The sequence below is a fragment of the Streptomyces sp. NPDC053079 genome (assembly GCF_044546695.1).
In the GTDB taxonomy this organism is placed as follows: domain Bacteria; phylum Actinomycetota; class Actinomycetes; order Streptomycetales; family Streptomycetaceae; genus Streptomyces.
Map to the genome: position 1 here is coordinate 1 of NZ_JBITZJ010000011.1, position 57671 is coordinate 57671.

Below are 57671 nucleotides of genomic sequence, written 5' to 3' on the forward strand. Positions count from 1 at the left end.
GAACGGACGCTTCCTTTGTACTCACCCTCTCGGGCTTTCCTCCGGGCGCTTCCCTTCGGTATTTCGTGTTTCCAACCTTACCAGATCCGTTTTCCGTTCCCCCCGCTTCTAAAAGAAGCAGTCGGTCCGAATTCCGTTTCCGGCCCCCTGTTGGAGCGGGGTTCCGACTTTATCAGACTTGTCTGAGTCGGTTTTTCCTCCGCCTTGCGGGGCCCCGTACGCACAAGGCGTTCGGCGTTCCCGCTGCGGTGGAGTCGTAAACGTACTGGACGGCCGCGCCCGGATGCAAATCGGCGCAGGCGCGGCCGTCCAAACGGCTGATGTGGCGTCAGACCTCGACGACCACAGGGAGGATCATCGGGCGCCGGCGGTAGCTGTCGGACACCCACTTGCCCACCGAGCGGCGCACGAGCTGCTGCAGCTGGTGGGGCTCGGCGACGCCGTCGGCGGCGGCCTTGGCGATGGCCTCTTCGATCTTCGGGACGACGGCCGAGAAGGCCGCGTCGTCGATGCCCGAGCCACGCGCGTGGACCTGCGGGCCGCTGACGACCTTGCCCGTGGTGCTGTCGACGACCACGTGGACGAAGATGATGCCCTCGTCGCCGAGGATGCGACGGTCCTTGAGGTGGACCTCGGTGACGTCGCCGACCGAGAGGCCGTCGACGTACACGTAGCCGGCCTGGACCTTGCCCACGATGCGGGCCTTGCCGTCCACCAGGTCCACCACGACGCCGTCCTCGGCGATGACGATGTGGTCCTTGGGGATGCCCGTGAGCGCGCCCAGCTCGGCGTTGGCGCGCAGGTGACGCCATTCGCCGTGCACCGGCATCAGGTTCTTCGGCTTGCAGATGTTGTAGAAGTACAGCAGCTCGCCGGCCGAGGCGTGGCCCGAGACGTGGACGCGCGCGTTGCCCTTGTGGACGACGTTGGCGCCCCAGCGGGTCAGGCCGTTGATCACGCGGTAGACGGCGTTCTCGTTGCCCGGGATGAGCGACGACGCCAGGATCACCGTGTCGCCCTGGACGATCCGGATCTGGTGGTCGCGGTTGGCCATCCGGGAGAGCGCCGCCATCGGCTCGCCCTGGGAGCCGGTGCAGACCAGCACGACCTCGTCGTCCGGCAGGTCGTCGAGCGTCTTGACATCGACCACGAGGCCGGCCGGGATGCGCAGGTAGCCCAGGTCGCGGGCGATGCCCATGTTGCGGACCATCGAGCGGCCCACGAAGGCGACGCGGCGGCCGTACTCGTGCGCGGCGTCCAGGATCTGCTGGATGCGGTGCACGTGGCTGGCGAAGCTGGCCACGATGATGCGCTTCTGGGCGCCCGCGAAGACCTGGCGCAGCACGCCGGAGATGTCGCGCTCCGGCGGGACGAAGCCGGGGACCTCGGCGTTCGTGGAGTCCACGAGCAGCAGGTCGATGCCCTCCTCGCCGAGTTTGGCGAAGGCGGGGAGGTCGGTGAGGCGACGGTCCAGCGGGAGCTGGTCCATCTTGAAGTCACCGGTGTGGACGACCATGCCGGCCGGGGTGCGGATGGCGACGGCCAGCGCGTCCGGGATGGAGTGGTTGACCGCCACGAACTCGCACTCGAAGGGGCCGATCCGCTCGCGGTGCCCCTCCACGACCTCGAGGGTGTACGGGCGGATGCGGTGCTCCTGGAGCTTGGCCTCGATGAGCGCGAGGGTCAGCTTGGAGCCGATCAGCGGGATGTCCGGCTTCTCGCGGAGCAGGTAGGGGACGCCGCCGATGTGGTCCTCGTGGCCGTGCGTGAGCACGATGCCGTCGATGTCGTCGAGGCGGTCCCGGATGGACGAGAAGTCCGGCAGGATCAGGTCGATTCCGGGCTGCTCCTCCTCGGGGAAGAGCACTCCGCAGTCGACGATCAGGAGACGGCCGTCGTATTCGAAGACCGTCATGTTGCGGCCGATCTCGCCGAGACCGCCGAGGGGGGTGACCCGCAGGCCGCCCTTCGGGAGCTTCGGCGGCGGACCGAGTTCAGGGTGCGGGTGGCTCAAAAGACTCTCCTCACCACGCACGCCACATGTCCCCCTGGACACATGGCGCGCATGACATTCGTGCACGTGCGGTTTTCGTCTGTATTCCGTCGGTATTCAGTTGTGAAGTCTGGTGTTACAGCTGTACCCCGCCCGCGGCGAGATCGCGCTTCAGCTGCTCGGTCTGCTCTTCGGTGAGCTCGACGAGCGGGAGTCGCAGCGGTCCGGCGGGCAGGCCCTGGAGGGCGAGGGCGGCCTTGGTGGTCATGACGCCCTGGGTGCGGAACATGCCGGTGTAGACCGGGAGCAGGCGGCGGTGGATCTCGGCGGCCTTGACGACGTCGCCGGACCGGTGGGCCTCCAGCAGGGCGCGCAGCTCGGGGGCGACGACGTGGCCGACGACCGAGACGAAGCCCGCGGCGCCGATGGACAGCAGCGGCAGGTTCAGCATGTCGTCGCCGGAGTACCAGGCGAGGCCCGAGCGGGCCATGGCCCAGCTCGCGGCGTCGAGGTCGCCCTTGGCGTCCTTGTTGGCGACGATGCGGGGGTGATCGGCGAGCCGGACCATGGTCTCGGTCTCGATCTGCACACCGCTGCGACCGGGGATGTCGTAGATCATCACCGGGAGGTCGGTGGCGTCCGCGACGGCGGTGAAGTGCCGGCGGAGGCCCTCCTGCGGGGGCTTGTTGTAGTACGGGGTGACGACCAGGAGGCCGTGCGCGCCCGCCTGCTGGGCGGCGCGGGCCAGCTCGACGCTGTGGTGGGTGTCGTTGGTGCCGGCTCCGGCCACGACATGGGCGCGGTCGCCGACCGCCTCGACGACGGCCCGTACGAGCTGGGCTTTCTCCGCATCGCTGGTGGTGGGCGACTCGCCGGTGGTGCCGTTCACGACGAGGCCGTCGTTGCCTGCGTCCACCAGGTGGGCGGCGAGGCGCTGTGCGCCGTCGAGGTCGAGGGCGCCCTCGGCTGTGAAGGGCGTGACCATGGCGGTCAGGACCCGCCCGAAGGGCGTCTGCGGTGTGGAGGTCGGAGCCATGGGGCCCACGCTACTCGTTGCTCACCGTGAGGTGCTCCCTCGGGGAGTGCGAAAAGGGATCCCGGCACTGCCTGCTCGGGGGTTCAAGCAGTGCCGGGTCCGTCTTTTCAGCCTAGATGAAGGTGATGAAACGCCGCAATACGGACACCTGACCCGATGCTCCGGGTAGCAGCGCGTCACCATCACTTCAGTCACCGTACGGACGCGGTGGGTTACGGGGCGACGCGGCCGTTCTTGTTGAAGGCGGCGTAGGTGAGCGGCATGAGCTTGGCCCACTCCGCTTCCATCTTCTCGCCGACCATCTCGATCTCGCGCTGCGGGAAGGACGGGACGGCCGCCAGCTCGTGCTGCGTCCGCAGGCCGAGGAAGTGCATCAGCGAGCGGGCGTTGCACGTGGCGTACATCGAGGAGAACAGGCCCACCGGCAGGACCGAGCGGGCGACCTCGCGGGCGACGCCCCCGGCCAGCATCTCCTGGTACGCGGCGTACGCCTGGCGGTAGCTGTCCTCCATGGCGCGGCTGGTCAGCTCGTACTGCTCCTGGCTGCCCTCGACGAAGACGTACTTGCCGGGGCGGCCCTCCTGGACCAGCTTGCGGGAGGCGCCCGGGACGTAGAAGACCGGCTCGAGCTCGCGGTAGCGGCCGGACTCCTCGTTGTACGACCAGCCCACGCGGTGGCGCATGAACTCGCGGAAGACGAAGATCGGGGCGCTGATGAAGAAGGTCATCGAGTTGTGCTCGAAGGGGCTGCCGTGGCGGTCGCGCATCAGGTAATTGATGAGCCCCTTGGACCGCTCGGGGTCCTTGGTGATCTCTTCGAGGGACTGCTCGCCGGCCGTGGAGACGCGGGCGGCCCACAGCACGTCGGAGTCGGCCGCGCTGTGCTTGACGAGCTCGACGGTCACATCGCTGCGGAACGTCGGCGCGTCGGTCTTCGCGTCCTCGGTGGGGGTGTCGGTCACCGGCGGGGTCCTTCCATCTGCATTGCTAGGCCGCCGCCAAGCCTAAGGGCCGCCACTGACACCCGGCCGACACCGGGCCCCCGGTCCCTTCCCACAGCCGGGCCTGGGACGCCAGTTGATATTTTTCACAGAAGTCAGGGAAAACGGGCACCTATGGGCGACTTCGCGCGTCCTTATGTGTGACACCGCACTTCGAGGTTCCTAGGAGAGCCCTTCATGTTCCGCCGGCGAGAGCCCGTACCGTTCGCCTTCGTCGCCGAGGCCGAGCGCTACCGCAGCAACGTCGCGCCGCCACCCCGCAATCGCGCCAGCCGTTCGGAGATAGCCGGGCGGACCCTGGTGGGCCTGACCGTCGCGGCGGGCCTCGTCGGGGCGCTGCTGTTCGGTATGCCGTCCCTGGAGACCGGTCCGCAGAAGACCCAGAACGCCCAGCAGTCCGAAGCGGGCACGGGCCGCTGACGGACGCCCGCTGATCAGCGGGTACCCTCACCCCGCACGCCATTCGAGCGTGCGTGCGTATGAGTGAGGAACCGTCGTGCCCCTGCCCTTCCTGACAGCCGACCGCGACGGCGACGACCTCGCGACTGCGGCTCCGACCCCCATTACACCCACGACCACGGACGCGACCGGCACCGCTGCGGCCGCGCCCGCAACCGCCGCGTCCCCCTCCCCCGAGGACCCCGAGGACCCGTACGACACCCGCCACCGCTGGCGACGTCCGTACTCCCCCGGCCCTCTGCGGGTGGGTGGCGCGGCGGTGGTGCTTCTGCTGGCCGGTTATGTGCTGCTCTCCGCGTTGATCATCGCCCTGGCAGGGTCCTGGATCGGCGCGGGCGTGTGCGGCGCCGTCGGCGCCCTGCTGATCACACTCGCGGTGCGGCTGGTCCGTACCGGCATCTGGGTGGGTCCCCAGGGGCTGCGGCAGCTGCGACTGCTGTCGGGCACCACGCTGGCGTGGTCCGAGGTCGCGGGCGTGCGCATGGTGCAGCAGCCCGTCCGGCTGCTGGGTCTGCCGCGCACGGTCCAGGGCCAGGTCCTCCTCGTCGAGCGGGCCCAGGGCGAGCCGCTGCCCGCCCTGGTCAGCAACCACGGCGCCGACTTCCTCGGCCGCCCGCTGGCCTTCGCCGCGGCCGCCTACGCCGTCGAGGACTGGGTGGCGGAGTTCAAGGACTGAGCCCCGCCCGGCCGGCCGGCTAGGCCAGGTCGGCCCGTACCGGCTTCCCGTCGTGCAGGGCGATCGCCCGCTGCATCGCCTTGCGCGCCCGCGGAGTGTCCCGAGCGTCGTGGTACGCGACGGCCAGCCGGAACCACGAGCGCCAGTCCCCCGGGGCCCGCTCCGTCTCGGCGCGGCGCTTGTCGAAGACGGCGTCCGCCGAGTCCCGGTCGATCCGGCCGCCGGGGGTCCGGACGAGCTCGTCCACCGGAAGCCCGCCCTCGGCCTCCAGCTCCCGCGCCAGCCGGTCGGCGTCCCGCGCGAACTTGGTGGTCTGGTACAGGAACCAGGCGCCGATGAAGGGCAGCACCAGCACGGCGACGCCGAACGCCACCGTGACGACCGTGCCCTGCTGGATGAGCATCACCCCCCGGCTGCCGACCAGGACGAAGTAGACGGCCAGGACGGCGGCCAGGGCGAAGTAGACGACTTTCGCGCGCACGATGATCAGCCCAGATCCAGGAAGTGTTCCAGGCCGAAGGTGAGGCCCGGGGTGGTCACCACGCGGCGCGCGCCGAGCAGGATGCCCGGCATGAAGCAGCTGTGGTGCAGCGAGTCGTGCCGGATGGTGAGCGTCTCGCCCGTGTCGCCGAAGAGCACCTCCTGGTGGGCCAGCAGGCCGCGCAGGCGTACGGCGTGCACGGGCACCCCGTCGACGTCCGCGCCGCGCGCGCCCTCCAGGGCTGTGGTCGTGGCGTCCGGCTGCGGTGCGCAGCCCGCCTCGCGCCGCGCGGCCGCGATGAGCTGCGCGGTGCGGGTGGCGGTGCCGGAGGGGGCGTCGGCCTTGTTCGGGTGGTGCAGCTCGACGACCTCGACGGACTCGAAGAAGCGGGCCGCCTGCTGGGCGAAGGCCATGGTCAGGACCGCGCCGATGGAGAAGTTCGGGGCGATGAGCACGCCGGTGGAGGGCGAGGCCTCCAGCCAGGAGTTCAGCTTCGCCAGGCGGTCCTCGGTCCAGCCGGTCGTACCGACGACACCGTGGATGCCGTTGCGGACGCAGAACTCGAGGTTGTCCATCACCGAGTCCGGGTGCGTCAGCTCGACCGCGACCTGGGCTCCCGCCTCGGTCAGGGCGTCCAGCTTGTCGCCCCGGCCCAGCGCGGCCACCAGCTCCATGTCGTCGGCGGCCTCCACGGCCCGTACGGCCTCGGAACCGATCCGGCCCTTGGCGCCGATCACCGCGACGCGCAGCTTGCTCATCGTCCCTGCTTCCTTCGAACCATCGACTGTGCGGGTTAAGAAACGGCCTCGTGCAGGCGCGCGGCCTGCTTGTCCTTCAGCGGGCCGATGACGGACAGCGAAGGACGCTGTCCCAGTACATCGCGGGCCACCTCGCGGATCTCCTCCGGGGTGACGGCCGCGATGCGCGTCAGCATGTCGGTGACCGACATCTGGTCGCCCCAGCACAGCTCGCTCTTGCCGATGCGGTTCATCAGCGCGCCCGTGTCCTCCAGGCCCAGGACCGTGGAGCCGGAGAGCTGGCCGATGGCACGGCCGATCTCCTCGTCCGACAGCCCCTCGGAGGCGACCCGGTCCAGCTCGTCGCGGCAGATCTTGAGCACGTCGTGGACCTGGTTCGGACGGCAGCCGGCGTAGACGCCGAAGAGGCCGCAGTCGGCGAAGCCCGAGGTGTAGGAGTACACCGAGTAGGCCAGGCCGCGCTTCTCCCGGACCTCCTGGAAGAGCCGGGAGCTCATGCCGCCGCCGAGGGCGGTGTTGAGGACCCCGAGTGCCCAGCGGCGCTCGTCGGTGCGGGCCAGGCCCGGCATGCCGAGGACGACGTGCGCCTGCTCGGTCTTGCGGCCCAGCACCTCCACGCGGCCGGCGGTACGGATCGTCTTCGCGCCGGAGCGCGGGGCGACGGGGGTCGCGTCCGGGCGGCCCAGGGCGCCGGCCTTCTCGAACGCGGCCCGGACCTGGCGGACGACCTTGGCGTGGTCGACGTTGCCCGCGGCGGCGACGACCAGGTGGGTGGGGTCGTAGTGCTTCTTGTAGAAGCGGGCGATCTGGTCGCGGGTGAGCGCGTTGATCGTGTCGACCGTGCCGAGCACCGGGCGGCCGAGCGGGGTGTCGCCCAGCATGGTGTGCGCGAACAGGTCGTGCACACAGTCGCCGGGGTCGTCCTCGGTCATGGCGATCTCTTCGAGGATCACCCCACGCTCGGCGTCGACGTCCGAGGCCTCGATCAGCGAGCCGGTCAGCATGTCGCAGACGACGTCGATGGCGAGCGGCAGATCGGTGTCGAGCACACGTGCGTAGTAGCAGGTGTACTCCTTCGCCGTGAACGCGTTCATCTCGCCGCCGACCGCGTCGATGGCGGCGGAGATGTCCAGCGCGCTGCGCTTGGCCGTGCCCTTGAAGAGCAGGTGCTCCAGGTAGTGCGTGGCGCCGTTGAGGGTCGGCGTCTCGTCGCGGGAGCCGACGTTCGCCCAGATGCCGAACGTCGCGGAGCGCACGGACGGCAGCGTCTCGGTGACGATGCGCAGACCCCCGGGGAGGGTGGTCCGGCGGACCGTGCCGATGCCGTTCTCGCCCTTGAGAAGCGTTTGGGTACGGGCGACGGCCCGCCCCTCCGAGGAGGTGCGGGCCGTCTTCCGTGTACTACGGGACGTCACTTGTCGGACTCGTCCTTGGTCTCGTCGGCGTTGCCGTCCTCGCCCTCGATCACGGGGATGAGGGAGAGCTTGCCGCGCTGGTCGATCTCGGCGATCTCGACCTGGACCTTGGCGCCCACGCCGAGCACGTCCTCGACGTTCTCCACGCGCTTGCCACCGGCGAGCTTGCGGATCTGCGAGATGTGCAGCAGGCCGTCCTTGCCCGGGAGCAGGGAGACGAACGCACCGAAGGTGGTGGTCTTGACGACCGTACCCAGGTAGCGCTCGCCGACCTCCGGCATGGTCGGGTTGGCGATGCCGTTGATCGTGGCGCGGGCGGCCTCGGCGGCCGGACCGTCGGCGGCACCGATGTAGATGGTGCCGTCGTCCTCGATCGTGATCTCGGCGCCGGTGTCCTCCTGGATCTGGTTGATCATCTTGCCCTTGGGGCCGATGACCTCACCGATCTTGTCCACGGGGATCTTGACGGTGATGATCCGCGGGGCGTTGGGGGACATCTCGTCCGGGGTGTCGATCGCTTCCATCATCACGTCGAGGATGTGGAGGCGGGCGTCACGGGCCTGCTTGAGGGCCGCGGCCAGGACGGAGGCCGGGATGCCGTCCAGCTTGGTGTCGAGCTGGAGGGCGGTGACGAACTCCTTGGTACCGGCGACCTTGAAGTCCATGTCGCCGAACGCGTCCTCCGCACCGAGGATGTCGGTGAGGGCGACGTAGTGCGTCTTGCCGTCGATCTCCTGGGAGATCAGGCCCATGGCGATACCGGCGACGGGGGCCTTCAGGGGCACACCGGCGTTCAGCAGCGACATGGTGGAGGCGCAGACCGAGCCCATGGAGGTGGAGCCGTTGGAGCCGAGGGCCTCGGACACCTGACGGATCGCGTAGGGGAACTCCTCGCGCGTCGGCAGCACGGGCACGATGGCCCGCTCGGCCAGGGCGCCGTGGCCGATCTCGCGGCGCTTCGGCGAACCGACGCGGCCGGTCTCGCCGACGGAGTACGGCGGGAAGTTGTAGTTGTGCATGTAGCGCTTGCGCGTCACCGGCGACAGCGTGTCGAGCTGCTGCTCCATGCGGAGCATGTTCAGCGTGGTGACACCCAGGATCTGGGTCTCGCCGCGCTCGAACAGCGCCGAGCCGTGCACGCGCGGGATGGCCTCGACCTCGGCGGCGAGGGTACGGATGTCCGTCACCCCACGGCCGTCGATGCGCTTGCGCTCCTTGATGACGCGCTCACGGACCAGGGACTTGGTCAGCGAGCGGTACGCCGCGGAGATCTCCTTCTCGCGACCCTCGAACTGCGGCAGCAGCTTCTCGGCGGCGAGCTCCTTGACGCGGTCGATCTCGGTCTCGCGCTCCTGCTTGCCGGCGATGGTGAGCGCCTGCGAGAGCTCGGTGCGGACCGCGGCGGTCAGGGCCTCCAGGACGTCGTCCTGGTAGTCCAGGAAGACCGGGAACTCGCCCTCGGGCTTGGCGGCCTTGGCGGCGAGCTCGGACTGGGCGCGGCACAGCACCTTGATGAAGGGCTTCGCGGCCTCGAGACCGGCGGCGACGACCTCCTCGGTGGGGGCGTCGGCGCCGTCCTTGACCAGCTGGATGGTCTTCTCGGTGGCCTCGGCCTCGACCATCATGATCGCGACGTCGCCGTCCTCGAGGACGCGACCGGCCACGACCATGTCGAAGACGGCGTCCTCGAGCTCGGTGTGGGTCGGGAACGCGACCCACTGGCCCTTGATCAGGGCGACACGGGTGGCGCCGATCGGGCCGGAGAAGGGCAGGCCCGCGAGCTGCGTGGAGCAGGAGGCGGCGTTGATGGCGACCACGTCGTAGAGGTGGTCGGGGTTGAGCGCCATGATCGTCTCGACGATCTGGATCTCGTTGCGCAGGCCCTTCTTGAAGGAGGGGCGCAGCGGCCGGTCGATCAGACGGCAGGTGAGGACCGCGTCCTCGGAGGGGCGGCCCTCACGGCGGAAGAAGGAGCCGGGGATCTTGCCGGCCGCGTACATCCGCTCCTCGACGTCCACCGTCAGGGGGAAGAAGTCGAGCTGGTCCTTGGGCTTCTTGGAAGCGGTGGTGGCCGACAGCACCATGGTGTCGTCGTCCAGGTACGCCACGGCGGAGCCGGCGGCCTGCTTGGCCAGGCGGCCCGTCTCGAAGCGGATGGTGCGGGTGCCGAAGGCGCCGTTGTCGATGACGGCCTCGGCGTAGTGGGTCTCGTTCTCCACCAGGGATATCTCCTCTTGTGCGTCCCCGCCCGTGTGGCGGGGACGGTGGTGGAGGGCGCCGCGGTGCGCTGTGCGGGAGCCGGTCTTCGATCGAAGCACCCGGAATTCCCTGTTCCGGGGGCCACTACCGAGGACCGGCGGAGCGCCGGCGTCCCTCCTCGTCAGGTGTTTCGTTCTGTATGCCGTTGTGGGACCAGACTACAAAGCTTCTGCTCGTCTCTGCTTCCCGTGAGCTGCGCGAAGGGGCGCGCGGCCGCGGCATGCACGAAGGGAGCGGCCCCCGGGCTGGGAACCGCTCCCTTCATGACGTCTTACTTGGCGCCGGCGGCACCGCGGCGGATGCCGAGGCGCTCGACCAGGGCGCGGAAGCGCGTGATGTCCTTCTTGGCCAGGTACTGCAGCAGGCGGCGACGCTGGCCGACCAGGAGCAGCAGACCACGACGGGAGTGGTGGTCGTGCTTGTGCTGCTTGAGGTGCTCGGTCAGGTCCGAGATGCGGCGGGTGAGCATGGCCACCTGGACCTCGGGGGAACCGGTGTCGCCCTCCTTGGTGGCGAACTCGGCCATGATCTGCTTCTTCGTAGCGGCGTCGAGCGACACGCGGTACTCCTCAAATTCTCTGTTTCGGCCACCGAGTGCCCCTGGTCTATGTCTCAGGGGAGCTTCCGTTACTCGGGAGGCGGGGTCCGCTGGGCGCTGTCCCCAGAACCCTGATCGGCTGACCGGGGCGGTCCGGAGGCGCGTACACAAACGGCCACCACACACAGTACCAGCCCCGTGGCCGGGCCCCGCCGGGGGTCGCGGTTCAGCCGCCGGCGAGGCCGCGGGCGGTGGAGTACAGGTCGAGGACCGCGAGGCACAGGGGCACGAGGGCGAGGAGGAAGGCACTCTCCGTCACCTCGGACGCTCTCGCCCAGAAGGGTGACAGCCCCTTGCGGGGGATGATCAGCGCGACGCAGGTGAGCAGGGCCGCGACGGCGGCGACGGCGGCGGTGAGCCAGACCGTGCGGACGTCGGAGACGGCTGCGGAGGGGTGCACGGCCATGCCCAGGACGAGCAGGGCGAGGGTGGCCACGCCCGCGCCGAGGACGGCGGCGACCTGCGCGGTGTAGCGGAAGAGGCGGGCGCGCAGCGGCATGCTCAGGCCGGCGGCCAGGGCGAGGGCCTGGGCCCAGGGGTCGGCGGAGAAGGCGAGCACGGCGGCGGAGCCGGTCACGACGGCGGCGCAGCCGCCGACGAGGCCGAGCAGCAGCTCGTGGCCGCGGCGGGCCTGGGCGGCGATGCGCTCGGCGTCCACGGGCTCGGTGCCGGCGCCCCGGGGCGCGTCGAGGTCTTCGTCGCCGGCGGCCGCGCGGGGTGCGGCGTAGCCGACGGGGAGGCGGGCGACGCGGGCGGAGAGGGCGGGCAGGAAGGCGATGGCGCCGATCGCGACGACGGCGCAGACGGCGGCGGCATCCGCCGGGTCGGCCCCGCCGAGGATGGCGCCGAAGGTGGCCAGGACGCCGGTGGCGGACGCGACGACGGTGGCGACGAAGGGGGCGTCGCCGCCGGGCATCAGGGCGACCAGGACGACGGCGGCGATCAGGACGGTCGCGCAGCCCAGCAGCAGCTGCAGCCGGCCGGCGCCCTCGCCCGCGCCGGGGCCGAGCACGCCGGACCCGGCGATCAGCAGGTGTGGCACGGCGGCCAGGCCCAGGGCGACGGCCGAGGCGCGGTCGTCGTAGACGCGGGCCCGTATGCCCGCGAAGGCGGTGAGGAAGACGGCGACGACGGCGGCGACGATGCCGGGCACGCCGTGCATGTCGTGGCGGACCGGGTCGGCGAACCAGAGCACGAGGCCCATGAGGACGAGCAGCAGGGCGCCGGCGAAGAGGCCGGTGCCGCGCAGGAGCCGGGCGTCCCACAGGGCGCGCTCGCCGGTGACGGCGGAGGCGACGGCGTCGGAGACGTCGTCGTGGACGGCGGGCGGCAGGGATTCGGAGAAGGGCCGCAGGCAGAGGATCTCGCCGTCGAGGACGCGCTGGGCGGCGAGGGTGCGGGCGCCGTCGAGGACGGTGCCGTCGCGGCGGACGAGGTGGTAGCCGGTGGGGCTGCCGGGGGCCTGGGTCCGGCCGGTCAGCCGCAGGATCTCCGGGTTGACGTCGGCGACGGGCAGGTCCTCGGGGAGGGCGACGTCGATGCGACGGTCGGGCGCGACGACGGTCACCCTGCAAAAGCCGGTCGTGGCGGGCGTACTCACCCGGATTGCCCCCTGATGTGGTTCTTCGGCGTTGGTCTCGTGCTCGACGGCCCGTGCCGCACGGCGCGCGGCTGGTCACCCTACCGGGGGCGAACGCCCGTACGCCGATAGGATCACCGTCTCGCGAGGGGAGGCCGGGGCCACAGGGGTGCCGGAAGGGAACTGGCCCTTCGCTCAGAGGGGTTGAACCGTTCCGTGAGCCAGGTCGTCGTCAAGCGCCCGCCGCGGGTCCTCCCGCCCGAGGTGCCGAGCGCGGAACTACGGCTGGAGGCGCCCCCCGAGCTGCCGCGCGGCCGTCAGGACGGCATCCTGATGCAGCTGCTGCCGACCGTGGGCATGGCCTCGTCGATGGTCTACTTCTTCATGCCGGGCGCCCAGCCCATGATGAAGATCATGGGCGTCCTGATGATGGTCTCGACGCTCGGCATGACGATCGCCATGATCGTCCGGCACCGCCAGGGCTCGCAGGGCCAGATGGCCGACGCGCGCCGGGACTACCTGAGGTACCTCGCGCAGACCCGGCGGACGGTGCGGCGCACCGCGCGGGCGCAGCGGGACGCGCAGTTCTATCTGCACCCCGCGCCCGACCAGCTGTGGTCGGTGGTCGCCGAGGGCGCCAGGGTCTGGGAGCGGCGCTCGGGCGACGACGACTTCGGGCAGGCGCGCATAGGGCTCGGCGCCCAGCAGCTCGCGACGCCCCTGGTGGCCCCGGAGACGGCGCCCATAGACGATCTGGAGCCGCTGACGGCGGGCGCGATGCAGCGCTTCCTGGCCATACACGGTTCGCTGGACGGCCTACCGATGGCGGTGTCGCTGCGCGCCTTCTACCACGTCACCCTCTCGGGTGAGCCGGAGACGGTGCACGGCACCGCGCGGGCGCTGGTGGCCCAGCTGGCCACGCTGCACTCGCCGGAGGACCTCGTCATCGCGGTGGTCGCGGGGCGCGGTGCGGCCGCCCACTGGGAGTGGACGAAGTGGCTGCCGCACGTGCAGCTGGCGGGCACGGTCGACGGGGCCGGGACGCGGCGGCTGATCGGCGACGACCTGGAGGAGCTGGAGGAGCTGCTGGCGCCGCGCCTGGAGGGCCGGCCGCGGTTCAGCCGCGAGGGCCGGCCGCTGCACGAGCAGCCTCATGTGGTGGTCGTGCTGGAGGGCGCGGCGGTGCCGCAGGACTCGGTGTTCGCCGCGCCGGAGGGCCTGCAGGGCGTCACCGTCGTGGAGGTCGTGCCGGGCGAGCTGGACGAGCTGCGCGGCGGGCTGGCGGTGACAGTGCGGCCGGGCAGGCTGCGGCTGCACTCGCAGGTGGCGGCGTACGACGGCGTGCCGGACACGCTCTCGCCCGAGGCGGCGGAGGCGCTGGCGCGCCAGCTGGCGCCGCTGCGCGTGGGCGGGGGCGACGACGACGAGCCGCTGCTGGCCAACTGGGACTTCACGGAGCTGCTCGGGCTCGGCGACGCCGCCGCGGTGGACGTCGCCCGTACGTGGCGGCCGCGGACGCCGGCCGAGCGGCTGCGCGTGCCGATCGGGGTCGGTGAGGACGGCTCGCCGGTGATGCTCGACCTCAAGGAGGCCGCGCAGGACGGCATGGGCCCGCACGGCCTGTGCGTCGGCGCGACCGGCTCGGGCAAGTCCGAGCTGCTGCGGACGCTGGTGCTGGGACTGGCGGTCACCCACTCCTCGGAGACGCTGAACTTCGTGCTCGCCGACTTCAAGGGCGGCGCGACCTTCGCCGGCATGTCCTCCCTGCCGCACGTCGCGGCGGTCATCACCAACCTCGCGGACGACCTGACACTGGTCGACCGCATGCGCGACTCGATCACGGGCGAGCTGCAGCGCCGCCAGGAGCTGCTGCGGTCGGCGGGCAACTACGCCAACATGCACGACTACGAGAAGGCGCGGGCCGCGGGCGCCGCGCTGGAGCCGCTGGCTTCACTCGTCCTGGTGATCGACGAATTCAGCGAGCTGTTGACGGCCAAGCCCGACTTCATCGACATGTTCATCCAGATCGGCCGCATCGGCCGCTCGCTGGGCGTGCATCTGCTGCTGGCCTCGCAGCGCCTGGAGGAGGGCCGGCTGCGCGGCCTGGAGACCTATCTGTCGTACCGCATCGGTCTGCGCACCTTCTCGGCGGCCGAGTCGCGGACGGCGCTGGGCGTGCCGGACGCGTACCACCTGCCGACAGTGCCGGGCTCGGGGTACCTGAAGTTCGGTACGGACGAGATGACGCGGTTCAAGGCCGCGTACGTCTCCGGTGCGCACCGCGCGGGCGCGGCGGCGGGTGCCGGGGACGGGCGGCTGCCGGCCGAGCGCCGTCCGGTGCTCTTCACGGCGGCGCCCGTGCCCGTCACCCATGCCGCGCCGGATCCGGTGCCGGCCCCGGACCGGGACGCGGACGACACGTTCGCCGACACGGTCCTGGACGTGGTCGTGCGCCGGCTGGAGGGCCAGGGCCCGCCCGCCCACCAGGTGTGGCTGCCGCCGCTGGACCGGGCGCCGTCGCTGGACCAGCTCCTGCCGCCGCTCTCGCAGGTGGGCGGGCGCGGCCTGACGGCCCCCGAGTACCCGCGCCCCGGCCAGCTGGTGGTGCCGATCGGTCTGATCGACAAGCCCTTCGAGCAGCGGCGTGACGTGCTGTACCGCGACTTCTCGGGCGCGGCCGGCCACATGCTCGTCGTGGGCGGCCCGCAGTCCGGCAAGTCGACGCTGATGCGGACGCTGATGGCGGCGTTCGCCCTCACCCACACCCCCGCCGAGGTGCAGTTCTACGGGCTCGACTTCGGTGGCGGCGGCATGAGCGCCGTCAGCGGGCTGCCGCACGTGGGCGGCGTCGCCTCCCGGCTCGACCCGGAGCGGGTGCGCCGTACGGTCGCCGAGGTGGCCGGCATCCTGGCCCGGCGCGAGGAGTACTTCCGGGCGAACGGCATCGACTCGATCACCACCTACCGCCGGCAGCGGGCGGCGGGCCGTCTGCCGGACCAGGACTGGGGCGACGTCTTCCTCGTCGTCGACGGCTGGGGCAACTTCCGGCAGGAGTACGAGCTGCTGGAGGGCGTCGTCACCGACATCGCGGCGCGCGGCCTCGGGTACGGCGTCCACGTGGTGGTGACCGCCTCCCGCAACATGGAGGTGCGGGCGACGCTGAAGGACCTGCTCCTCAACCGCCTGGAGCTGCGGCTGGGCGACACGATGGACTCCGAGTTCGACCGCAAGGTCGCGGCGAACGTCCCGGCGGGCGTCCCCGGGCGCGGCCAGCTCCCGGAGAAGCTGCACTTCATGGGCGGCCAGCCGCGGATCGACGCCGGCAGCGACCCGGAGACGATGACGGACGCGACCGCCGCGCTGGTCACCGCGGTCCAGGAGGCGTGGTCCGGTCCGCAGGCGCCGCGGGTGCGGCTGCTGCCGCGCAGGCTGCGCGCCGACGAGCTGCCCAAGGGCGGCGAGCACCCGGAGCTGGGCGTGGCCATCGGCATCGACGAGACCGGCCTCGAGCCCGTCTTCGTCGACTTCGAGACCGACCCGTTCTTCCTGGTGCTCGGTGAGAGCGAGTCCGGCAAGACGGCGCTGCTGCGCCTGCTGGCCAAGCAGATCACCGAGCGCTACGGCCCGGACGAGGCGAAGATCGTGGTCGGTGACTACCGCCGCACACTGCTGGACGTCGTCCCGCAGACGCACCTGCTGGAGTACGCCCCCATCGCCTCCTCCCTGACGGTGCACGCCGAGGCCCTCAACGGCCTGATGGAGCGGCGCGCCCCGCAGCCGGGCATCACGCCGCAGCAGCTGCGCGACCGGAGCTGGTGGTCGGGCCCGCAGCTCTTCGTCATCGTCGACGACTACGAGCTGGTCGCCGCGAGCGGCGGCAATCCCCTGTCCGTGCTCACGGACAATCTGCCCTTCGCCCGCGACGTCGGCATCCGCTTCATCATCGCGCGGAGCTCGGCGGGTGCCTCGCGCTCGATGTTCGAGCCCTTCATGCAGCGCGTGAAGGAGCTCGGCGCGCAGGGCGTCGTGCTGTCGGGCGACCCGGGCGAGGGCGACGTCCTGGGCGGCGTCCGGCCCCGCCCGATGCCACCGGGCCGCGGCTATTTCGTCTCGCGCAAGCGCGGGACGCCGCTGGTGCAGCTGGGATGGCTGCCGGCGGAGTAGGGCGCCGCAGTACGGACATGCGCATGGGGCGGGCGACCGGTTTCTTCCGGTCGCCCGCCCCATGCGTGTGCGGTCGGTGGCCTCAGCTGAAGAGCCCCGCCGACTTGCGGTCGGTGGCCTGGTAGTGGTCGCCGCCCGTGAGGATGTCCTGGGAGACCTTCTCCAGGATCTGCTTGATGTGGTCGGCCCGCTTCTGGAGCTGGTCCTGCGCCTGCTTCATCGCGGTGTGCGCCTCGCCCTGCCAGCCTTCGGCGACCTTGCCGACGGCCGACTTCATCGCCTCGATCTCGCGCTGGATCACCGCCGCCGCACCCTTGATGTCACTCGCGGTCGCCTGCAGCGAGCTGTAGTGGACGACGAGTTCGTCCTGTCCTGCCATGTTCCCCACTCCCCGTGGTGCTGACGTCAATGGTCGCCGGGCGGTCCGCCCGGCGGTCCGGGCGCTCGGCCCGTCGGCTCAGAGGCCGCTGATGGCGCTGGTCGGCCCGGCCGACGCGTGGGCCCGCTTCATCGTGGCGGCGATGTCCGCGTCGTTGGCCGTGCTGTTCTTGTGCGTCTCGGCCACCGCCCGGCTGAACTCGTCGATCAGCTTCCGCACGGCGTCGTGGTCCATGTTCAGCTCCCGCTGCGCCTGCTTGAAGGCGAGGGCGGCCTTGCCCTCCCAGCGGCCCGAGACGTTGTCGATGGCGTTCACCAAGGTGCGCAGGTTGGCCGAGAAAGCCGCGCTGGATTCCTCGATGGCATTCTTGAATGCCCGGAAATGAGCGTCATCGACTTTCTGAGTGTCAGCCATGCTCTACCTTCCCCCATGAGTTGGTGCAAATCGAACGGCCGCTCACACGGAGCGGCGCACGGGTCACTGTAGTCACTCGCCGCCCGTGCCCCAACCGCACATCAAGCCCCGCGACTTGACGGGCCGACCGGATTCCGTCCTCGGCTAGCCGGCGACGACGGCGACCACGACGTCGCTGTCCTGGGATTCCAGCGCACCCTCGTTGACGAGCAGCAGCACCCCCGCCTTGAGATGCGCGACCGCGCTCCTGGCGCGCTCCAGGCGCCACTCGGTCGTGCGCAGGTCCGGGGAGAGCCGGGTGGTGCGGGCCGCCCGGCCCGTGCCGGTGGAGACACGGGTCAGCTCGCCGACCCGCTCCGGGGTCCCGGCGACGTAGACGGCGAGCTGCCCGTCCTGCACCGCGACGGGGAACGCCATCCGGTTGGTGTCAGCCTTGTAGGTCCACTTCTCCCGGCCGTTCGCCAGGCCGTAGGCGGTCGTCGAACCCTTCCGGGCGACGTAGACCGTGTCCCCGTCGACCAGGTACGCCGGGCACTTGCTCACTCCCGACGCGCAGACGTGGCCCTCGCGGTCGGCCGGGAGCTCGAAGCGGGAACGTTCCTTGCCGTCGTCGGCGAGGGTGACCAGTTGCCCCGGCCGGTCCTGGCCGGTGCCGGTCAGCAGCACGACGGGGCGTGTGGAGAGGACGGCCAGGACCTCCTCCCCCTCGCGTCCCTCCCACGTCCACCGCGGACGGTCGGGGGCGCCCGGGTCCTGTGCCCGCACCGTGGTGCGCTCTCCGCAGCGGCGCAGGGCCAGCAGTTGCGTTCCCCCGGCCGCGCCGACCCAGCGGCACTCCTTCTCGGGACTCTCCCCCACCTGCTTGCCGTCGTCGAGGCGGACGGTCTTCGAGCCCGTGGCCCAGGTGACCAAACCGTGGCCCGTGCCGACTGCCACCTCGAGCTCCGCCGGCCATTTCTCGGGCCGGAGATTGTCCGCATCCGGATCGTCGGCCTTGTACAGGGCGATGGGCTGCGACCAGAGCCTGCTGCCGTGGCGGATGTCGACGGCCGCCATCGTCTCGCACATGCCCGCGGTCTTCAGGGCGATGAGCACGCGGTCCGCGTCGGCTTCCCTCGAGGCGGCGCACAGGACGCCGTCGAGGATCAGGGACCACTGCTTCCTGCCGGTCTTCAGGTCGTACGCCGTCATCATGTCGGGCTCGGCCTTGACCACCGTGTTCCCGGTGAACCAGGCTCCCGGCGCGTTCTTGGCGGTCTTGGACGGCTCGGTGCGGGCGGTCTTCTTCCAGGCCGCCGCACCGGCCGCGACAGCCTGGGGCCCGCCGGCCGCGGAGCGCTTGCCGTCACCTTCCCCGCCACCCCACACGGCGTACGCCCCACCGCACGCGAGCAGGAGGACGAGCACCAGGGCGATGCCCCATGTCGTGCGGCGGCGGCCTCCCCGGCCGGGCCCGGGGGCGTCTTCCGGCAGGTGCGCGGACGTGGGGGGCGGGGGCTGGAGCGGGGGCATCGGGTACTGCGGTGACTGGGGCACAGGAGGGCTCCGGTGAATTCTCGGCTGAGGCAAGGGCTGGACGTCGTGGCTCAGCCGAACGACATCATCAGGTTCTTGGGTCTGAGCTCCGCGGCGGCGACCACGAAGACCTTGTCGTCGTGGAAGTACACCTCGCCCAGGGCGGCGATTTCGGCTTCCTCCTCGGAGCTCTCCGACGGCATCCGCTTGTGGACGGTCGGCGCACCGTCACGCGGGTCGAGGGTGACGAGCCGTCCGCCCTCGCCCGACTGGGCTCCCTGGTAGAACAGGGGCTTGTCGCCGACGAAGCCGACGGGCGTGCCGACCCGGTTGCCGCCGGCGTTGGTCTCCCAGCGCTTCTCCCCCTTGGCCAGGTCGATGGCGACGATGCGGTTCTCCTTGGTGCTCGCGGCGGTCTCCTTGTCCGCGCTCGCCAGGTAGACCGTGTCCTTGCCGACGATGGCGTCGATCGCGCCTCCGTGGTCCGTAAGGGAGATGACGGCCCGCGTCCGGCCCTGAGGACTGATGCTGATCAGGTTCGTGGAGGTGTCGGAGGAGTCCGTTCTGCCGACCGTCACGACGACGGGGTCCACGGAGAGCACGCCCCGGATCGTGAGGCCTTCCGGCACCTTCCACGTCCAGTCCTCCCTGCCGGTGCCGGGGTCGATCCGCTGGACGAACTCGCGGTCGCTGCCCAGGGAGCACCGGACCACGGAGAGCAGTGTCTTGCCGTCCGTAGAGGCCCGGTTCTCCAGGCAGTTGTCGGCCGGGTTGAGCCTGGGGTGTTCCAGGACCTTTCCGTCAGCGGCCGCGAAGGTCGCCGACTCGCTCCTGCCCATGACCTTGACCCTGCCCCTGAACACCAGGACCTGCGGGTCGCCATAGTCCGAGGTGCGCTCGTCATGGAGCGGTACGCGCCGGTCCCATTTCTGCCGCCCGCTCTTGACGTCCACGGCCATCAGGCCGGTGCAGGCGTTCCCGTCCTGCTTGTACATCACGGCGGTCGTGTCGTCGTCGAGCCTTCGCGAAGCCGAGCACAGCTCACCGGGCAGCGCGATCCGCCACTGCTCCTTGCCCTGACGGACGTCGAGTGCGGTGATCTGCCGGGACCACGTACGGATGACGTTGCCGTGCGCGAACCACGTGGCGGGGTGCCTGGGGCTGGGGAGTGCCTTGTCCTTGTCGGGATTGGCGACGATCCAGTCCAGGCGGGTGTCGACACGCGGCGGCGCGGACGGCTCGGCCCTGTGCCGCGGGGTCTTCTCCGGCCTCCCCCACAGCAGCCATCCGCCTGTGCCCAGGCCCGCGACGAGAGCGAGCGCCAGGACGACGATCAGCGCCTTGCGCCGACCGCGCGGCGCTCCGCCCCCTCCGCCGGGGTCCGCGCCGAACGGCTGGGGCGGCGGCCCGAAGCCCGGCGGGGCCGTGGCGCGGCGGCCGATGTCGGTGTCCCAGATCTGGGGCGTACGGGCGGGGCCGCCCGGCGGGGGCGGCGGTGCTGCGGTCATGGAGTGAACGGCTTTCTGTCCTACGGAAATAGAGTCGATCGGTGGGCAGGTGGCCGAACTCCCGCCGTCGTGCGGGTGCCGGTTGCTAGCGTCGGCTCCGGTGCCTCGCACCCGTACCGTCGGATGATCGGAAGAGGAGCCCTGCCCAGTGGCCACTGAAGAAGAGAAGGAAGCGCTCTACGCCATGGACATCTCGGGGGCGGAGTGGCACAGCGCCCCGGGTGACACCTCGGCGGAACGCGTGGAGATCGCGTATCTGGAGGGCGGGGCCGTGGGGATGCGCTCGTCCGCCGACCCGGACACGGTCCTGCGGTACACCAAGAGCGAGTGGGACGCGTTCGTACTGGGCGTGCGGGACGGCGAGTTCGACATCGAGGTCGAGGAAGCCTGAGGGGGACCGTCCGGCACGGGGGCGTGCGGTGTGCACGCCCCCGTGCGGTTCAGTCCTTCTTCGCCGGGGCGCTGATCGCGAAGATCATCCCTGCCTGGTCGTCCTCGAAGCCGCCGTCGTTGATGAGCAGGAGGCGGTCGTTCACCAGGCGGGGGAAGCCCTCGATCCTGTTCATCATCGCTTCGTTCTTGCGGTCGCGTTCGACGTCCGAGTGCTCCACCGTCCGGATGGCCTTGCCCGTCGACTTGTCGGCATAGGTCATCCGGCCACGGCGGTCGGGGGTGGCGACGGTGTAGAGCGCGATCTGGCCGTTCTTCCCGGCCAGCGGCATGGTGTAGCGGTTCTCGTCGGCCTTGAAGGCCCAGCGCTCCTTGCCGGTGGCCAGGTCGTAGGCCATGGTGACGCCCTTGCCCGCCACGTAGAGGGTGTCCTTGTCCGTCATCACTCCGGTGCAGCCGGACATCCGAAGGTTGCAGGTCCCCACCTGCCAGCGGCTCTGGAAGGTGACACGGGTCTTCTCCTTGCCGCTGTCCGGGTCCAGCACGACGAAGTCGTAGCCGTTGGGCCCGCTCTTGGAGGGGTGCTGCGAGAGGACCAGCGGGTCGGTGGAGATGATGGAGAAGAAGCCGTCGTTACGCGAGAGCGTCTGGTCCCACTTGGGCTTGTCCAGCTTGGTGGGGTCCAGCGAGCGCACCTTGACGTCGCGGGCGCCGTCGCAGTAGGTGATGGAGATCAGCCGGGCGCCGCCCGCGCTGCCGACCCTGTCGCACTTGTCGCGCTTGGCCTCGGCGACGCGCTTGCCGTCCGAGAGGCGGCGGGTCTGCTCGCCCTGGGCCCAGGTCATGTAGACGTGGCCGTCGTACAGGGCGATCTCCGGGGGCGCCTTGTCCCACTTCTTGGGGTTGAGGGAATCGCCGGCTTCCTTCTCGTCGACGAGCAGCTCTTCCCAGGTGCGGTGCCCGTCGCGCAGGTCGAAGGCCATCAGATGCGTGCAGACGTCGTCGTACTTGACGGAGACGACGGCGATGTTCCCCTCCGACTCCCGGGAGGCCGCGCAGAGCTCCTTGGTGAGGAGGAAGGACCACTTCTTCTTGCCGGTCCTGATGTCGTAGGCCGTCACCATGTCCGGTTCGGCCTTGACGACGAGGGAGTCGGTGAACCAGGTGCCCAGCGCCTCCTTCTGCCCCTTCTCGTCCGGCTTGGTGCGGGAGTCGGCCATCCAGACGACGGAACCGGCGGCGGAGCCCTGCGCGGTGTCGCCCGGCTTCTTCGGCCCGGACGGGTCGTCACCCGTGAACGACCACAGCGCCCAGCCGCCCGCTGCGAGCAGCAGCACGAGCACCAGGCCGATGAGGGACGGCTTGCGCCACGCGGGCGGTCGCGTACCGCCGCCACCGCCCGCGCCCGCGGAGAATTGCGACAGGGGTGCGGGCTGGACCGGCGGCTGTGCGGCGGGCGGCAAGGGGGCCGAGGGCCCCGACGGCGACTGGGGCGGATAGCCGTACTGAGGCGGTTGTGACACTGACATGACTCCTGGGTTCTCGTTGCTGGACTTCGTGGGGGGCCAGGTCAGTGGAAGACCATCATCATCGAGGGATCGGTCATGCCGTAGTTCGTGACCAGGTAGAGGCGGCCGTCACGGAAGTAGACGTCTCCGCTGCGGGCCAGATTGGACTCGCGTTCCGCGGACTCCTGCGGCAGCTTCATGAAGACCTGCGCCTTGCCGTCCGCCGGGTCGACCGAGAGCAGTTTTCCGCTCTCCTCCCGCGTGGCCTCCTGGTACACCAGCAGGCGTCCCTCGTGCATGGCGACGGGCCGGTGCGTCCGGTCGGCGCCGAAGTCGGAGGTCCAGCGCGGCTTGCCCGTGGTCAGGTCGATGGCGGCGACGGTGTTGCCCGGGCCCTTGGGGTGGCTCGTCGGCAGGAAGAGCGTGTTCCCGTCGACCACGGCCCTGCGGCACGTGTCGTACTGCCTCGGCTTGCAGTCGTCGAGGTCGTACGGTCCGGAGGAGACGGACACGAGGTGCTTGAGGCGGCCCTTGTCGTCCAGGACCACGATGTCCGACGCATTGGTGTCGTGTTCCCGGGCGACCGTGAGGACCGCGGGATTGACGGACAGGACGTTCTGCACCTTGAGGCCGTCCAGGATCTTCCAGGTCCACTTCTCCACGCCCGTCTTCGGGTCCACGCTCATGGCGAAGAAGCGGTCGAAGATCTGGCACTGGGCGATCGTCAGCTGCTCGGAGCGGCCCACGACCGTGCCCTGTTCCGGGCATCCGAAGTCGAAGGGCTTGCGGCGCTCACCGGTGCGGATGTCGAAGACGCGCGGCTCCAGCACCTCGGTGATGGTCACGGCACCGTTGGAGAAGGAGATGTTGGCTCCCGCGTGGCTGTCCTTGCGTCCCTTGGAGTCCGTCAGCTCCTTGTTCCACAGGGCACGGCCGCGCTCTAGGTCCACGGCCATGGCCATGTTGCACTCGAACTCGCCCTTGCCGTAGACGACCACCGCGACGTCCCCCTCCGACCGCGGGGAACTGGTGCAGCCGATTCCGGGGATCGGGAGGGTCCAGCGGGGCTTTCCGGTCTCGGCTTCGTAGGCCGTCACCGCGGTGCGCGTGGGCATCACGATGGCGCCCTTGGCGAACCACGGCCTGGCCATGCGATCGGCCTTCTGCTTGTCCGCGTCCGGCACCGGCGCCATCCAGGCGAGCTTGGCGTCGACGGCCTGGACGGGGCCCTTCTTCTTCGGCGCGGGATCGTTTCCTCCCCGCCCCCACAGCAGCCAGCCGCCCGTGCCCGCGCCGGCCACCAGCAGCAGGCCCAGCCCGATGGCCAGGGCCTTGCGGCGCTTGCCGGGGCCGCGCTCCGGCGTGCCGTCGCCGGGGCCGCCCGGGGGCGGGCCGAAGACGGGCGCCGGGCCGAAGCCGGGCGGCGCCGTCTGCCGCTGGTCGAAGCGCGTGTCCCAGACCTGGGGCGGGCGCTGTGGGCCGTGTGGGGGTATTGGCTGGCTCATGGGTTCCTTCGTGCGGTGCCGCCGGCTCAGGGCAGGCGGCGGCGATTACGGTCTCGTACGACCACGGCCGAACCCGCGATCGCGGCGACCAGGGCGGCCGTGCCGCCCAGGGTGTACGTGGCCAGGCGCGTCTGTCGCTCCCGCGGTGTCTCCCCCTGGGGGAAGGCCGCGGGTCGGGGGGCGGCGACAGCGTGGGCCGGGCCCTGGGGGCTGGAGACGCGGTCCGGGGGGTGGTCGTCCTCGGTGAGCGCGCGGGCGGGATCGACGACGCCCCAGCCGATGTACCGGTCGCGGCCGTCGGAGGGACGCTCGGCGGTCTGCTCGATCTGGGCGACGACCTGGTGCTGCTTCCAGTCGGGGTGCTTGGCCCGGATGAGGGCCGCGACCCCGGCGACGTAGGGGGCGGCGAAGCTGGTGCCGTGGTCGACGCACTGGCCGCCGCCGGGGACGGTGGAGACCATGTCGACGCCGGGGGCGGCGACGCCGACGAAGTCGCCGGACTGGGAGAAGGGCGCCCGCTCGTTGTTGCGGTCGGAAGCGCCGACGGCGAGGACGCCGCGGTAGGCGGCCGGGTAGGTCGCCTTGGTCTTGCCGTCGGCGCCGTCGTTGCCGGCCGAGGCGACCACGACGACGTCCCGGGCGAGGGCGTCCTCCACGGCGCGCTCCAGGTCGGAGTCGGGGCGCAGCGGTGTGGTGGTGTCCTGGGAGATGTTGATGACGCGGGCCCCGGCGTCGACGGCCTGCTTGATGCCCACCGCGAGGGTGCGCGAGGTGCCGGCGCCCTTCTCGTCGTTCTGCCGGATCGGGATGACGACCGACTCCGGGGCGAGGCCCACGAATCCGCTCGTGGCGGTGGGGCGGGCGGCGATGATGCCGGCGACCTTGGTGCCGTGGCCGACGGGGTCGACGGTGGGGCCCTTGCCGGCGTCCTTGGCGTCCGAGAGCAGGTCGGTGCCGGACTTGGCGTCGACGGCGTCCTTCAGCTGCGGGTTCTGGATGTCCACGCCGGTGTCGATGACGGCGACGCGGACGGGGCGGCCCTGGGCGTCCTTGCCCTTGGTGTCCTGCCAGAGCTGGTCGAGGAGGACGCGCTGGAGCGACCAGGGCGTGCCCTTGATGGGCTTGGCGGGGTAGGTGCACTCGCCGCTGCCGTCGAGGACCGGGTGGCCGGCGGCGGGGGCGTCGGCGGTGCCGTCCGCCGCGGCGGCGGGGGCGCCCGCGGTGAGCGTCGTGAGGAGCGCTGCTGTCAGCATGGCTGTGGTTCGCATACGGGCGTTCCCCTACGAACCCTGTGGCTGCTTGGCGCTGTTGGTGTCCAGCCGGGGTCCGGTCGGCAGGAACTGGGACCAGTTCGCGGGGACGGGGACGGGCTTGACGGCCTGATAGCCGAGCCTGGCGCGGGCCTGGTCCGCCTCGCGGGTCCCGGCTGTGGCGGCCGCGTCCGAGGCGGTGTCCGGGGACGGGTCGGGCGAGGGGCCTTCGCCGATCTTCGACTTGGCGGTGGCGCTGTCGTTGTTGGACTGGACGGCGTAGCGCAGCCCGGTGTCGGTGACGAGGAACACGGCGCCGCTGTGCGTCTGGCGCCCGGTGACCTGGCGGTACAGCAGGCCGGAGCCGGGCGTGACGTAGGCGCTGGTGGCGCCGTCGGGGATGGTCGCCGGGTAGTCCTTGCCGGCCCATACGGCCAGGTCGGGGGTGCCGTCGTCGTCGAGTCCGCCGAAGAGGCTGCAGACGGTGTCGCTGGCGTCGCCGCCGGCCAGGGGGTCCGCGGAGTTGGCCTGGCGGGGCACCTGCGTGGGCCAGTGGTTGCGGCCGTAGAACTCGTCGGCGTCGGGGGTGAAGTCGGCGGCGCTGACCCGCTCGGGTGCGCCGGCCTGGCCGAGGGAGGCGAGGGTGCGGCTGCTGAGGAGGAGCTTGGCGACGAACTCCGAGACGCGGGCGACCTTTCCGGGCAGTACGACGTAGTGCTGGGTGGTGGTGCCGGTGGGGGCCTGGAGGATCATGCCGACGCGGTTGGCCTTGGCGCTGAGCGTGGAGACGCCCGCCGGGGCGCCGACGCTGCCCTTGATCTCGGGGAAGGTGATGGGGGCGCCTTCGTTGAAGGTGCCGAGCCATTCCTTGGTGACCCGCTGCGGCTGGGCGCCGTCGTGGAAGAGGGCGCGCAGCAGGAGGTTGCGGTCGGCGCTGTCCTGGGTGCGCCAGTCGGGGCCGCCGAGGAGGTAGCGGTTGCCCTTGGGGTCGATGAGGTAGCGGGCGTCGTCGGGTCCCTGGACGTACAGGGCCTGGCCGCCGCGCAGGCGTTGGGAGCCGGTGAGCCGCTTGGCCTTGGGATCTCCCGCCGAGAAAAGGAAAACCGCCTTTTGCGTGGTTTTACCGTTGCCGCCCGGTTGTTGGCAGACTGCCCACTGCTTCTCTTTGCCCGCCTGGGCGGCGGTGGGCATTCGGTCCGGTGCGTACGGAATGCCGAGAGTGGGGCCGCGCGGAATATGGCCGTTGTCGAGCTCGGATTCCCGGACCTTGATCACTTTTCCCTTGCCGGGGGCGAGAAGGAGCCTGGCGGAAGCGAGATTGAGGACGGGGTGCAGCTGCTTGCGGCCGTCCGTCGTGAGCACCACGTAGCGGGTGGTGGAGTCGCTGCCGACGATGACGTGCGCCTCCGCGTCGTCCCATCCCTTGGGGGCCACGGGCTTGAACACGCCCCACGCGCCGAACCCGGCCACGAGCAGCGCCCCGACGACGATTCCGGGAAGGACCGTGCGCAGCGGCCGCGGCGCACCCTCCTCCGAACCACTGGGCGAGGGCTGCAGAAAGGCGGCAACTGTCCGTTTCTTCGCGAAAGTGTAGGCGTTGAGTTCATCCCGCCGTGATGCCATGTCGAGCCGTTTCTCCCCCGTTTTCGCTGCGGCCTCGCCTCGGCCGACCGGAGCCGCCCTATCGGGCCCGGTGTCATACCGAGCCTCTACTATGCCCGTAGGTGATCGGCACGTGGCGCCGGGGGACGGTACCGGACGGGGCGTCGGCCGATTCCCGAGTGTGCATTCCGGGATATTTGAGGGGGCTTGACGGTCATGGCTGCCGCGACGCGCGTACGGGCCTCGAACGGCCCGGGGGCCGGTGCGGACGCGGTCGTCCCCCGGTCCGCTCCGGGACGGGGCGCGCTGGGGCCGGTGCGGCTGCAGCAGCTCGTGCTGGTCGAGGTGGCGGCGGCCGCGGTGCTCGCCGGCTGGGTCGCCGGGGGGCTGTTCCTCGCTCCCGCGGTGGTGTTGGCGGTGCTGCTGCTCCTGCTCGCCCTCCTGCGCCGGGGAAGCCGGCCGATCACGGAGTGGCTGACGGCCGTGGCGGCGCTGCGCCGGCGTCTGCGCCGGGCCGCCGCCGAACCGGTGCCGCCGGGCACCGATCCGCGCCTGGCGCCCGTCGTGGAGTGCGAACCGGCGCTGCGCACCGATTCCTTCACCGACCGCGAGCGGCGCTCGGTGGGGCTCGTCGGTGACGGCACCTTCCTTACGGCCGTGCTGCGTCTGGACGCCATGGACCGGCCGTTGCGGGCGAACCGGCTGGAGGCGGCCCTGCCGCTGGCCCTGTTGCGGGACGCGATGGAAGTCGACGGCATCGCGCTGGAGTCGGTGCAGGTGGTGCAGTCCACCCTGCCGGCGCCCGCGCCGCATCTGCCCGGCCAGGCGCTGGCCGCCCGCAATTACGCCCCGCTGCAGGCCCTTACAGGCTCCCCCGCCGTCCGGCAGACGTGGGTGGCGCTCAAGTTCGACCCCGAGCTGTGCCCGGACGCCGTCGAGGCTCGGGGCGGCGGCACCGGGGGTGCGCGGCGGTGCGTCCTGCGGGCCGCCGACCAGTTGGCGAGCCGGCTGCGGGGGGCGGGGTTCGCGGCGACGCTGCTGTCGCAGGAGGAGCTGACGGCCGCGCTGGCCACGGCCGCAGACGTCAACCCCGCCGCGACGACCCAGGCCGGCCGTTCGGGCACGCCCGCGCGGCGCACGGTGGAGAGCTCCCGCACCTGGCGGTGCGACGACCGGTGGCACACCACGTACTGGGTGAGCCGCTGGCCCCGGCTGGGTACGGGCGGCACCGCCCTGCCGCAGCTGGCCGCGCTGCTCACCTCGCTGCCCGCGCTGTCCACGACGCTGAGCCTGACGCTCGGCCGCGGCCGGATGCTGGACGGACGGCATACGGCGACGATGACTGGACATGTACGGATATGCGGGCGCAGTGCTGATGAATTGGGTACGTTCCGGCGCGAGTTGGAACGGGCCGCGCGGGCGGTGAAGGTCGGCCTGGTCCGGCTGGACCACGAGCAGGTGCCCGGCGTCCTGGCCACACTGCCTCTGGGAGGGACCCGTTGATGAATACGCCCGCTACGACGCCGGTGCCGGGGCATGTGCCCGGGGGCGCGCCGGCCGGTGTTCCGGACGGGGCGGGGCAGGCGCCGGGCGCCGCGGGTGACGGCTTCGCGGGCGCGGCCCGGCGGCCGCGGTTCGGCTTCGGGCTGATCGGGCCGCGGCGCGGACGGCACGAGGTGACGCCCGAGCAGCTCGAGGCGCTGGCGCTGCCCGTCGGGGACGACGGCGTCGTCATCGGCACCGACGCGCAGGGCGCACCGGCCGTGCTCGGGCTGGGCCGTCCCACGGCGTTCGACGTGGTCCTGGTCGGCGGCGCCTGGACGGCGCAGGTCATCGCGCTGCGCACGGTCGGCACGGGCGCGCGGGTCGCGGTCGAGACCGGCCGGCGTCAGCTGTGGACCTCCCTCGCCCAGTCGGCCGACACCGGGCAGCACTCCATCACCCTGCACGACGTCGGCCGGGTGCCGCCGCAGGGGCCGTCGGTGCACAGCCCCGTGCTCCTCGTCCGCGACTGCGGGGCACGCCCCCCGCGCGGGCGGGTCGGCGCGGCGCCCTGGCAGTCGGTCCTGACCCTGCTGCCGTACCCCAGCCCCATGACGCCGCGTCTGATGGACCGGGCGGACCTCGTGGGCGTCCAGCGGGTCGCCCCGGACGAGGCGCGGCAGATCGGGCGGGCGATGAACCTGCCGCCCGACGACGTCGAAGCGCTGTCGACCCTGCCGGACGGCGTCACGCTGTGGTGCACCCGTGCGGCACGGACGTACGTCACCACGCAACCGACCGAACCGGAAGCCGGACTCCTGGGTGCGGCCCGGCGCATGGAGTGACAACGCCTGGGCAACGGAGGGGGAGAGCGCGGTCACGGTGTCGTGGGAGCGGCGCGGGGAAGCCTTGTTCCTCAGGGGGCGACGGGTGGGGCGGGGCGGGCCTGCCGCAGCGATGCGGATGACGATTAGTCTGTATGAACGTACGCACGGGAGAACCCGATGCCGGTCCTGTCGCGTGACAGATCACGCGACAGCGGGGAAACCCGGGCGATCGGGGCGTCAAAAACGGTCGGCCCCACCAGATGAGTCCAAGGGCGCCGGACCACACCAGCAGGAGGCATTGTGAGCAGCGATCGGGACGAGATCCGCGCGGCCGGGAAGACAGCCGGCGAGGACCGGTCCGACACCGCGCACGCACAGGAACACGAGCACGAGCCCGAGCACACGGGTGAGTTCACGATCGATTACACGCCGCCGGCGTGGTACACGCAGAGCACGCCTTCGGCCGGCGGGGCGGCGCCCGTGCCCGTCACGCCTCCGCCGCCGTCGGGGGAGCCGCTGTCGGCCACTCCGGCACCGGCGGCTCCGGCACCGGCGGTTGTGCCCGCTTCGTCCGTCGCGCCCGTTTCGGCCGAGGACGAGGTGAAGAGCCCCGACCCGATGCTGCCCTCCGCCGCGACGGCGCCGGAGGCTTCCGGCGAAGGCGGTTCCGGGTCGGCTCCGGCCGCGCCGGAGCCCGCGGAGGCGTGGAGCCCGCCGTCGGCGCCCCAGGTCTCCCTGCCGCCGCTTCCTCCGAACTTCCCGCCGGCCGCGCCCGCTGCCTGGCCGCCGGCGCCGCAGACCCATGGCCTTCCGCACCCCGAGGCGGCGGTCGACGCTCCCGCGTCCGAGGGCGGTGACGACTACCGGGCCCCGGGTCCCGTGGCGGCGGAGCCGCAGGACGAGGGCCACGCTCCCGGGGCGGCCGACGCCGCCGAGGCGTCCGGCGATGCCGCGACGCCGGTCGCCGCGCCCGCCGGCGGGGACGCCCCGCAGGATGACGACCACCACCTCGCGCGCCCGGACGCGCAGGAGAAGCCCGGCGACGAAAGCCCCGCCGCGGTCACGGCCGCGCCGGAAGGCGACGCCCCCGTGCCCGCGCCCGTGGCGGAGCCGGCACCCGCCGCCGCGCCCGCCCCGCAGGGCGGCTACGGCTACCCGAGCCCGGCCGGCACCGCCACGCCCCCGGCCCCGCCGGCCCCGCCCACCGCGCCCCAGGGCGGCTACGGCTACCCGAGCCCCGCCACGCCCGCCCCCGCGCCGCAGGACGGCTACGGCTTCCCGCGCCCGGACGCGCCCGCGCCCGCCCCTCAGGACGGTTACGGCTACCCCCGCCCGGACGGTTCCGGCACGCCCGCGTCCGCGCCCGTACCCGCCACGCCGGCTCCTTCTCCGCAGGACGGCTACGGCTACCCCCGCCCCGACGGTTCCGGCGCACCCGCATCCGCGCCCGCCCCCGCCTCGCAAGACGGCTACGGCACCCCGCACCCGCCGGCCGCCGACGCACCCGGCGCGCCCGCCCCGGCGGCCCCGAACGCCATGGCGCCGCAGGGCGGTTACGGCTACCCGCAGCCCGGCGCCGTGCCGCCCGCCGCTCCCATGGGCTCGCCGGAAGCGGCCTTCGGCCACCCCGCACCGGGCGCGGCCGTCCCTCCCGCGTACCCCGGCATGCCCACCGCCCCCGCCCCGCACGGTGGTTACGGCTTCCCGGCACCCGGCGCACAGGAGGCCGGCGCGATGCCCCCGGCCGCGGCCCCCGGACAGCCGATGCCCGGTCAGCAGCCCCTGCCCGGGCAGCCCCTGCCCGGCGGCCCGGACGCCGGCGCCCCCGGTCCGTACGCCCCGCAGCCCGGGATGCCCTTCCCCGGTCAGGACGGTGCTCCGCAGGGGCCCCAGGCCCGGCAGGCGCCCCCCGGGGCTCTCCCGCCGGCCATGGGCCCCGGGGCGGACCCGGGGCACCAGGGTGCCGTGCCCGGCGACCCGAACGCCCAGCCCGGCCCGTACGCCCCCTACCCGGGCGCGGCCCCGGGCGGCGCTCCGGTCGACCCCCGCGCGGGCGGCTGGCCGAGCGTGACGCCCGAGCAGCGGCAGCGGTCCGTGCACGGGGCGCCGCTCGGGTTCACGGCCGCGGTCGAGCTGTCCTCGGAGCGGCTGCTCAAGGGCAAGCCCAAGCCGAAGAAGCAGAGCCCCGCGGGCCGGTTCAAGTTCGGCGGCAAGAAGGAGGAGGCCGAGCGGCAGCGCAAGCTGGAGCTGATCCGCACGCCGGTGCTCTCCTGCTACCGCATCGCGGTCATCTCCCTCAAGGGCGGCGTCGGCAAGACGACGACCACCACCGCCCTGGGCTCGACGCTCGCCACCGAGCGCCAGGACAAGATCCTCGCGATCGACGCCAACCCCGACGCCGGCACCCTCGGCCGCCGCGTACGGCGTGAGACGGGCGCGACCATCCGCGACCTCGTGCAGGCGATCCCGCACCTCAACAGCTACATGGACATCCGCCGCTACACCTCGCAGGCGCCCTCCGGGCTGGAGATCATCGCCAACGACGTCGACCCGGCGGTCTCCACGACGTTCAACGACGAGGACTACCGGCGCGCCATAGACGTGCTGGGCAAGCAGTACCCGATCATCCTCACCGACTCGGGCACCGGACTCCTCTACAGCGCGATGCGCGGCGTCCTGGACCTCGCCGACCAGCTGATCATCATCTCCACGCCGTCCGTGGACGGCGCGAGCAGCGCCAGCACCACGCTCGACTGGCTGGCCGCGCACGGCTACGGCGAGCTGGTCTCGCGCAGCATCACGGTCATCTCGGGCGTCCGCGAGACCGGCAAGATGATCAAGGTCGAGGACATCGTGTCGCACTTCGAGACGCGCTGCCGGGGCGTCGTCGTGGTGCCGTTCGACGAGCACCTGGCGACCGGCGCCGAGGTCGACCTCGAGATGATGCGGCCCAAGACCCGCGAGGCGTACTTCCACCTGTCGGCCATGGTGGCCGAGGACTTCGTCCGGGCCCAGCAGCAGCAGGGGCTCTACGCGGCGCCGCACCAGGCGCCCCCGGTGCCCGGCGGCTACGCTCCCGCCCCCGAGGCGCCGTACCACCCCTACGGCGTCGCCCAGCCGCAGGCCCAGCACCAGCCGTACCCGCCGCAGGACGGCGGCTGGTCGATGCCTCCGCAGCAGTAGGCAGGCACGAACGGCGAAGGGCCCCGGGCGCGACGTACGCGTCCGGGGCCCTTCGCCGTGATGATCGTCAGCCGGCGACGACGGCGGCCTCGTGCGCCGCCACCAGCTCCCGGGCCCGCTTCACGTCGTCCGCCATGCACGCCAGCAGCGCCTCGATGGACTCGAACTTCTCCATCCCGCGCAGGTACGCCAGGAAGTCCACGGCCGCGTGCAACCCGTACAGCTCGAGGCCGACGCGGTCGATGGCGTACGCCTCCACCGTCCGCTCGGTCGCGTCGAACTGGACGTTCGTGCCGACCGAGATCGCCGCCGGCATCGCCTCGCCGCCGACGGTCAGCCAGCCCGCGTAGACGCCGTCCGCCGGGATCGCGGTGTGCGGCAGCGTCTCCACGTTGGCGGTGGGGAAGCCCAGTTCACGGCCGCGCTGCGCGCCGCGCACCACGATGCCCTCGACGCGGTGCGGGCGGCCGAGGACCTCCATCGCGCCCGCCATGTCGCCCTCGGCGACCAGGCGCCGGGTCAGGGTGGACGAGAACGGCAGCCCGCCGCCGGCCTCACCGGTCACATACAGGTCGATGACCTCGACGCCGTAGTCGTACGTGGCGCCGAGCTCCCGCAGGAAGTCGACGGTGCCGGCGGCGCGGTGGCCGAAGCGGAAGTTGGGGCCCTCGACGACGAGCTTGGCGTGCAGCTTGTCGACCAGGACCTTCACCACGAAGTCGGCGGGCGAGAGCTTGGAGAACTCCGCCGTGAACGGCAGGATCAGCAGCGCGTCCACGCCCAGCTCCGCCATCAGCTCCGCGCGCCGGTGGTGCGGCGCCAGCAGCGGCGGGTGGCTGCCGGGGCGGACGACCTCGCTGGGGTGCGGGTCGAAGGTCACCACGACCGCGGGGACGCCGAGCTCACGGGCCCGGTCCACGGCACGGCCGATGATCAGTTGATGCCCGCGGTGCACGCCGTCGTACGAGCCGATGGTGACGACGCTGCGCCCCCAGTCCTGGGGGATGTCCTCCAAGCCACGCCAGCGCTGCACTGTGCCCGCTCCTCGCCCGAACCCGAACCTTTGTCTGTCTGATGACGCAGGACTAAGAGTGCCATGCCGGTTGGCGGCGTCCCGCATCGGCCGGTGCACCGGCTGCCAGGTCGGCCGGGTCCGCGGGGTCCGTTCCGTCCCCCTCGCCCCGCGCGCCCCCCTTCTCCCGCCCGGCGGTCAGCCTGATCCGAGCGCTCGGGCCCACCACCACGGCCCACTGGGCGGGCGCCGACTTCAGCCACCCGCGGACCTGGGCGCCGAAGACCGGGACCTCGCGGGCGAGCTGGGTCAGCCGCCGGTCGAAGCACGCGGCGCCCTCGGTGGTGCGGGCCATCAGCAGGCCGGTGCGGTGGACGAGGTCGCGGGTACGGCCCTCGGAGCGCTCCGCGGCGCCCGCCGCCACGGCCCGCAGCAGCGCGTCGAGGACCGTGACCTCGCGCTCGTAGGGCCCGTACTCCTCCCGCTCCATCAGCACCTCCAGCAGCTCCTGGCGCAAGGGGCGCGACAGCGGCGTGCCGGGGTCGGCCAGTACGGGCGCCAGGGCGCGGCGGACCTGGGCCGGGCAGGTGCGCAGCAGGTCCACCACGAGGGGGAAGAGCACGGCCCGGGCGGCGGGGCCGTGCTCCAGGCGCCGGTCGACGAAGGCGGCGGCGTTCTCGGCGCCCTCGGGGCGGTGCTCGACGTGCTCGCGCACGAGCGTGGCGATGCGGCGGGCGAGGGTGGCGGGCGCGGAGACCTCGGCGAGGGTGCGCAGGACGGCCGCGGGCCGCTCCCCCGGCTCGTACAGCCGGGCCTGGAAGGCGCCGAGCACGAGGTCGGGGTGCGTGGTCAGGGCGGGCGCCAGCACGCCGGGCGGCAGGTGCGCATCACCCGCCGCGAAGCGCGCGAGCGCCTGCGGGAGGTGCTTGGCGCGGGTGTCGCGGTCGCGTACGAGGAGGGCGAGCGCGGTGCCGTGCAGGGCGCCCTCGGCGGGGCGGGCGAGGAGGGCGAGGGCGGAGAAGCGCAGCAGTTCGCGGTCGGCGTCCGTGGTGACGTGCGGTGCCGTCAGCAGCCCGTACGCGGCGGCGGCCACGTGGCGCTCGACGCGCTCGTCGTGGGCCCAGCGGTCCACGGCCCGGCAGAGCGCGGAGGGCTCGTCCTCGGCGAGGGCCGTCAGCAGCTCGTCGGCCCGGGGGTGGCCGGCCTCGACGAGCGCCTCGGCGAGGTCGTCGATGGCCCGCCGGCGGTGGGTGTGCAGCAGGGCCTGGGCGACCGTGGCGACCGTGGGCCGCACCCTGCCGCCGACCGGGACGGTCTGCAGGGCCCGCTCGTCCGTGAACCAGCGGCACAGCAGGGGCTGCGCGGCACAGGGGTTCTCGGCCATGATCGCGGCGACGGCGGTCAGGAAGCGGTCCGTGGCCGACGGTACGGACGGCGAGCCGGCGTCGGCCCCCTTGCGCTCCCGCCCCGCCGTGGCCCCACGCCCCCGCCGCCACGAGCCCCCCTCCGCACGCCGGCCCCCACCACCCCCGGCTCCCGCCGAGTGAGCCGCCCCCACCGGGCGGGCACCGGCACCACCGGCGGAGCCCCCCGGCCGCCCAGGGCGCTCGGCACCGCCGGCCGCGCCCCCTACCCGGCCGACGCCATCGGCACCTTCGGCCCCGGCACGCCCCTCCGGCTGCCCGGCACCACCGGCCGCACCCGCATCCCCGGACCAGCCGGCATCCAAGCGCTCCGCCGCAGCCGAGTCCCCGGCCCGGCCGACGCCATCGGCACCCTCAGCCCCGGCACGCCGCTCTGACCGCCCGGCACCACCGGCCGCGCCCGCATCCCCCGACCAGCCGGAATCCGAGCGCTCCGCCCCGGCACGAGTCCCCGCCGCGGCGGAGTCCCCCGCCCGGCCGGCGGCCGGGCGTCCGGCCGCCTCACCGTCCGCCGCCCCGGCAGGACCGCCCGCACGCACGGAGTCCTCCGCCGGCCCGGCGCCTGAGCCACCCGTCGCGCGGGGGCCTCCCGCCGGCCCGGCATCCGAGCCGCCGTCCACCGCGCCCTCACCCCGCGGCACCGCGGCCCCCCAGGGTTCGTCCTCGGCACCCCGCGACTGCCCGGGCACCCACGCCCCTCCGGTGTCCCCGGTGCCCCCGGGCTCCCCCGCCTGCCCGGGCACCCACGGCGCACGGGCCCCACGCGCCCCCTCGTGCCCGTCCGCACCGCCCCCGGCGCGCGAGCCGCTCGCACCCGCGCCCCCGTCCGCCCCCCGCGCCTGTCCGGGCACCCGGCGGCCGCCACGGGCCTCCTCCGCCCAGCCCGGCACGGTTCCCTCGCCCGTGGTTTCCGCCCGGCCCGGAACGCGTGCCCCGGCGGTGTCCTCCGGGGAGGCGGCGTCGTGGGCCTCCGCCACGTCGTCGGGGGTGGCTACGGGGCCTCCCCCGGCTCGGCCGTGGTGCTCCGGGGCGAGGGGCTCGTCCTGGGCCGGGCCCGCTTCCAGGGCCGCGGTGGCGGCCTCCTGGGCCGCGCCCGGGGGCGGCCCGTCGGCGGGGATCAGGATGCGCAGGAGTTCCAGGCGCTCGGCGAGGCCGAGCGGCAGGCGGAGCCAGAACCAGGGGCCGAACTCGGCGAGGCCGCCCAGCGTGCGCCAGGCCGCGCTGTCGAAGCCTCCGATGGCGACGGAGCGGGCGGTGACGCGCTCGGCGAGCAGGCGCAGCACGCCCATGTAGGGCGTGGCGTCGGGGACGCGCAGCAGCGCCTCGCCGAGCAGGTGCGCGGCCCACCAGGACGGGTCGCTGATCCGGCGGCTGCCGCCGGCCTCCTTGGCCTCGGCGGCCGCCGCGCGCTGCGAGAGCGTCTCGACGGCGTGGACGAGGGCGCTGAGGCGGCGGGAGAGCTCGGTGGGCCCGGAGCGCCGGGCGAGCAGGAGCAGGGCCTGCAGGACGGGTCCGATGCGGTGGCGCGGCACCGGCAGGGGCCGGGGCGGTTCCTGCGGGGCCGTGCCGCCGCGCTTGCGGCGGCGGGCTGCCCCCCGGGCGCTGCCGGAGCCGGGCGGCGGCGGTACGTGGCCCTCGGCCGCGGGCATGGGCCCGCCCCCCGCGCGGGACGGCAGGCGGACGGCGGCCTCGGCGGGCGGCCCCTCCGGTTCGTACCAGCGGTGGACCAGCGCCTGCAGCGCGGCGTCGAGGTCGAGGTGGGTGCCCTGCAGCCAGTCGGCGAACTCCTCGTGCGCGAAGCGGTAGCCGGAGCCGGCGGGTACGAGCAGTCCCTCGGTGAGCACGGCGGAGGCCCAGCCCGTGCGCCAGGGGAAGAGCTCCTCGAAGGCCTCGCGCTCCAGCTCGCCCTGGCCGGGCCCCAGGCAGCGGCGGGCGGCCTCGTGCACCTGTCCGGCCACGCGGGCGGCGAGCCGCCGTACGGCCGGGCCGCGCAGGGGCGGCCGGCGGGAGGCGGCCAGGCGTACGGCGATGCGCAGGCAGATCAGGTCCAGGTAGGCGGCGAAGACGTCCCAGCGGTCGGGGGCCGCCTCGCCGGTGCCGCCGATGCCCTCGGTGCCGTCCGGGAGCGCGGCCCGGACCTCGGCGAGCAGCCGGAGGGCGAGCGGATGGGCCGCGTCCGCCGGGTCGATCGCCTCGGGGGCGATGCCGTAGGACGCCCGGACCTCGGCCGCCTGGCCGGGGGTGAGGCCGGGCAGCCGGGAGCAGGGCGGCAGGGCGCGCCGTCCGGGCGCCGGGGGCGGCGCGCAGGGGCCGCCGGGGGTGTGGAGGACCTCGGGCGGGAAGAGGGCGCCGGCGCTCTCCCAGTGCTCCGGGCGGCAGGCGACGATCAGGCGGGCGGAGGTCTCCCGCAGCCACCGTGTGCTCGCGGCGGTCCACTCGGGCAGGCCGTGGGCGAGGACGGGCGGCATCTCCTCGGGCCCGTCCAGCAGGATGAGCAGGGGGCGGCCCATGCGGCGGGCCAGCTCCGCGACGCCCTCGGGGGTGGCGGCCGAGGTCTCGCCGATGGTGCCGGCGGGGCCCGCCGAGGCGGTCACGATGCGCCCGGCGGCCGCCAGGGCCCGCGCGACGGCGTCCCGCACGCTCTCGTCGCCCACCTGCAGGTCGGCGCCGCGCAGCCAGAGGGTGGGCGCGGGCTCGGCGCCGCGCGCCCGCCGTGCGGCCAGCGCGCCCAGCTCGGTGGTGCGGCCGGTGCCGGGGTCGCCGACCAGGCCGAGGACGCAGGTCCTGGTGCCGGGCGCGTCCGGCTCCACGTCGAGGAAGCAGGCGAATTCCCGCTCGGTCTCCGGACGCTCGACGGGCTCGCGCCATACGCGCGGCGTGACGACCGAGCCGAGGGCGGTGGCCGTGAGCTGCAGGGCGCCCGCGAGGTTGAGGTCGGGGCCGAAGGCCGGGACGGTGGCGGAGTTGCGGTCCAGGAGGGCGGCCAGCGGCCCGTCGGGGGCGGTCGCGGCGGCGGCGCGCAGGGGGATCGCGAAGCCGGCGGCCCTGCGGTCGGCCTGCAGCGCGGTACCGAGGACGGCGACGACCGCCCCGGTGCGGGCGTCGAAGACGGGCCCGCCCGTGGCCTCGTCGCCCAGTCGGAGCCCGGCGCGCTCGGACAGCGACAGCTCCAGGGCGGCGCCCAGCAGGTGGAAGCGGTCGGTGGCGGTGTAGGTGACGGGGACGTCGCCGACGATGCGGGCGGTGTGCCAGCGGCCGGTGCGCAGCCGGACCTCCTGGCCGCCCTCGAAGCGCACGGCCGCGGCGACGGGTAGCGGGGGGACGCAGAGCCCTTCGGTACGGACCAGGGCGAGGTCGAACTCGGGCAGCGGCGTCACGCTCTCGGCGCCGACGACGCAGGTCAGCTCGCCGGCCGCGTGCAGAACGAGGCGGGCCAGGCCGTCGACCGCCTCATGGCTGGTGATCAGGGTGCCGCGGTCGTCGGCGAGGAATCCCGTGCCCCGCGCGCGCCCCGCGAGGTCGCGGATGCGCACCAGCGACTCTTCCGCGTCGGCCCGCCGACCGTTCATCTCGTCGAACCTCCCCGCCGTGCTCGTACACACGACGGTAGGCAGCGGATGATCGGCGAAACCAGGTCCCACCCTGAACGCGCCCCCTTCCACCCCCCTGGTTCACTCCGAGCGCCTGCCCGTTGGGGTGAATCACCCGTCCCGGATGGATAGAGACCAGTGGGAGGGGGATCGTGGGGCGGGGAACGCGTGGAATGACGCGCTCCCCGCCCCACGGTGGGAAAGTCCCGCGACGGCCTGCCGGCCGGTCCGCTAGGCGAAGACGGCCAGGCTCTTGGCCTTGCCGCCCTGGTTCTCCACCAGCACCAGGAAGCGGCCGTCGGGTCCGAAGACCGCGAGGGGGCCGGTGGTGTCGAACAGCGGCACCTTGATCCGGACGCCGTTGCCGAGCAGCCGGGCCTGCTCCTCGTTCACGTCCCAGCGCTGGAACGCGGCGGCGGCCGCCTCGGCGACGGGCATCACGGTCAGCTCCTCCTGGAGCTGGTCCAGGGTGCGGGCGTCGCCGATGCCGTACGGGCCGACGCGGGTGCGCCGCAGGGCCGTCAGATGGCCGCCGACGCCCGTGTCCGCGCCCAGGTCGCGGGCGAGGGCGCGCACGTACGTGCCGGACGAGCAGACGACGGAGACCAGCAGGTCCTGCACCGGGGTGCCGTCCGCCGCCTCGGCGGGGATCACGGCGTGCACGGTGAAGGAGGAGACCGTCACCGGCCGGGCGGGGATCTCGAACTCCTCGCCCTCGCGCGCCCGCTTGTAGGAGCGCACGCCGTTTATCTTGATCGCGCTGACCTTGGAGGGCACCTGCATGATGGCGCCCGTCAGCTTGGCCACCCCGGCGTCGATCGCCTCGCGGGTGACCCCGGAGGCGTCCGCGGACGAGGTGATCTCGCCCTCGGCGTCGTCGGTCACCGTGTTCTGGCCGAGCCGGATGGTCGCCACGTACTCCTTCTCGGTCAGCGCGAGGTGACCGAGGAGCTTGGTGGCGCGCTCGATGCCGAGGACGAGCACACCGGTCGCCATCGGGTCGAGCGTCCCCGCGTGGCCGACGCGCCGGGTGCGGGCGATGCCCCGCATCTTGGCGACGACGTCGTGCGAGGTGAAGCCGGCGGGCTTGTCGACGATGACCAGCCCGTCCGGGGTGGTCGGTGCCTTGTGCTTCATCAGGCTCCGGCGCCCTTTTCGTCGGCCGCCTCGTCGTCCTCGCCCGGCTTGCGGTACGGGTCCGCCTCGCCGGCGTACGTGGCGCCCGAGGACGCCTCGCGCACCTGGGCGTCCGAGGCCCGCGCCCGGTCGAGGAGGTCCTCGATGGTCCGGGCGTTCTCCGGCAGGGCGTCCGCGACGAACGTCAGCGTCGGGGTGAACTTGGTGCCCGCGGCGCGGCCGACCTCGGAGCGCAGGATGCCCTTGGCGCTCTCCAGCCCGGCGGCGGCGCTGGCCCGGTCCTCGTCGTCGCCGTAGACCGTGTAGAAGACCGTGGCCTCCCGCAGGTCGCCGGTGACGCGGGTGTCCGTGATCGTCACGTGAGAGCCGAGCCGCGGGTCCTTGATTCCGCGCTGCAGCTTCTGTGCGATCACCTCGCGGATGAGGTCCGCCAGCCTCTTCGCACGCGCGTTGTCGGCCACTGGTCCGTCTCCTTCTCGTCTTCCATCATTGTGCTCTCGGCGCTGACGCACTCAGTCGTCATGATCGCCGTGGAACCGCCGCCGAACCGACAGCAGCTCCACTTCCGGACGTGCGGCGACCATGCGCTCGCAGCGGTCCAACAGGTCTGTGAGGTGCCCCGCGTCCCCGGACACCGCCGCCACGCCGATCGTGGCCCGGCGGTAGAGGTCCTGCTCGCCGACCTCCGCCACGCTCACCGCGAATTTGCGGTGCAGCTCGGCGACGATCGGTCGGACGACGGAGCGCTTCTCCTTCAGCGACCGTACGTCGCCCAGGAGAAGATCGAAGGACAGAGTCCCTACATACATGTGGTGCGGGTGAAGCCCACCCGGGAGGCGTGAGGGTTACCCGTGCGTCGTGCACGGGCTCTTCGAACCGTACACGCAACGGCCGGGGCCGATCGACGGAAATATTCTTCCGCCGACCGGCCCCGGTCGAGCTATGCCGTTCAGCCTCGCGGCTTCTCGCGCATCTCGTACGTCGCGATGACGTCGTCGATCTTGATGTCGTTGAAGTTTCCGAGGTTGATACCACCCTCGAAGCCTTCGCGGATCTCGGTGACGTCGTCCTTGAAGCGACGCAGACCGACGATGTTGAGCTCCTCCGCGATGACCTTGCCGTCGCGGATGAGGCGCGCCTTGGTGTTGCGCTTGACCTCGCCGGAACGGATGAGGACACCCGCGATGTTGCCCAGCTTGGACGAGCGGAAGATCTCGCGGATCTCCGCCGTACCGAGCTCGACCTCTTCGTACTCCGGCTTCAGCATGCCCTTGAGGGCCGCCTCGATCTCCTCGATCGCCTGGTAGATGACCGAGTAGTACCGGACGTCGACGCCCTCGCGCTCGGCCATCTGCGTGGCACGGCCCTCGGCGCGGACGTTGAAGCCGATGACGATGGCGTCGGAGCCGGTCGCCAGGTTGATGTCCGACTCGGTGACCGCACCCACACCGCGGTGCAGCACGCGGATCTCGACCTCTTCGCCGACGTCGAGCTGGAGCAGCGAGGACTCGAGAGCCTCCACCGAACCGGACGCGTCGCCCTTGATGATGATGTTGAGATCCTGCACCAGACCGGCCTTGAGCACCTTGTCGAGGTCCTCGAGGGACACCCGGCGGGTGCGCTTGGCGAAGGCGGCGTTGCGCTCACGCGCAGCGCGCTTCTCGGCGATCTGGCGAGCCGTGCGGTCCTCGTCGACGACGAGGAAGTTGTCGCCGGCGCCCGGGACGTTGGTCAGACCGAGGACGAGGACCGGGGTCGACGGACCCGCCTCTTCCACGTTCTGGCCCTTGTCGTCGAGCATCGCGCGGACACGGCCGTAGGCGTCACCGGCGACCATCGTGTCGCCGACGCGGAGGGTACCGCGCTGGACGAGGACGGTGGCCACGGCGCCGCGACCGCGGTCGAGGTGGGCCTCGATCGCAATACCCTGCGCGTCCTGCTCCGCGTTGGCGCGCAGGTCGAGCGAGGCGTCCGCGGTGAGGACCACGGCCTCCAGCAGGCTGTCGATGTGCAGGCCCTGCTTGGCGGAGATGTCGACGAACATGGTGTCGCCGCCGTACTCCTCGGCCACCAGACCGAACTCGGTGAGCTGACCGCGCACCTTGGTCGGGTCGGCGCCCTCGACGTCGATCTTGTTGACCGCGACCACGATCGGCACGTCGGCCGCCTTGGCGTGGTTCAGCGCCTCGATCGTCTGCGGCATGACACCGTCGTTGGCCGCCACCACGAGGATCGCGATGTCGGTCGACTTGGCACCACGGGCACGCATGGCGGTGAACGCCTCGTGACCCGGGGTGTCGATGAAGGTGATCGCGCGCTCTTCGCCGTTGACCTCGGTGGCGACCTGGTACGCACCGATGTGCTGCGTGATGCCGCCGGCCTCGCCCGCGACGACGTTCGTCTTGCGGATCGCGTCCAGCAGTCGGGTCTTACCGTGGTCGACGTGACCCATGACGGTCACGACCGGCGGACGGGAGACGAGCATCTCCTCGCCGCCCTCGTTCTCACCGAACTCGATGGAGAACGACTCGAGCAGCTCGCGGTCCTCCTCCTCGGGGCTGACGATCTGAACCTGGTAGTTCATCTCGTCACCGAGGAGCGTCAGCGTCTCGTCGGACACCGACTGGGTCGCGGTGACCATCTCGCCGAGGTTCATCATCACGGCGACGAGCGACGCCGGGTTGGCGCCGATCTTCTCCGCGAAGTCGGTGAGGGAGGCACCGCGCGACAGGCGGATGGACTCGCCGTTGCCGCGGGGCAGCATCACGCCGCCGACGGACGGGGCCTGCATGGCCTCGTACTCCTGGCGCCTCTGCCGCTTCGACTTGCGACCACGACGCGCCGGACCGCCGGGACGGCCGAACGCACCCTGCGTGCCACCACGGGCACCGGGACCGCCGGGACGGCCACCGAAGCCGGGACGACCGCCGAAGCCGCCGCCACCACCGGGAGCGCCACCGCCACCGGGACGACCGGCGAAGCCGCCGCCGCCACCGGGACGACCGCCGCCACCGGGACCGGCCGGACGGCCGGCGAAGCCGCCGCCACCGGGACGACCGGCGCCACCGGGACGACCTGCGCCGCCACCGGGACCGCGACCGCCGCCACCGGGGCCCGGACGCGGGCCGGCAGCCGGACGCTGCGGCATCATGCCCGGGTTCGGGCGGTTACCGGCGGGAGCGCCACCGGGACGCGGGGCGCCACCGGGGGCACCCTGCGGACGGGGCATGCCGCCCGGGGTCGGACGGGCGCCGCCCTGACCCTGGGGACGCGGGGCGCCACCGGGGCCGCCCTGCGGACGCGGGCCGCCGGGGCCCGGACGGTCGCCGCCGGGACGCGGGGCGCCACCGGGACGGGGGGCCTGCGGGCGGGCCATTCCGGTGGAGCCACCGGAGGTGAAGGGGTTGTTGCCCGGACGGGGACCGGCCGGACGTGCGCCACCGGGGCGCGGGGCACGCTCGCCACCCGGGCGCGGGGCGCGCTCGGGACGGCCGCCGTCACGCTGACCGGCCGGACCACCCGGACGCGCGCCGGGGCGCGGGCCGGGAGCGCCGCCACCGGGGCGGGGCGCGGGACGGTCCTGGGACGGGGCGGCCGGAGCCGGCGCGGAGAACTCCGCGGCGGGCACCGGGGTGACCGGGGCAGGCTTGGCCGGAGCCGCCGGAGCGGGCTTCGGACCGGGGCGCGGACCGGGGGTCGGCGCGGCACCTGCCGGCTTGGGGGTGCTGGGGGTCTCCGCGGCGGCCGGCTTGGGGGCCGGGGCAGCGGGACGGGGGGCGCCCGGAGTGGGGGCACCCGGCTTCGGCGCAGCCTTACGCGGCGCCGCGGGCTTCGCAGCGGACTTGCCGGCGTTGCCGCCGGGCCCCTGCAATGCGTCAGTCAACTTGCGGACGACCGGCGCCTCGATAGTCGAGGACGCCGAACGGACGAATTCACCAAGTTCTTGGAGCTTGGCCATGACGACCTTGCTCTCCACTCCGAACTCCTTGGCGAGTTCGTATACCCGGACCTTAGCCACTTCGCTCCTTCTAGGTCCGGGTGTCCACCGGACCGTCGCTACTTCATGGGCGTACTCATCGCGTACTCATCGAGTGCTCATCGCAATCTCGACCTACTTCCAACTCGCGAGGTACCTGACCGCACGGTCGCCCGTGCCGTTCTTCTTACGGTGTTGCCTGGCAGTGCTGCCGGTACTAGCCGATCTGCTCGATGAAGCGGCGCAGTGCCGCGGTATCGAGCGGCCCCGGGCTTTTGAAGGCCCTGGGAAACGCCCGGCGGCGTACCGCCAGATCGAGACAGACCAGTGTGGGATGCACGGAGGCACCCCGGCCGGGCAGCGTACCGCGCGGATCGGGGACGCAGACGCCCTCGATCATCACGGTCCGCAGCAGTTCGCCCTTGGCCGCTCGCTCCCGGCACCCCACACAGGTGCGCTCAGGGCATGCGCGGGCATGCGTCCGGCCAGACACTGATTAAGTCTACCTCCCCACGCCGACCTCACCCCTTCGGGGCACTGATCGTGCGCGTATGCGTTTCGGCCATGATCGGCCAGGATTCGGGGCCCCTACCGGGGCCCACCGGGGGGACGCGGCCCCCTCATGGTCGTTTTACGGACCAATCGGGGCCGCTCGGGGCGGGCTGCCGCACGCCCCCCGTCACTACTGTGCGCTGCGCGAGGATCAGTCGCGCTCCGGCTGCTGCTGCTCGGTGTCCGGACGGATGTCGATCCGCCAGCCGGTGAGCCGCGCCGCGAGCCGGGCGTTCTGGCCTTCCTTGCCGATGGCCAGGGAGAGCTGGTAGTCCGGCACGGTCACCCGTGCGGAGCGGGCGGCGAGGTCCACGACCTCGACCTTGCTCACCCGTGCGGGGGACAGCGCGTGCGCCACCAGCTCCGCCGGGTCGTCCGACCAGTCGACGATGTCGATCTTCTCGCCGTGCAGCTCGGCCATGACCGCGCGGACGCGGCCGCCCATCGGGCCGATGCAGGCGCCCTTCGCGTTCAGCCCGGAGCGGGTGGAACGCACGGCGATCTTGGTGCGGTGACCGGCCTCACGGGCGATGGCGGCGATCTCCACCGAACCGTCCGCGATCTCCGGGACCTCCATGGCGAACAGCTTCTTCACCAGGTTGGGGTGGGTGCGCGAGAGCGTCACGGACGGACCGCGGACACCCTTGGCCACCCGCACGACGTACGTGCGCAGACGCGTGCCGTGCTTGTACTCCTCGCCCGGCACCTGCTCCTGGACCGGCAGGATGGCTTCCAGCTTGCCGATGTCGACCAGGACGTTCTTGGGGTCCTTGCCCTGCTGCACGATGCCCGCGACGACGTCGCCCTCACGGCCGGCGAACTCACCGAAAGTGATCTCGTCCTCGGCGTCGCGCAGACGCTGGAGGATGACCTGCTTCGCGGTGGTCGCGGCGATCCGGCCGAAGCCGGAGGGGGTGTCGTCGAACTCGCGGGGCTCCTCGCCCTCGGCGAGGTCCTGCGGGTCCTCCTTGGCCCACACCGTCACATGGCCGCTCGAGCGGTCCAGCTCCACGCGGGCCCGGCGGCGGCTTCCCTCGGTGCGGTGGTACGCGATGAGGAGGGCCGACTCGATCGCCTCGACCAGCAGGTCGAAGGAGATCTCCTTCTCTCGCACCAGACCCCGCAGGGCGCTCATGTCGATGTCCACGGCTACGCCTCCTCTTGAATCTCGTCTTGAATCCCGGACTGCTCTCCGGCGGATTCGACTGCGGCCTTCTCGTCGGCCTTACGGTTGAACTCGATCTCGACACGCGCCTTGGCGATCTCGGCGAAGGCCAGCCTGCGGGCGGTGGGCTTGCGGCCCTTGACGCCCGGCACCTCCAGGTCGAGCCCGTCCTCGTCCACGGCCATGATCCGCGCGACGAGCTCACCGCCGTCGGTGAGCTGCGCCTTGATCAGCCGGCCGGTGGCGCGGACGTAGTGACGGTGCTGCGTCAGGGGGCGGTCGGCGCCGGGAGAGGTGACCTCGAGGACATAGGGGGCGCCACCCATGGCGTCCGTCTCGTCGAGCATGTCGGAGACGTCGCGGCTCAGCTCCGCACACGTGTCCAGCTGCACACCCGCATCGGAATCCACCACGATGCGCAGGACGCGCCGCTTCCCGGCCGGCGTCACCTCGACCTCTTCCAGCTCCAGCTCTCGCGCGCTCACGAGAGGGGCGAGGAGCTCGCGCAGCCTCTCGCTCTGGGTGGTGCTCATCCGGGTGACTCCTCGGCCGCGTGTGCTGTTGTGGGAAAGTCGCGTGTCAGGTCAAAGCCTATCTGTTCCGGCAGGCGGCTGACGATTCGGTGCCCGGTCCGCTGCGACGTGGCCGCGCGCCGGTACGCTCGCGTGCGGTGATCATGCCCCGACGAGGCGGAAAGAGGATCGTGCCGCTCACGACGACGACGCGGGGCGCCGACGGCCCGCGCAGACGCAGGGTACTGGCCGGGGCGACGGCGGCCCTGCTGACCGGTGGCGCCACGGCGCTGCTGGCCGGATGTTCCTCCGGCTCGGACGGCGCCGACGGGCGCGCCTCGGCCGAGCGGGGGCTGCGCGAGAGCGCCGGCCGGGACTCGGCACGGCTGCTGGAGCGCTACGACGCGACGATCGCCGCGCACGCCTCGCTGGCGCAGCGGCTGCGGCCCTTGCGGGCCGAAGTCGCCCGGCACGCCGAGGCCTTCGGCCCGGACCCCCAGGCCTCTCCCTCGGCCTCGGCGACGGCCCCGCCCGCGGCCCCCGAGGTGCCCGGCGACGAGAACGCGGCCCTCGCCGCCCTCGCCGACGCCGAGCGCCGCACCGCCGACGCCCGTACCGCCGCCCTGGGTTCGGCCCCGCCCGACCTCGCCCGCCTGCTCGCCTCGGTGGCGGCGGCGGGCGCGGCCCACGCGTATCTGCTCACCGGAGGTGGCGCATGACCAGGACCTCCCGCTCCGGCGGCGCATCGCGCGAGGTGGTGGCGGCCGCGCAGGCCGCGCTCGCCGCCGAGCACGCCACCGTCTACGGCTACGGGGTGGTCGGCGGGCGCGTCGACGACGCCCGCGCGGCCGAGGCCCGCGAGGCGCACGACGCCCACCGGGCCCGGCGGGACGCGATGAGCCGCGCCGTACGGGACCTGGGCGCCGAGCCGGAGGCCGCGGCGGCCGCGTACACCCTGCCGTTCCCGGTGCCGGACGAGGCGGCCGCCGTGCGGCTGGCGGCGGAGCTGGAGGGCCGGCTCGCGGCCGTCTACGCCGATCTCGTACGGGCGGCCACGGGCGGTCTGCGCGGCGAGGCGGCGGCGGGCCTGCGGGAGGCGGCGGTGCGGGCGGTGCGCTGGAGCGGCGGCAGCGTAGCCTTCCCTGGGCTCGCCGAGCGGGCCGCGCAGGCCGGGCCCGGTGGCTCGCCGGGCGGTCCGTCCCAGCGGGCCTGATCAGCGAAAAGACGAAAGGGACCTCTCAGGGATGGCCAACGCTCACGACCGCCTCGAACCGCCGCAGCGGCTGGTTCGGACCCTGGGCTCGGACCCCGGCCGCGGCGCCGCCGCGCGGCAGTGGCTCGCGGCGCTGCCGGACATCGCCCGGGAGTGCCTCGCCCGGTGGGAACTGACACCCGAACGGGTGCAGATGCCCGGCGGACGGACCGGCATGGTCGTCCTCGTCCGGCAGGCCGACGGCACGCCGGCCGCGCTCAAGCTCTCCCCGCCCGACGGCACGGCCGAGCGCGAACACGCCGCGCTCGCCCACTGGGACGGACGCAGCGCGGTGCGCGCGCTGCGCGTGGACCCGGCGGCCGGGGCGCTGTTGCTCGAACGGCTGCACGCCGACGTCAGCCTGCGGTCGCTGGCCGAGGCCAAGGCCCAGCTGGAGGCGGCCGCCACGCTCCAGCGGCTGTGGGTGCCGCCGGCCGCCGGTCATCCGTTCGCGACCGTCGCCGAGCACACGGCAGCGCCGGCCGACGCGTTGCGCTCGTACCGCGAGGAGCCATGGGCGGCGGAGGTGCGCGGCGTGCTCGACGAGGCGCTGGAGCTGCGCGACGGCCTGGTGGCGGCCGACGCCGAGGAGGCTCCCGTGCTGCTGCACGGCGACTACCACCAGGGCAGCGTCCTGGCCGCCGACCGCGCGCCCTGGCTGGCCATCGCCCCGCGCCCGCTGGTCGGCGAACGGGCCTACGACCTGGCCTGGCTGGTCCGCGACCGCGCCGACACGCTGCTGGCCGCGCCGGGGGCCGCCGCGGCGGCCCGGCGGCGGGTGGCGAAGCTGTCGGAGTCACTGGACGTCGACGCCGGGCGGCTGCGGGGCTGGACGCTGTTCCGGGCGACGGAGGCGGGGGCGGTGGCGCTGGCGCGGGGGGAACAGAGGCAGGGGGAACTACTGCTGGAGTTCGCGGGGTTGCTGTAGGTCCGGACGGGCTGAATTTCAGCCCGTCCGGCGTTTGAGGACCGGGGTCCGGGGCGGAGCCCCGGTTACGCCCGCACCGCCTTCGTCAGCCTCGACACCGCCTCGTCCACCGGCAGTTCCTCCTTCTCGCCCGTGCGGCGGTCCTTCAGCTCGACCACGCCGTCGGCCGCGCGGCGCCCCACGACCAGGATCGTCGGCACGCCGATCAGTTCCGCGTCCGTGAACTTGACGCCCGGTGAGACGCCCGCCCGGTCGTCCAGCAGGACGCGCACCCCCGCCTCGGCCAGGCGTGCGGCCACCGCGTCGGCCAGCTCGGTCTGTACGGCCTTGCCGGCGGCCACCACGTGGACGTCCGCCGGGGCGACTTCGCGGGGCCAGCACAGACCGGCGGCGTCGTGGGTCTGCTCGGCGAGGGCGGCGACGGCGCGGGAGACGCCGATGCCGTACGAACCCATGGTGACGCGGACGGGCTTGCCCTGCGGGCCGAGCACGTCGAGGCCGAACGCGTCGGCGTACTTGCGGCCGAGCTGGAAGATGTGGCCGACCTCGATGGCCCGACCGATCTCCAGACCCGCGCCGCAGCAGGGGCACGGGTCGCCGGGCTCGACCACGACGACGTCGACGTAGCGGTCGACCGTGAAGTCGCGGCCGCAGACGACGTTGCGGGCGTGCGTGTCCGGCTTGTTGGCGCCGGTGATCCAGGCGGTGCCGGGCGCCACGCGCGGGTCGGCGAGGTAGGGCACGTCCTCGGGCAGCCCCTGCGGGCCGACGTAGCCGCGCACGAGGGCGGGCCGGCCGGCGAAGTCCTCGGCCGTCACCAACTCCACGACGGCCGGGGCGAGGTGCTCGCCCAGCTTGCCCAGGTCGACCTCGCGGTCGCCGGGCACGCCGACGGCGGTGATGCGGCCGTCGACCTTGACGAGCAGGTTCTTGAGCGTGGCCGAGGCCGGCACGCACAGGTGCTCGGCGAGGGTCTCGATGGTGGGGGTGTCCGGGGTGTCCACCTCCTCCAGCGGGCCGTGGCCCGCTGGGTCGGCGGGGGTCACGACCGTGGTGACCGCCTCGGTGTTGGCGGCGTAGTCGCAGCTGGGGCAGTCCACGAAGGTGTCCTCGCCGGCCGCCGCCGGGGCCAGGAACTCCTCGGACGCCGAGCCGCCCATCGCGCCGGAGACGGCGGAGACGATCCGGTGGTCCAGGCCCAGGCGCGCGAAGACGCGGGCGTAGGCGGCTCGGTGCAGCCGGTAGGACTCGGCCAGGCCCTCGTCGGTGGTGTCGAAGGAGTACGAGTCCTTCATCTGGAACTCGCGGCCGCGCAGCACGCCCGAGCGGGGTCGTGCCTCGTCCCGGTACTTGGTCTGGATCTGATAGAGGATCACCGGCAGGTCCTTGTAGGACGTGCACTGGTCCTTGACCGTCAGGGTGAAGATCTCCTCGTGCGTGGGCCCCAGGAGATAGTCCGCGCCCTTGCGGTCGCGCAGCCGGAAGAGCTGGTCGCCGTACTCCGTCCAGCGCCCGCTCGTCTCGTACGGCTCCCGGGGCAGCAGCGCGGGCAGCAGCACCTCCTGGCCGCCGATGGCGTCCATCTCCTCGCGCACCACGCGCGTGACGTTCTCGAGGACCTTCTTGCCGAGCGGCAGCCAGGTCCACACCCCCGCCGAGGAGCGGCGTACGTAGCCGGCGCGGACCAGCAGCTTGTGGCTGGCGGTCTCGGCGTCGGCCGGGTCGTCGCGCAACGTCTTGATCATCGTCTTGGACATGCGCTGGACATGGACCATGGTTGCTCCTGCGTACCGTGCGGGGTGATCCCGAGGAGACTAGCCTCCGGCGCCGAGGGCCGGGAAACGCTTTCTCAGGCCGCCAGCGGCAGCGGCGCCCCCATGACGGCGTACGGGCTGGGCGCGCTGGGGAAGATCACGTTCCGGGCGAGGTCCCGGTAGCCGAGCTTGCGGTAGAGCGCCCGGGCGGGGCTCTCGCGGTCGATGGCGGAGAGGATGGAGCGGGGCTCCCGGGCGGTGGCCGTGATGGCGGTGATCAGGCCCCGCCCGATCCGCCGGTTCTGGAACGCGGGGTGGACGTGCAGCTCGGTGATGACGAAGGAGTCGTCCAGCCAGGCCTCGCAGCCGTTGGCGCGCAGATACGGTTCGACCACCGTGGACCACCAGTGCGTGCGGTCGTTCGGCATCCCGTAGACGAAGCCCACGAGCCGGCCCTCGGGCGTGGTGGCGCCCAGGGCCCGTGCGCCGGGGCAGGTGAGGTGCCGGAGCACGATGTGGCGCCGTACGCCGACCTCCTCCGGCGTGAGCCCGAAGGCGACGGCCTGCACGGCCAGCGCTTCGTCCACCCGTGCGGCGAGGTCGAGCGGTCCGACCGCGATGTCATTCATGCGGGGAGGCTACCCGCCCGTAGGTCCGTCGGTCGCCTCAGAACAGCACGCTCATGAAGGCGCCGACCTCTTCGAAGCCCACCCGGCGGTACGCGGCCCGCGCGGCGGTGTTGTAGTCGTTGACGTACAGGCTCACGACCGGGGAGACCTCGTGCAGGGCGTGGCGCAGGACGGCGGCCATACCGGTCACGGACAGACCGCGGCCGCGGTGCTCGGGGGCGACCCAGACGCCCTGGATCTGGCAGGCCCGGTCCGTGGCGGCGCCGATCTCGGCCTTGAAGACGACGCGGCCGTCCTCCACGCGGGCGAAGGAGCGGCCCGAGCCGACGAGCTCGGCGACGCGGGCCTGGTAGAGCAGGCCGCCGTCGCCGGCGAGCGGGGAGACGCCGACCTCCTCGGTGAACATGGCCACGCACGCCGGCATGATCACGTCCATCTCGTCCCTGCGGACGCGGCGGACCAGCGGGTCGGGCTCGACCTCCGCGGGCATGGACCGGGTGACCATGAGGGGCTGGTGGGCGCGGACCTCGCGGGCGGGGCCCCAGTGGGGTTCGAGGAGGGACCACAGCTCGGCGGTGGCCCCCGCCGGCCCGACGATGGAGGAGCAGCGGCGGCCGGAGCGGCGGGCGCGGTCGGCGAAGGCGCGTACGGCGTCGGGGCCGGCGCAGATGGGGACGAGGTTGGCGCCCGCGTAGCAGAGCGATTCCAGACGGCCGCCCGCGTACCAGCCCCACATCTCGCCACCGAGCCGCCAGGGGTCGAGCCCGGCGACCTGGACGCGCGCCGCGACGAAGGCGTTGGCGACGGGGTCGCGGTCGAGGACGGCGAGGGCAGCGTCGAGTTCGCCGGGCTCCAGGACCTTGGTGGTGGTCGTCGTCAGCACGTGGGGGATTGCCTCACCGTCGCGGGCCGGGGGCCATGGGGGAACAGGTCCTGGCACTGTACCTCCAGCCTCGGACGGGTACCTGCCTCGTGGGCGGATATGGCGCTGCCCCGTCCCTTGCGGGGGCGGGGCAGCGGTGGTGCGGGGTGGAACCGGCCGGTTCCGGCCGGGTCAGCCGGCGACGCTGATGGTGGGCTCGCCGGAGGCGATGCCGTCCTTCTGCATCTGCTCGGCGATCTTCAGGGCCTCTTCGATGAGGGTCTCCACGATCTTGGACTCGGGGACGGTCTTGATGACCTCGCCCTTGACGAAGATCTGGCCCTTGCCGTTGCCGGAGGCGACGCCCAGGTCGGCCTCGCGGGCCTCGCCGGGGCCGTTGACGACGCAGCCCATGACGGCGACGCGCAGCGGGACCTCCATGCCCTCCAGGCCCGCCGTGACCTCCTCGGCCAGCTTGTAGACGTCGACCTGGGCGCGGCCGCAGGAGGGGCAGGAGACGATCTCGAGGCGGCGCTGGCGGAGGTTGAGCGACTCCAGGATCTGGATGCCGACCTTGATCTCCTCGGCGGGCGGGGCGGACAGCGAGACGCGGATGGTGTCGCCGATGCCCTCCGAGAGCAGCGCGCCGAAGGCGACGGCCGACTTGATGGTGCCCTGGAAGGCCGGGCCGGCCTCGGTGACGCCCAGGTGCAGCGGGTAGTCGCACTGGGCGGCCAGCTGGCGGTAGGCGTTGACCATGACGACCGGGTCGTTGTGCTTGACCGAGATCTTGATGTCGCGGAAGCCGTGCTCCTCGAAGAGGGAGGCCTCCCACAGGGCGGACTCGACGAGCGCCTCGGGGGTGGCCTTGCCGTACTTCTGCAGCAGGCGGCGGTCCAGCGAGCCGGCGTTGACGCCGATGCGGATCGGGGTGCCGGCGTCGCCGGCGGCCTTGGCGATCTCCTTGACCTTGTCGTCGAACTGCTTGATGTTGCCCGGGTTGACCCGGACGGCCGCGCAGCCGGCGTCGATGGCGGCGAAGACGTACTTCGGCTGGAAGTGGATGTCCGCGATGACCGGGATCTGGGACTTCCGGGCGATGATCGGCAGGGCGTCGGCGTCGTCCTGCGTGGGGCAGGCGACGCGGACGATCTGGCAGCCGGAGGCCGTCAGCTCGGCGATCTGCTGCAGCGTGGCGCCGATGTCCGAGGTCCGGGTCGTCGTCATCGACTGGACGGACACGGGGGCGTCGCCGCCGACGGCCACGGATCCGACCTGGATCTTGCGGCTGACCCGGCGGTCGGCGAGCTTGGTCGGAACGGAAGGCATTCCCAGCGAAATCGCAGTCATCTGGCGAGCAACCCCAAGGTCTTAAATCATGGTCCCGAGATCGGCGGGCTCCGGTCTCCGAGGTTACGGCAAACGCCGGACGGGCTGGAAATTCAGCGCGTGCGGAGTCGGTGTGTGCCGGGGGCCGGGGGGCGGCGCCCCGGCTCAGGTGAGGCGTACGGGGTTCACCACGTCCGCGATGAGGACGAGGATGGTGAAGCAGACGAAGATCCCCGCCACCACATAGGCGACCGGCATCAGCTTGGCCACGTCGAACGGGCCCGGGTCGGGGCGCCGGAAGACCTTGGCGAAGGCGCGCCGCACCGACTCCCACAGGGCTCCCGCGATGTGTCCGCCGTCCAGCGGCAGCAGCGGCAGCATGTTGAAGAGGAACAGCGAGAGGTTGAAGCCGGCGACCAGGAAGAGCATGGTCGCGATCTGCTGCGACGGCGGGATGTCGAGGTTGAACACCTCGCCGCCGACGCGGGCGGCGCCCACGACGCCCATGGGCGAGTCGGCCTTGCGCTCGCCGCCGTCGAAGGCGGCGTTCCACAGGTCCGGGATCTTGCCGGGCAGCGCGATCAGGGACTCCACGCCGGACTGGACCATGTCGCCCATCCGGTCGACGGACTGGCCGAACGACTGCTGGACGACGCCGGTGGCGGGCGTGAAGCCGAGGAAGCCCGCGGTGACGTACTGGCCCTTGAGGGGGGCGCCCTTGCTGTCGTACTTCTGGACCTGGTTGGAGATGAGGTCCGCGCTGAGGGTCTTGTGCTGACCGTCCCGCACGACGGTGATCGTGGCCGGGCCGGTGGTCTTGCGGATCTCCTTCTGCAGGGTCGTCCAGTCGGTGGCCTTGTGGCCGTTGAACGCGACGATCCGGTCCTTGGGCTGCAGGCCCGCGGCCTTGGCCGGGGAGTCCTTGGCGCCCGTGGGGCACTTGTCGGTGGCGGCGCTGGCGGAGACGACGCACTCGGAGACGGCGGAGACGGTCGTGGTCTGGGTGTTGACGCCGAACGACATCATCACGCCGAGGAAGATCACCACCGCGAGGACCAGGTTCATGAACGGTCCCGCGAACATCACGATCACGCGCTTCCAGGGCTTGCGCGTGTAGAACATCCGCGTCTCGTCGCCCGGCTGCAGCTCCTCGAAGGCCGCCGAGCGGGCGTCCTCGACCATGCCGCGCCACGGGGAGGTGGAACGGGCGCTGATGCGGCCGTCCTCGCCGGGCGGGAACATGCCGATCATGCGGATGTAGCCGCCGAGCGGGATGGCCTTGATGCCGTACTCCGTCTCGCCCTTGCGGCGGGAGAAGATCGTCGGCCCGAAGCCGACCATGTACTGCGGCACCCGGATGCCGAACATCTTGGCGGTGGAGAGGTGGCCCAGCTCGTGCCAGGCGATGGAGAAGAGCAGGCCCACCACGAAGACGACTATCCCCAGGACGGTCATCAGTGTCGTCATGCGCGGGCCTCCGAGGTCGCTTTCGCCGTACGGGCGCCCGTACGGGCCGCCAGTTCGCGGGCCCGGGCGCGCGCCCAGGTCTCCGCCTGCAGGACGTCCGAGACGGTCAGGCGGGTTCCCGCGGCGGGGGTGCCGTGTTCCGCGACCACCTCGGCGACGGTGTCCACGATCCCATTGAACGGCAGCTGCCCGCTCAGGAACGCATCGACGCACTCCTCGTTGGCGGCGTTGAAGACGGCAGGCGCGGTGCCGCCGAGACCGCCGACATGCCGGGCGAGGCCGACCGAGGGGAACGCCTCCTCGTCGAGGGGGAAGAACTCCCAGGTGGAGGCCTGGGACCAGTCGAAGGCGGGGGCCGCGTCGGGCACCCGCTCGGGCCAGCCGAGGCCGATGGCGATGGGGCCGCGCATGTCGGGCGGGGTGGCCTGGGCGAGCGTGGAGCCGTCGGTGAACTCCACCATGGAGTGGACGTAGGACTGCGGGTGGACGACGACCTCGATGCGCTCGAAGGGGATGTCGTACAGCAGGTGGGCCTCGATGACCTCGAGGCCCTTGTTGACCAGGGTGGCCGAGTTGATCGTGATCACCGGGCCCATGGACCAGGTGGGGTGCGCCAGGGCGTCCTTCGGGGTGACGGAGGCCAGCTCGGCCTTGGTGCGGCCGCGGAAGGGGCCGCCGGAGGCGGTGACGACCAGCTTGCGGACCTCGGCGCGGGTGCCGCCCAGCAGGGCCTGGAAGAGGGCCGCGTGCTCGGAGTCGACGGGAATGATCTGCCCCGGCTTGGCGACGGCCTTGACCAGCGGGCCGCCGACGATCAGGGACTCCTTGTTGGCCAGGGCCAGCGTGCGGCCCGCCTCCAGGGCGGCGAGGGTGGGCGCCAGGCCGATGGAGCCCGTGATGCCGTTGAGGACGGTGTGGCACTCGCTGCGCGCCACCTCGGTGGCCGCGTCGGGCCCCGCCAGGATCTCGGGCAGCGGCTCGCTCCCGTACCGCGCGGCGAGCGCCTCGCGCAGCGCCGGCACCTTGTCGGCCTGGGCCACGGCGACCGTGCGCACCCGCAGCTGCCGGGCCTGCTCGGCGAGGAGGTCCACCCGGCCGCCGGCGGCGGACAGGGCGGTCACCGTGAAGCGGCCGGGGTTGCGCAGCACGAGGTCGATGGCCTGGGTGCCGATCGAACCGGTCGAGCCGAGGATCACGATCTCGCGCGGTCCGTCGCCCGCCGGAACGGCGGCGGAGTAGCGCAGGTGCGGGTCAGCGAGGGAGTCCGTCATCCCCCCATTGTGGCCGCACCGCCGGGCCGGCCCGACAGGGGCGTCCCGGTGATGCGGCCATCGGGTGATCCGATCAGCGGATCGGGCGGTGGACGTTCTCGGCCTTGGAGGGCCCGGGGGTGGCGTCCGCGATCCAGGGGCCGTCGCCGCTGGGGTCGATGATGCCGGCCTCCAGCCACTCGTAGGAGCCGGACATCACGCCCGAGACGACCTTGCGGTCGAGCTCGTCGGTGTTGGTCCACAGCCGCCGGAAGAGCTCTTCCACACGGATGCGGGACTGGCGGCAGAAGGCGTCGGCGAGCTGGTACGCCTCGGTACCGTGGTCGCCCCGGCTGCGCAGGTGCTCGGCCCGTACGCAGGCGGCGCTCATGGCGAACAGTTCGGCGCCGATGTCGACGACGCGGCCCAGGAAGCCCTGCTTGGTCTCCATGCGGCCCTGCCAGCGCGACATGGCGTAGAAGGTGGAGCGGGCGAGCTTGCGCGAGGAGCGCTCGACGTAGCGCAGGTGGCCGGAGAGGTCGCGGTGGCCGGCCGGGTGGAACTCGGAGTAGGTGCGCGGCAGCGCTCCGGGCCCGGTGACGAGCTTGGGCAGCCAGCGGGCGTAGAAGCCGCCCGCGCGGGCGCCGGCCCTGGCCTTGTCCCCGAGGGACTTGTCGGGGTCGATGAGGTCGCCGGCGACGGAGAGGTGGGCGTCGACGGCCTCGCGGGCGATGAGCAGGTGCATGATCTCGGTGGAGCCCTCGAAGATGCGGTTGATGCGCGAGTCGCGCAGCATCTGCTCGGCGGGGACGGCCCGCTCGCCGCGGGCGGCCAGTGAGGCTGCGCTCTCGTAGCCGCGGCCGCCGCGGATCTGGACCAGTTCGTCGGTCATCAGCCAGGCCATCTCGCTGGCGTAGAGCTTGGCGAGCGCGGCCTCGATGCGGATGTCGTTGCGGTCCTCGTCCGCCATCTGGCTGGACAGGTCGAGGATGGCCTCCAGGGCGAAGGTGGTGGCGGCGATGAAGGAGATCTTCGCGCCGACCGCCTCGTGCTTGGCGATGGGCTTGCCCCACTGCTCGCGCGCGGTGGACCACTCACGGGCGATCTTCAGGGCCCATTTGCCGCCGGAGACGCACATGGCGGGAATGGACAGCCGGCCCGTGTTCAGCGTCGTCAGGGCGATCTTCAGGCCGGAGCCCTCGGGGCCGATGCGGTTGGCGGCGGGGACGCGGACCTGGTGGAAGCGGGTGACGCCGTTCTCGATGCCGCGCAGGCCCATGAAGGCGTTGCGGTTCTCCACCGTGACGCCCTCGGCCGCCGCCTCGACGACGAAGGCGGTGATGCCGCCCTTGTGCCCCTCGCTCCTGGGCACCCGGGCCATGACGACGAGCAGGTCGGCGACGACGCCGTTGGTCGTCCACAGCTTCACGCCGTCGAGGATGTAGTCGTCGCCGTCGGGCACGGCGGCCGTCGCCAGCCGGGCCGGGTCGGAGCCGACGTCGGGCTCGGTGAGCAGGAAGGCGGTGATGTCGGTGCGCGCGCAGCGCGGCAGGAAGGCGTCCTTCTGCTCCTGGGTGCCGAAGAGCTTCAGCGGCTGCGGCACCCCGATGGACTGGTGGGCGGAGAGCAGGGCGCCCACGACGGGGCTGGCGGAGCCCACCAGGGACAGGGCCTTGTTGTAGTAGACCTGGGTCAGGCCCAGGCCGCCGTACTTGATGTCGATCTTCATGCCGAAGGCGCCGAGCTCCTTGAGCCCGGTGACCGTCTCGTCCGGGATCTTCGCTTCGCGCTCGATGCGGGCGCCGTCGATCCGCGTCTCGCAGAAGTCGCGCAGCTTGGAGAGGAACTCCTCGCCGCGCCTGACGTCCTCCGGGGCGGGGGTCGGATGCGGGTGCAGCAGGTCGAGCCGGAACCGGCCGAGGAAGAGCTCCTTGGCGAAGCTGGGCTTCTGCCATCCCTGCTCCCGGGCCGCTTCGGCGACCTGGCGCGCCTCGCGCTCGGAGACCGGTCGTACGGATGGTGCGGTCATCTGGCACCTCACCGCTTCAGTCGGGGCGGTTGTCCCGGTCGACTACCGACCGGTGCTACTCGTCCGTATGTACCTACCCGATCCGTACGGCGTCTACCAGCCCCCGGGCAAGGTTCCGGCCCGGGCGCGTGGGGCGTGTGCGGCGGCGCGCTTCAGCGGGCCGCGCCGGGGGTGACCAGGCCGCTCTCGTAGGCGACCACCACCGCCTGGGCGCGGCTGCACAGGCCCAGTTTGGCCATGGCGCGGTTGAGGTGGGTCTTGACCGTGGCCTCGCTGATGACGAGCTCGGAGGCGATCTCGACGTTGGACAGCCCGCGTCCGGTCAGCCGCAGCACCTCCGTCTCCCGGCCGGTGAGCCCCTCGAGCGCGGGCGGCTCGGGCTCGGGGTCGGGCTCGCGCCGGGCGAAGGCCTCGACCAGGCGGCGGGTGACGGTCGGCGCGAAGAGCGTGTCGCCGCCCGCCACGGCCGTCACGGCGGCGAGCAGGCGCTGCGGGCCCGCGTCCTTCAGCAGAAAGCCCGAGGCTCCCGCGCGCAGCGCCGCGTACACGTACTCGTCGAGGTCGAAGGTGGTCAGGACCAGCACCCGGGGCGCGGGGTCCGCGGCGGCCTCCAGGATGCGTTCGGTGGCCGTGATGCCGCTGAGGCCGGGCATCCGGATGTCCATGAGGATCACGTCGGGCCGGTGCTCGGCGGCCAGCGCGATGGCCTCCTCGCCGTCGGCCGCCTCGCCGACGACCGCCATGCCGGGGGCGGCGCGCAGCAGGGCGGCGACTCCGGCGCGGATGAGGACTTGGTCGTCCACGACGAGGACGCGGATGTC

43 protein-coding genes and 1 pseudogene (1 of these 44 running past the window's edge) are annotated in these 57671 nt (G+C 72.7%); 10 read left to right on the forward strand and 34 right to left on the reverse strand.

Translation table 11 applies throughout. The annotated features are described in order from the left end of the window. Window positions 1-328: 328 nt before the first annotated feature. From ACIGXW_RS32860 to thyX, 3 genes are all read right to left on the reverse strand, one after another. A complete protein-coding gene (locus ACIGXW_RS32860; protein WP_399576583.1) occupies window positions 329-2014 on the reverse strand; it encodes a ribonuclease J in 1686 nt (561 codons plus the stop codon). Window positions 2015-2129: 115 nt separating this feature from the next. Continuing rightward, the gene (gene dapA, locus ACIGXW_RS32865) at window positions 2130-3029 is read right to left on the reverse strand and encodes a 4-hydroxy-tetrahydrodipicolinate synthase (RefSeq protein WP_071965961.1); all 900 of its coding nucleotides are present in this window, start codon (window positions 3027-3029) and stop codon (window positions 2130-2132) included. A 212-nt stretch (window positions 3030-3241) separates the two neighbouring features. Continuing rightward, a complete protein-coding gene (thyX, locus tag ACIGXW_RS32870) occupies window positions 3242-3991 on the reverse strand; it encodes an FAD-dependent thymidylate synthase (RefSeq protein WP_071965960.1) in 750 nt (249 codons plus the stop codon). A gap of 216 nt (window positions 3992-4207) precedes the next feature. Between thyX and ACIGXW_RS32875 the strand changes: the two genes are divergently transcribed. Both ACIGXW_RS32875 and ACIGXW_RS32880 read left to right on the forward strand, forming a co-directional pair. Further along, window positions 4208-4450, forward strand: coding sequence for a hypothetical protein (locus ACIGXW_RS32875; protein WP_360916418.1), 243 nt, complete (start codon window positions 4208-4210; stop codon window positions 4448-4450). 76 nt (window positions 4451-4526) lie between these two features. Continuing rightward, the gene (locus ACIGXW_RS32880) at window positions 4527-5165 is read left to right on the forward strand and encodes a hypothetical protein (RefSeq protein WP_399576584.1); all 639 of its coding nucleotides are present in this window, start codon (window positions 4527-4529) and stop codon (window positions 5163-5165) included. A 19-nt stretch (window positions 5166-5184) separates the two neighbouring features. On the opposite strand, the gene ACIGXW_RS32885 is transcribed toward ACIGXW_RS32880, so the two are convergent. From ACIGXW_RS32885 to eccD, 6 genes are all read right to left on the reverse strand, one after another. Next, window positions 5185-5646, reverse strand: a complete 462-nt coding sequence (locus ACIGXW_RS32885; RefSeq protein ID WP_399576585.1) for a hypothetical protein — start codon at window positions 5644-5646, stop codon at window positions 5185-5187. Between the two features lie 5 nt (window positions 5647-5651). Next, window positions 5652-6404, reverse strand: coding sequence for a 4-hydroxy-tetrahydrodipicolinate reductase (dapB, locus tag ACIGXW_RS32890; protein WP_399576586.1), 753 nt, complete (start codon window positions 6402-6404; stop codon window positions 5652-5654). 35 nt (window positions 6405-6439) lie between these two features. Next, on the reverse strand, window positions 6440-7819 hold the full coding sequence (locus ACIGXW_RS32895; protein WP_071963939.1) for a pitrilysin family protein: 1380 nt from the start codon (window positions 7817-7819) through the stop codon (window positions 6440-6442). Next, window positions 7816-10038, reverse strand: coding sequence for a polyribonucleotide nucleotidyltransferase (locus tag ACIGXW_RS32900; protein ID WP_071963941.1), 2223 nt, complete (start codon window positions 10036-10038; stop codon window positions 7816-7818). Before ACIGXW_RS32900 ends, ACIGXW_RS32895 begins: the two co-directional genes overlap by 4 nt. A 311-nt stretch (window positions 10039-10349) precedes the next feature. After that, window positions 10350-10637: a 30S ribosomal protein S15 gene (rpsO, locus tag ACIGXW_RS32905; protein ID WP_045934183.1), complete on the reverse strand. Its 288-nt coding sequence runs from the start codon at window positions 10635-10637 to the stop codon at window positions 10350-10352. A gap of 205 nt (window positions 10638-10842) precedes the next feature. After that, window positions 10843-12276 (reverse strand): type VII secretion integral membrane protein EccD, encoded by a 1434-nt coding sequence (gene eccD / locus ACIGXW_RS32910; RefSeq protein WP_399576587.1) that lies wholly within the window; start codon window positions 12274-12276, stop codon window positions 10843-10845. A 195-nt stretch (window positions 12277-12471) separates the two neighbouring features. Here eccD and eccCa point away from each other — a divergent pair, with 195 nt between their 5' ends. After that, a complete protein-coding gene (eccCa, locus tag ACIGXW_RS32915; RefSeq protein WP_399576588.1) occupies window positions 12472-16419 on the forward strand; it encodes a type VII secretion protein EccCa in 3948 nt (1315 codons plus the stop codon). A gap of 82 nt (window positions 16420-16501) precedes the next feature. Here eccCa and ACIGXW_RS32920 read toward each other — a convergent pair whose 3' ends face one another. The 4 genes from ACIGXW_RS32920 to ACIGXW_RS32935 all read right to left on the reverse strand — a co-directional run bounded on the left by ACIGXW_RS32920 (window position 16502) and on the right by ACIGXW_RS32935 (window position 20235). Continuing rightward, window positions 16502-16798, reverse strand: coding sequence for a WXG100 family type VII secretion target (locus tag ACIGXW_RS32920; RefSeq protein WP_399576589.1), 297 nt, complete (start codon window positions 16796-16798; stop codon window positions 16502-16504). A gap of 78 nt (window positions 16799-16876) precedes the next feature. Further along, on the reverse strand, window positions 16877-17212 hold the full coding sequence (locus ACIGXW_RS32925) for a WXG100 family type VII secretion target (protein WP_399576590.1): 336 nt from the start codon (window positions 17210-17212) through the stop codon (window positions 16877-16879). 144 nt (window positions 17213-17356) lie between these two features. Next, window positions 17357-18748 carry a PQQ-binding-like beta-propeller repeat protein gene (locus ACIGXW_RS32930; protein WP_399576591.1) on the reverse strand — a complete coding sequence of 464 codons (1392 nt, stop codon included), beginning with the start codon at window positions 18746-18748 and terminating at the stop codon, window positions 17357-17359. Between the two features lie 50 nt (window positions 18749-18798). Further along, complete coding sequence (locus ACIGXW_RS32935; RefSeq protein ID WP_399576592.1) at window positions 18799-20235, reverse strand: PQQ-binding-like beta-propeller repeat protein; 1437 nt, start codon at window positions 20233-20235, stop codon at window positions 18799-18801. 184 nt (window positions 20236-20419) lie between these two features. Between ACIGXW_RS32935 and ACIGXW_RS32940 the strand changes: the two genes are divergently transcribed. Next, the gene (locus ACIGXW_RS32940; RefSeq protein WP_079274010.1) at window positions 20420-20626 is read left to right on the forward strand and encodes a DUF397 domain-containing protein; all 207 of its coding nucleotides are present in this window, start codon (window positions 20420-20422) and stop codon (window positions 20624-20626) included. 49 nt (window positions 20627-20675) lie between these two features. On the opposite strand, the gene ACIGXW_RS32945 is transcribed toward ACIGXW_RS32940, so the two are convergent. From ACIGXW_RS32945 to eccB, 4 genes are read right to left on the reverse strand one after another with little or no spacing between them, the layout of a single operon-like run. Further along, window positions 20676-22148, reverse strand: coding sequence for a PQQ-binding-like beta-propeller repeat protein (locus tag ACIGXW_RS32945; protein WP_399576593.1), 1473 nt, complete (start codon window positions 22146-22148; stop codon window positions 20676-20678). Between the two features lie 47 nt (window positions 22149-22195). Beyond that, entirely contained in the window at window positions 22196-23638 is a 1443-nt protein-coding gene (locus ACIGXW_RS32950; protein ID WP_399576594.1) for a PQQ-binding-like beta-propeller repeat protein, read from the reverse strand. Between the two features lie 26 nt (window positions 23639-23664). Next, entirely contained in the window at window positions 23665-24906 is a 1242-nt protein-coding gene (mycP, locus tag ACIGXW_RS32955) for a type VII secretion-associated serine protease mycosin (protein ID WP_399576595.1), read from the reverse strand. Between the two features lie 12 nt (window positions 24907-24918). Next, window positions 24919-26511, reverse strand: coding sequence for a type VII secretion protein EccB (gene eccB, locus ACIGXW_RS32960; protein ID WP_399576596.1), 1593 nt, complete (start codon window positions 26509-26511; stop codon window positions 24919-24921). Window positions 26512-26706: 195 nt separating this feature from the next. On the opposite strand from eccB, the gene eccE reads away from it, so the two are divergent. From eccE to ACIGXW_RS32975, 3 genes and pseudogenes are all read left to right on the forward strand, one after another. Then, the gene (gene eccE / locus ACIGXW_RS32965) at window positions 26707-27993 is read left to right on the forward strand and encodes a type VII secretion protein EccE (protein WP_399576597.1); all 1287 of its coding nucleotides are present in this window, start codon (window positions 26707-26709) and stop codon (window positions 27991-27993) included. After that, window positions 27993-28817: a hypothetical protein gene (locus ACIGXW_RS32970; RefSeq protein ID WP_399576598.1), complete on the forward strand. Its 825-nt coding sequence runs from the start codon at window positions 27993-27995 to the stop codon at window positions 28815-28817. The genes eccE and ACIGXW_RS32970 overlap by 1 nt, the downstream gene beginning before the upstream one ends. A 282-nt stretch (window positions 28818-29099) precedes the next feature. Continuing rightward, a pseudogene (locus tag ACIGXW_RS32975) lies at window positions 29100-31958 on the forward strand (SCO5717 family growth-regulating ATPase); the annotation flags it as partial. Between the two features lie 91 nt (window positions 31959-32049). On the opposite strand, the gene ACIGXW_RS32980 reads toward ACIGXW_RS32975, so the two are convergent. The 9 genes from ACIGXW_RS32980 to rimP form a co-directional block, all read right to left on the reverse strand. Next, window positions 32050-33015, reverse strand: coding sequence for a bifunctional riboflavin kinase/FAD synthetase (locus ACIGXW_RS32980; RefSeq protein WP_071963973.1), 966 nt, complete (start codon window positions 33013-33015; stop codon window positions 32050-32052). A gap of 52 nt (window positions 33016-33067) precedes the next feature. Beyond that, window positions 33068-37987 carry a hypothetical protein gene (locus ACIGXW_RS32985; RefSeq protein WP_399576599.1) on the reverse strand — a complete coding sequence of 1640 codons (4920 nt, stop codon included), beginning with the start codon at window positions 37985-37987 and terminating at the stop codon, window positions 33068-33070. Window positions 37988-38239: 252 nt separating this feature from the next. Continuing rightward, a complete protein-coding gene (gene truB, locus ACIGXW_RS32990) occupies window positions 38240-39145 on the reverse strand; it encodes a tRNA pseudouridine(55) synthase TruB (RefSeq protein ID WP_399576600.1) in 906 nt (301 codons plus the stop codon). Continuing rightward, window positions 39145-39606: a 30S ribosome-binding factor RbfA gene (gene rbfA, locus ACIGXW_RS32995; RefSeq protein WP_071963980.1), complete on the reverse strand. Its 462-nt coding sequence runs from the start codon at window positions 39604-39606 to the stop codon at window positions 39145-39147. Before rbfA ends, truB begins: the two co-directional genes overlap by 1 nt. A 51-nt stretch (window positions 39607-39657) precedes the next feature. Further along, on the reverse strand, window positions 39658-39954 hold the full coding sequence (locus tag ACIGXW_RS33000; protein ID WP_071963984.1) for a DUF503 domain-containing protein: 297 nt from the start codon (window positions 39952-39954) through the stop codon (window positions 39658-39660). A 140-nt stretch (window positions 39955-40094) separates the two neighbouring features. Next, window positions 40095-43163, reverse strand: coding sequence for a translation initiation factor IF-2 (infB, locus tag ACIGXW_RS33005; protein WP_360916479.1), 3069 nt, complete (start codon window positions 43161-43163; stop codon window positions 40095-40097). 175 nt (window positions 43164-43338) lie between these two features. Next, window positions 43339-43614: a YlxR family protein gene (locus ACIGXW_RS33010; RefSeq protein WP_071963986.1), complete on the reverse strand. Its 276-nt coding sequence runs from the start codon at window positions 43612-43614 to the stop codon at window positions 43339-43341. Window positions 43615-43824: 210 nt separating this feature from the next. Further along, on the reverse strand, window positions 43825-44820 hold the full coding sequence (gene nusA, locus ACIGXW_RS33015; protein ID WP_071963987.1) for a transcription termination factor NusA: 996 nt from the start codon (window positions 44818-44820) through the stop codon (window positions 43825-43827). 2 nt (window positions 44821-44822) lie between these two features. After that, the gene (gene rimP, locus ACIGXW_RS33020) at window positions 44823-45371 is read right to left on the reverse strand and encodes a ribosome maturation factor RimP (RefSeq protein ID WP_071963988.1); all 549 of its coding nucleotides are present in this window, start codon (window positions 45369-45371) and stop codon (window positions 44823-44825) included. Window positions 45372-45541: 170 nt separating this feature from the next. On the opposite strand from rimP, the gene ACIGXW_RS33025 reads away from it, so the two are divergent. The 3 genes from ACIGXW_RS33025 to ACIGXW_RS33035 are packed head-to-tail and all read left to right on the forward strand — an operon-like array spanning window position 45542 to window position 47530. Next, on the forward strand, window positions 45542-46069 hold the full coding sequence (locus tag ACIGXW_RS33025; RefSeq protein WP_399576601.1) for a hypothetical protein: 528 nt from the start codon (window positions 45542-45544) through the stop codon (window positions 46067-46069). After that, window positions 46066-46563, forward strand: coding sequence for a ferritin-like domain-containing protein (locus ACIGXW_RS33030; RefSeq protein WP_399576602.1), 498 nt, complete (start codon window positions 46066-46068; stop codon window positions 46561-46563). Before ACIGXW_RS33025 ends, ACIGXW_RS33030 begins: the two co-directional genes overlap by 4 nt. Before the next feature lie 31 nt (window positions 46564-46594). Further along, window positions 46595-47530 (forward strand): aminoglycoside phosphotransferase family protein, encoded by a 936-nt coding sequence (locus tag ACIGXW_RS33035; RefSeq protein WP_399576603.1) that lies wholly within the window; start codon window positions 46595-46597, stop codon window positions 47528-47530. A gap of 65 nt (window positions 47531-47595) precedes the next feature. Here ACIGXW_RS33035 and ACIGXW_RS33040 read toward each other — a convergent pair whose 3' ends face one another. The 8 genes from ACIGXW_RS33040 to ACIGXW_RS33075 form a co-directional block, all read right to left on the reverse strand. Continuing rightward, window positions 47596-49305, reverse strand: a complete 1710-nt coding sequence (locus ACIGXW_RS33040) for a proline--tRNA ligase (protein WP_399576604.1) — start codon at window positions 49303-49305, stop codon at window positions 47596-47598. 74 nt (window positions 49306-49379) lie between these two features. Then, on the reverse strand, window positions 49380-49913 hold the full coding sequence (locus tag ACIGXW_RS33045; RefSeq protein WP_071963994.1) for a GNAT family N-acetyltransferase: 534 nt from the start codon (window positions 49911-49913) through the stop codon (window positions 49380-49382). 37 nt (window positions 49914-49950) lie between these two features. Beyond that, window positions 49951-50796 carry a GNAT family N-acetyltransferase gene (locus ACIGXW_RS33050; RefSeq protein WP_399576605.1) on the reverse strand — a complete coding sequence of 282 codons (846 nt, stop codon included), beginning with the start codon at window positions 50794-50796 and terminating at the stop codon, window positions 49951-49953. A gap of 171 nt (window positions 50797-50967) precedes the next feature. After that, a complete protein-coding gene (gene ispG, locus ACIGXW_RS33055) occupies window positions 50968-52125 on the reverse strand; it encodes a flavodoxin-dependent (E)-4-hydroxy-3-methylbut-2-enyl-diphosphate synthase (protein ID WP_360916501.1) in 1158 nt (385 codons plus the stop codon). 144 nt (window positions 52126-52269) lie between these two features. Next, the gene (locus tag ACIGXW_RS33060; RefSeq protein WP_399576606.1) at window positions 52270-53571 is read right to left on the reverse strand and encodes a M50 family metallopeptidase; all 1302 of its coding nucleotides are present in this window, start codon (window positions 53569-53571) and stop codon (window positions 52270-52272) included. Next, a complete protein-coding gene (gene dxr, locus ACIGXW_RS33065) occupies window positions 53568-54842 on the reverse strand; it encodes a 1-deoxy-D-xylulose-5-phosphate reductoisomerase (RefSeq protein ID WP_360916508.1) in 1275 nt (424 codons plus the stop codon). Before dxr ends, ACIGXW_RS33060 begins: the two co-directional genes overlap by 4 nt. A gap of 73 nt (window positions 54843-54915) precedes the next feature. Next, window positions 54916-56850 (reverse strand): acyl-CoA dehydrogenase family protein, encoded by a 1935-nt coding sequence (locus ACIGXW_RS33070; protein WP_399576607.1) that lies wholly within the window; start codon window positions 56848-56850, stop codon window positions 54916-54918. Window positions 56851-57002: 152 nt separating this feature from the next. Continuing rightward, window positions 57003-57671, reverse strand: the 3' portion of a protein-coding gene (locus ACIGXW_RS33075; RefSeq protein WP_399576608.1) for a response regulator. The gene runs 33 nt beyond the window's last position; only the last 669 of its 702 coding nucleotides appear in the window; its start codon lies off the right edge, out of view — the gene reads right to left on this strand; it ends in the stop codon at window positions 57003-57005.

Coding starts and splice junctions, on each gene's coding strand:
- ACIGXW_RS32925 (WP_399576590.1), bottom strand. CDS start 17,212: ATGGCTGACACTCAGAAAGTCGATGACGCTCATTTCCGGGCATTCAAG.
- ACIGXW_RS32875 (WP_360916418.1), top strand. CDS start 4,208: ATGTTCCGCCGGCGAGAGCCCGTACCGTTCGCCTTCGTCGCCGAGGCC.
- ACIGXW_RS33040 (WP_399576604.1), bottom strand. CDS start 49,305: ATGGTCCATGTCCAGCGCATGTCCAAGACGATGATCAAGACGTTGCGC.
- eccE (WP_399576597.1), top strand. CDS start 26,707: ATGGCTGCCGCGACGCGCGTACGGGCCTCGAACGGCCCGGGGGCCGGT.
- ispG (WP_360916501.1), bottom strand. CDS start 52,125: ATGACTGCGATTTCGCTGGGAATGCCTTCCGTTCCGACCAAGCTCGCC.
- ACIGXW_RS33035 (WP_399576603.1), top strand. CDS start 46,595: ATGGCCAACGCTCACGACCGCCTCGAACCGCCGCAGCGGCTGGTTCGG.
- ACIGXW_RS33030 (WP_399576602.1), top strand. CDS start 46,066: ATGACCAGGACCTCCCGCTCCGGCGGCGCATCGCGCGAGGTGGTGGCG.
- mycP (WP_399576595.1), bottom strand. CDS start 24,906: ATGCGAACCACAGCCATGCTGACAGCAGCGCTCCTCACGACGCTCACC.
- ACIGXW_RS32970 (WP_399576598.1), top strand. CDS start 27,993: ATGAATACGCCCGCTACGACGCCGGTGCCGGGGCATGTGCCCGGGGGC.
- rimP (WP_071963988.1), bottom strand. CDS start 45,371: ATGAGCACCACCCAGAGCGAGAGGCTGCGCGAGCTCCTCGCCCCTCTC.
- ACIGXW_RS32950 (WP_399576594.1), bottom strand. CDS start 23,638: ATGAGCCAGCCAATACCCCCACACGGCCCACAGCGCCCGCCCCAGGTC.
- ACIGXW_RS32935 (WP_399576592.1), bottom strand. CDS start 20,235: ATGACCGCAGCACCGCCGCCCCCGCCGGGCGGCCCCGCCCGTACGCCC.
- ACIGXW_RS32940 (WP_079274010.1), top strand. CDS start 20,420: ATGGACATCTCGGGGGCGGAGTGGCACAGCGCCCCGGGTGACACCTCG.
- ACIGXW_RS33060 (WP_399576606.1), bottom strand. CDS start 53,571: ATGACGACACTGATGACCGTCCTGGGGATAGTCGTCTTCGTGGTGGGC.
- ACIGXW_RS33000 (WP_071963984.1), bottom strand. CDS start 39,954: ATGTATGTAGGGACTCTGTCCTTCGATCTTCTCCTGGGCGACGTACGG.
- ACIGXW_RS32920 (WP_399576589.1), bottom strand. CDS start 16,798: ATGGCAGGACAGGACGAACTCGTCGTCCACTACAGCTCGCTGCAGGCG.
- ACIGXW_RS33045 (WP_071963994.1), bottom strand. CDS start 49,913: ATGAATGACATCGCGGTCGGACCGCTCGACCTCGCCGCACGGGTGGAC.
- truB (WP_399576600.1), bottom strand. CDS start 39,145: ATGAAGCACAAGGCACCGACCACCCCGGACGGGCTGGTCATCGTCGAC.
- eccB (WP_399576596.1), bottom strand. CDS start 26,511: ATGGCATCACGGCGGGATGAACTCAACGCCTACACTTTCGCGAAGAAA.
- dapB (WP_399576586.1), bottom strand. CDS start 6,404: ATGAGCAAGCTGCGCGTCGCGGTGATCGGCGCCAAGGGCCGGATCGGT.
- ACIGXW_RS33070 (WP_399576607.1), bottom strand. CDS start 56,850: ATGACCGCACCATCCGTACGACCGGTCTCCGAGCGCGAGGCGCGCCAG.
- dapA (WP_071965961.1), bottom strand. CDS start 3,029: ATGGCTCCGACCTCCACACCGCAGACGCCCTTCGGGCGGGTCCTGACC.
- dxr (WP_360916508.1), bottom strand. CDS start 54,842: ATGACGGACTCCCTCGCTGACCCGCACCTGCGCTACTCCGCCGCCGTT.
- ACIGXW_RS32985 (WP_399576599.1), bottom strand. CDS start 37,987: ATGAACGGTCGGCGGGCCGACGCGGAAGAGTCGCTGGTGCGCATCCGC.